Here is a 56,376-nt window from a genome sequence, read left to right as displayed (position 1 = left end):
CGTCGGCCGGTGCGTCGATGGTCTGACGCAATAGCGTCTGGATCTTCGCCCGCGCGGGCAGGTCGCCGTCGAGCACTTCGAAGATCGAGGCGTTCTTGCTATTCATGTACCGCCGCAGTGCCCGGTCGAACAGCTCGTGCTTACTGGTGAAGGTGTTGTAGATACTGCTGCGGCCCAAACCTGTTGCATCGCAGAGGTCTTGGGTTGAGGTGCCCTCGTAGCCCGCGGACCAGAACGCCCGCATGGCCGCGTCCACCGCCCGGTCCTCGTCGAATGCCTTAGGTCGTGCCATGGGTTGACGCTAGCACGTTTTGAACTAACTGGTCCAATATGGCTGGGCTACGGCGAGATCGCGACTCCGAGCGAAAGGGCCGCGAGAAACTTGGGTCCGTCCGCGTAGAACTCGTCGAGCTCGCGGATCTCGAATCCCGCGCTCTCGACGGTGCCGCGGATATTGCGATCGAGATTGCATCCGCCCGCGATCGCCTTCTCGATCGGATTCAACCGGTGCTGCCACGCCTGGACGCCCGGATCCGGCGCAAGCCCGTGTTCGACGAAATGCAGGGTCCCGCCCGGGACGAGCACCCTGCGCACCTCGGCCAGCGCGGCCGCGATATCCGGAATGGTGCACATCGTCCAGGTCGAGAGTGTGGAGTCGAAGCTGTTATCTGCGAAGGGCAGCGACTGACCGTCGAGCCCGGCGCGTTCGATCGGCACGGTGGCCCCGGTCAGCCGCTTATCCGCCAGGCGCCAGCCGAGGTCGGCGGGCTCCACGGCGCTGACCGACTCGACGGCGGCCGGATAGAAGGGGATATTCAGCCCCGATCCGAAGCCGATTTCCAGCACGCGCCCGTGCAGCCCGGCGCAGGCGCGCTCCCGCTGCGGATTGTTCATCTTGGCCCCGCAGACCAGATTCACCAGTCGCGGCACGACCTGATCGTTATAGATGCCCATCCACTCACTCTGTCAGGGTCCGCGCGCCGCAGGCAATGGTCAGCTGGTCGAAAGGGCGCGTTCCGATGTCGACGGGCCGCATGACCGGCGACATGCGATGCTGGCTCGGTGACCTTGTTCGAGGTGTGGGCCCCGCGACCGGAACGGGTGCGTATCGAGGTCGATGGCGCCGTGCATCCGATGACGCGGTCCGGCGACGGTTGGTGGCGGGCCGAAGTGCTCGCCGTGCCAGGCACGCGGTACGGCTACCTGCTCGACGACGACCCGACCGTCCTGCCCGATCCGCGCTCGGCTCGGCAGCCCGACGGCGTGCACGGCCGCTCGGCGGTGCACGCCCTCGATCCCGCCGGGTGGACCGATGCGGACTGGAACGGTCGCCCGTTGGCGGGTGCGATCATCTACGAACTGCATCTGGGCACCTTCACACCCGAGGGCAGCTTCGACGCCGCCGTCGAGCGCCTCGACCACCTGGTCGAACTCGGCGTCACCATGGTCGAGTTGATGCCGGTCAATGCCTTCGACGGCAGCCACAATTGGGGTTACGACGGCGTGCTCTGGTATGCGGTGCACGAGCCCTACGGCGGGCCCGATGGTTTGCAGCGCTTCGTGAATGCCTGCCATGCAAAGGGTTTGGCGGTCGCCCTTGATGTCGTCTACAACCATCTCGGCCCTTCCGGCAACTATCTGCCCCGCTTCGCGCCCTATCTCACCGAAGGCCGCAATACCTGGGGTCAGAGCCTCAATCTCGATGGCCCCGCCTCGGACCCGGTGCGTCGTTTCATAATCGAGAACGCTTTGCGCTGGTTGCGCGATTTCCATATCGACGCACTGCGCCTGGATGCCGTGCACGCACTCGTCGATCGCACCGCCACCCATCTGCTCGCCGAACTCGCCACCGACACCGAATCCCTTGCCGCACATCTGCGTAGACCGCTGACGTTGATCGCGGAGAGCGACCTCAACGATCCGCGGCTCATCACCCCGCGTGCGGCGGGTGGTTACGGCCTTACCGGCCAATGGAACGACGACCTGCATCACGCGGTGCACACCGCGGTATCCGGTGAACAGCAGGGCTACTACGCCGATTTCGGTTCGCTGCGCTGTCTTGCCCAGACACTGACGCGCGGATTCTTCCACGCCGGAACGTATTCCAGCTTCCGCGGCCGCATCCACGGCCGTCCGATCGACACGCGACTCGTCCCGGCGAGCGCGTTGCTCGCCTACACCTGCACCCATGATCAGATCGGCAATCGGGCGATCGGTGACCGTCCCAGCGCCTACCTGAGCGACGGACAGTTGGCGATCAAGGCCGCGTTGGTGCTGTTTTCGGCATACACGCCCATGCTGTTCATGGGGGAGGAGTGGGGTGCGCGCACCCCGTTCCAGTTCTTCACCTCGCATACCGATCCGGTGATCGCGGCCGCCACCGCCACCGGCCGTAAGAACGAATTCGCCGAACACGGCTGGGACAGTGATGAGGTTCCGGACCCGCAGGACCCTGAAACCTTCCTCCGGTCCAAGCTGGATTGGTCCGAACTCGAACATGCTCGCCACATACGGCTACTGTCCTGTTATAGAAAGCTGATCGGTTTGCGACGTGAGCGGGCCGAAATAACGGACCCGTGGCTCACGCGTGTATCTGTTGACTATGACGAGCATGCCCGCTGGATCGCGGTGCGCCGGGGCCCGCTGACTTTGCTGTGCAATCTCTCCGAAGAGCAGGTCAGCGTGCCTATCGTTGGTCTTTCGCTGCTGTCGTGGGAACCCGCGACCGAAGGCGTTTCCACGACGGAGATACCGGGCCATTCGTTCGTGATACTCGCGGGCGCGTAGCCGAACCCCAGCTCGGATCGCGATTGCCGAAAACCCGCTGAATGTAACTGTCCGAGACACAACATTGCCGAGTGTGACCAGCGCCATTACCTTTGGAATATGAGCAACGTGGCTTCACCCGGGGACCTAGCGAATCTCCCCGATGGGATGGGTGGCAGCGCCGCCGCCGAATTCGCACCATTGGTACGCGCATTCGCGAAGGTCTTCGGGTACCGCCGGGGGGCGGGCGGCGCGTTGGCCGTACATCTGCACGGTGAGCCGCTGGTCGATATCTGGACCGGGAGCGCGGGTGACAAGCCTTGGAGCCAGGACACCGGCGCGATCATCTTCTCCGCCACCAAGGGCATCACCGCGACGGTCATCCACCGGCTGGCCGATCGTGGTCTGCTCGACTATGAAGCGCCGATGGCGGAGTACTGGCCGGAGTTCGGCCAGAACGGCAAGGGCGATATCACCATTCGTCAGGTGATGACGCATAGCGCCGGACTCGGTGGCCTCAATCCGATCGCGGCCGGACTCGAGGATGTGCTCGACCACCAGCTGATGGAGCAGCGTCTCGCCGCCGCGAAACCCGATCGTCTGCTCGGCACCCCTGCCTATCACGCACTGACCTTCGGTTGGCTGCTGGCCGGATTGGCCCGCGCCATTACCGGACAGGGGATGGCGGAGCTGTTTCGCACCGAGGTCGCCGAACCGCTCGGCATCGACGGCCTGCATCTGGGCAAGCCGTCCGCGCAATCGTCGACCGTCTATGCGCCGCTGGCGGGCTCTCAGCTCAGCCTGATCGGAAAGCCGGTCAGCACAAGGGTTTTGGGTCGCAGTTATGGTTTGCCGGGTGCGCTCGGGGCTGCGGCGCGGTGCCTGTTCCTGCCCGGATTGGAGACCATCCTGGAGGGCGAACTCCCGCGAATTCTCGATACCGAACTCGGTGCGGGCAACGGTGTCTGCACCGCACCCGCCCTGGCCACCATGTACGGCGCGCTGGCCAATGGCGGTATGGCGGGCGGCGTGCCGTACCTGACACCGCGAACCATCAAGGCGCTCAGTCGAATTCGGACCTACCGGCTCGACCGCGCGCTGTTCTACGCCCCCATGCTCTGGCGCCTCGGTTACCACTCCCTGCCGATGCCCGGTGCACACGGCGGCTTCGGTCATATCGGCCTCGGCGGTTCCTTCGGCTGGGCCGAACCCCGCCTCGGCCTATCCGTCGGATTCGTGCACAACCGCCTCTCGGCCGCGCAGCTGAGCTTCGACCAGGCCGCGGCCGGTTGGCTATTGCCGATGGTCATGACGGGCCTACGCGCGACCCGCCGGACGGCTCCCATGATCGAGACGCCTGAAGCCGCGTAATCCACGATCCGCCAGCAAGTGCCAGCGCCGGGGATCTCGGCGGCTGGCACTGACGATTCTCTCGGCACTGTGATTCTGCCTGTGTGGCGATTCCGGCGGTCGTTCGAGGGTTCCGGATATTGGCCGGTAGCTGGAATTCTGCACGGACCGGCCGCGCGGACAGTGTCTGCGCGGCCGGTTCGGATCGGAGTGGCGCTCAGGTGAGGTAGCGGTAGGCCGGGGAATCGGGTTCCAACCGCTCGCACTGGATCGGCGACTCTTCCATCCGCTGTAGCAGCGAGCTGAGCCCCTCCGGCGCACCGAGTTCGATACCGACCAGCGCGGCACCGGTTTCCCGGTTATTGCGCTTGACGTATTCGAACAGGGTGATGTCGTCATCGGGACCGAGCACCTCGTTGAGGAAGCGTCGCAATGCGCCCGGCTCCTGCGGGAAGTCCACCAGGAAGTAGTGCTTCAGACCGCGGTGCACCAATGAGCGCTCGATGATCTCGCCATAGCGGGACACATCGTTATTGCCGCCGGACACCAGGCACACCACCGTCGAACCGGGTTCGATCGCGATTTCGGCCAGCGCCGTCGCCGACAACGCGCCCGCGGGTTCGGCGATGATGCCCTCGTTCTGGTACAGCTCGAGCATGGTGGTGCAGATCGCGCCCTCGTCGACCTGCATCATGCGGAAAGCGCCCGCGCCCCTTGGTGATTCGGTCGCCATCAGCAGCGGCAGCGAACCGTGCGAGACCACCCGGCCGCCGAATCCGGCGACCGCGGTATACGGCAGCTGACCGATCCGGCGCACCGCGGCGCCGTCGACGAACGGATCGATCTCCGGCAGCGTCACCGGGCCGCCCGCTACCAGCGCGGCGGTCATGGAGGCCGCGCCCGCCGGTTCCACACCGAGGATGCCGGTGCTCGGCGAGCGCTCGCGCAGGTAGGTGCCGATGCCCGCCAGACAACCCCCGCCGCCGACCGGGATCACCACCAGATCGGGAGTCCGACCGCCGAGCTGTTCCAGGAATTCGGGCGCGATGGTGCCCTGTCCCGCCGCGGTCCGCGGATCGTCGAACGGCGGCACCATGGTCGCGCCGGTGCGCTCGACATCCTCGGCGGCGGCGGCCGCGGCGGCGTCATAGGTTTCCCCGACCGCGATCAGCTCGACGAACTCGCCGCCGTGCACCCGGATGCGGTCGCGCTTCTGCTTCGGCGTGGTGGTCGGTACGAAGATGCGGCCCTTGATGCCCATCGCATTGCAGGCGAAGGCTACGCCCTGGGCGTGATTACCGGCGCTGGCCGCGACCACGCCCGCGGCCCGCTCGGAATCGGTGAGCTGCACGATCAGGTTGTAGGCGCCGCGCAGCTTGTAGGAACGCACGGCGGTGAGGTCTTCGCGCTTGAGGTAGACCTGCGCCCCGGTCAGCGCGGAAAGCCGGGGACTGTGCTGCAGCGGGGTGGGCTCGATAATGTCGGCAATTCGCTTGGCGGCGGCATCGATCTCGTCCGCGGTCAGCGCGGGACGAGATGTGGACTGGTCGTCGAGAAGCTCAAGCGGATTGGACACTTGGAATATGGTGCCACCCGCCGCGTCGGGTGGACGCGTCGGGTGGGCGTCGGACGAGCGGTTTCCCGGCCGGAGCTACTGCGAGGTCAGGACGAAAACCGGAATCTCGCGGGAGGTCTTGGTCTGGTAATTCGCGTAATCGGGCCAGACCGCGACTGCCCGCTCCCACCACAGCGCCTTCTCCTCGCCGAAGACCTCGCGCGCGGTGTAGTCCTTGTTCACGGCGCCGTCACGCAGCTCGACATGCGGCTCGGCCTTGATGTTCCAGTACCAGACGGGATGCTTCGGCGCGCCGCCCAGCGAGGCGACGACCGCGTATTCGCCGTCGTGCTCGACCCGCATGAGCGCGGTCTTGCGCAGTAGCCCGGTCTTCGCGCCCTTGGTGGTCAGGACGATGACGGGCTTGCCCTGCAGGGTCAGGCCCTCGGTGCCGCCGGAATTCTCGATCAGCTCGGCCTGCTCACGGGCCCAATCGGATGTGCTCGGTGCGTACTCACCTGTCAATGGCATGACAACCGCAACACCGCGGAGCCCACCTCTGTTCCCGCTCAAATGTTAGGTAGCCCGAACTTCTCTATCCGTGTAACCTGACCGCATGGCAGTGGTCCCCCTTCAGGCCCGCCGCACGGTGATAGATATCGCTGGCAGCGCGTGGCCGATGTACAAACTCGAGGCGATCGCCCTCGCCGTGGTCATCTGCCTTGTCCTCGCGCTGATCACCGGGTCGCTCCAGGTAGCGGTCCTGGTTGCCGCAGGAGTTGGAACCGGCCGCTGGGTCGTCGGCCAAGTCGCCGCGCGCCGCCGAGCGTAGCTCCGCCGACGCCCGCTTCAAGATCAGGTGGAATCCGGGGCGGCATCGCCCGAGTAGCCACTGCCCCCAGTGCCACCTGATCTTGATCGAGACTCAGGCGACGTCGAGGGGGAGGGCGGGGAGTTCGGTGCGGGAGAGGACGCCGAGTTTGGGGTAGGCCTTGTAGAGGTGGTGGCTTACGGTGCGGGGGCTGAGGAAGAGTTGGGCGGCGATGTCGCGGTTGGACATGCCCTGGGCGGCGAGGCGGACGATCTGGAGTTCTTGCGGGGTGAGCCGGGCGAGGACGCCGGTGGTGGGGCGGCTTGTGGTGCCGATGCCGAGGGCGGCGAGTTCGGTGCGGGTGCGGTCGGCCCAGGGGGTGGCGTCGAGGCGGTCGAAGGTTTCCACGGCGGGCTGAAGTTGGGTGCGCGCCTCGGACTTTCGACGGTTGCGGCGTAGCCATTCACCGAAAAGCAATTGGGTTCTGGCCTGTTCGAAGGGACGTCCGCCGAGTACGAGGGCGGCTTGAAAGTGTCCCTCCGCCTCGGCTTCCGGGCCGGTCAATGCCAGACAGCGCTCGACGAGCGCGCCGACCCACTCCTGTTGCGAGGCCGTGGCCCAGTCGCGAAGCCGGTCCAGTGCATCACCCGCTCGCTCCGGGCTGCCCATGCGCACCGCTGCCTCGATCAGGTCAGGTAAGGCGCGCAGACCGATCACGTGGTGGCGGGCGGGTTCCACGGTCAGCAGTTCCAGTCGGGACAGGGCACTATCGACCTTGCCGAGCCCGAGATCGAGCACGCCGAGCGCCGCCACCGTCCATGGTGCGCCGGGCGCGGCCGCACCACCGAGTTCTTCGGCGAGGGCACGGTCGACCAACTCTCGGCAATCCGGTTTTCGCCCCTCCAATGCCGCCAGATAGGCGAGGTAGCTCGACATCTGGCTGATCCAATGCTGCTGCCCGATATCCTCGGCGATCCGCAGCCCTTCGAGCGCGGCGATGCGACCCTCGCGTGGTCGGCCGAGGAATAGTTCGGTCTCGGCGCGGAAGAACAGCAGGGTCGGCAGGAGTGCGATGCGACCCTGGTCGCGGCATTCGGCAATGAGGGTCTGCGCCAGTTCCGCGGCCTGCTCGTCCTGCCCGACGACCAGGCCGACGCCGCACATCTGCACCAGATCGCGCGGGCTGTCGGCACCGTTGCGGCGGGCGGCGGCGGCCGCGTCGCGCAAGTCGATGGTGAATCGGCCGTCGATGCCCGCGACCGTGTAGCCGGCGACAGCTGTCATCGGTTCGGCCTCGGGCAGGTCCAATGCGTTGATATGCGCGGCAATCTCCGCGAGTTCCGGTGCGCCCAGGTACCAGGCCGTGTGCACTGCCTGCATGAGGACGCGCGCTGCGCGCGCCGGATCGTCGGTGCGCACCGAATCGGCTCCCGCGAGTAACAGTTGGTGCGCCGAGAGTGGTTTGCCCGCACCGAATTCCGCGGTGGCGCGAACCAGATCCAGTCGGGCCCCGAGCATTCGGTCGGTACTCAAACCGGCCGCGCGGTCGGCCAGTCGGCGCGCACGTTCCAATTGTCCCGCCTCACTCGCGGTTTCGGCGGCCGCCACCAGCCGCCGGACGCGGGCGAACGCGTCGGTACTCAAACCCGCGGCGCGCTCGTAGGCGGCCACGGCACCGGAATAGCCGCTGCGCCGCCGCGCGCGATCGGCCGTGTCCTCGAGCGCTGCGGCGGCGGTCTCATCCGGTCCGGTCGCCGCCGAGGCCAGATGCCAGGCGCGCAGGTCGGTATTCTCGGGTTCGGTCAGTGCGGCGGCGAGGGTGGCGTGCGCCGCGAGCCGCTGCGTCAGTGGCGCACCCTGGTAGACGGCCGAGCGCAGCAGGGGGTGCCGGAAATTTACGCTCACGCCATCACTACCGACCAATCCGGCATCCGCGGCAGGTTGCAAGTCCGGCAGTCGCACCCCGAGTTCGTCGGCGGCGCGCAGCACCGTGGTGAGGTCGTTGGTGCCCGCTGCGGCGGCAATCAGGAGCAATGTCCGGGTGGCCGCGGGCAGCCTGGACACTTGGCCGTGAAATGCCACCTGGAGCCGCTGCGTCAGCGGCAGTGGATTCGGCCCGCTGGAGTCGGTTCCCTCGGCCGCCAGTACCGCGGGTAGCTCCAACAGCGCGAGCGGATTGCCACCCGCTTCGGCAAGCAACCGGTACCGGATGGCGGGCGAAATATCCGGACCGCGACTGTCCACCAGCGCGGCCGCCGACTCCTGCGCCAAGCCGGTCAGCGCGAGTTCGGGCAGGCCGGGCGCGGGAAAATCCTGCTCGCCGGTGCGCGTCGCGAAGATGATCACCACGCCCTCGGCATCGAGCCGCCGCGCCGCGAACAGCAGCGTCTCCGCCGTCGCCCGATCCAACCAGTGCGCGTCATCGATCAAACACAGCAGCGGTCCCTCGGCCGCCTCCTCGGCCAGCAGTGACAGCACCGCCAAACCGATCAACATCCGATCCGCCGGATCATGCTGCGCCAGACCGAACGCCCCGCGCAGCGCATCGCGCTGCGGTGTGGGCAACCCGTCCACCAGCGCCATCCCGGGCTTGATAAGCAGGTGCAGTCCCGCGAATGGCAACTCCGCCTCGGACTCGATTCCAGCACTGCGGACCGCCGGAATCCCCTGCGCCGCCGCATAATCCAACAGCGCCGTCTTCCCGATCCCCGGCTCCCCGCGCACCACGAGCGCGCCGCTGCGGCCCGCACGAGCCGCCTCGAGAAGCCGATCGATCCGAGCTTGTTCGACTTCTCTTCCGTAGAGCATTTGCTCACCGTAGCCGCCGAGCGAACCCGAGTGACCGACACCCGTTTCGTCGATGCTTCGATGGAAACGGATCGGACACCGGGTGGTGCCACGAAAATCCCGTTCGGCGCGGGCCTTTGCGTTGAAAGACAACATTTTCATTAACATCCCCCGCGGACGCCCCGATGATTCGGGTAGTCGAGTACGCAGGTTTCGACGGTAATCGGCGGGGAGGATTCACTCATGAAACGACTGGTGGTCTGCTGCGACGGCACCTGGAAGGCCGAATCCAGCAGCACGGTATCGAATATCATCAAGATCGCGCAGACGATCCGGTACGAGGCGCCGGGAAGGTCGGGGGAGCCGGTCCAGCAGTGGGTCAGCTATGTATCCGGGCCGGGCGCCCGCGGCTTCCTGGCTGACCGCCTGATGGGTGGTGCGTTCGGACTCGGCCTCGAGGCGAATCTGTCCTCGGCGTACTGGCATCTGGCACTGAACTGGCAACCGGGGGATGAGATCTACATCTTCGGTTTCAGTCGCGGTGCGTTCACCGCGCGTAGCCTGGCCGGTCTGATCGGGCGCATCGGGATCATGACGCCCGATGCCATGATCGAGGGAAAGTATCCGGATGCCTTGCGGATTCACCATCAGCCCGCGCCGCAGCGGACCCCGGAGGATCCGGATCCCAAGGAGCCGCAGGAGTGGATCGACTTCCGCAAGCAGAACTGCTGGGACGCTCCGGCCAAGATCGACTTCATCGGGGTCTTCGATACTGTGGGCGCACTCGGCGTGCCCGGACTGACGTCGCTGCGGCACCGGTTCCACGATGTGAAGCTCGGACGCAATGTCTACTGCGCGCGGCATGCACTTGCGCTTGATGAGCGGCGGCGCAATTTCGAACCGTGCCTCTGGGAGGTGCCGATCGAGCCGGATGTGAAGTACTCCCACGACTACGACCGGGTGAAGCAGGTCTGGTTCGAGGGCGTGCACAGCGATATCGGCGGCGGCTACAAGGAATGCGGACTCTCCGATATCACGCTGCGCTGGATGGTCGAACAGGCCGAGGCGGTCGGGCTCGTCTTCGACCGCGACCGGCTGGATGGGCTGTCCCAGCGATGTGCTGCCTCGGGTCCGAAGCATATGGAACTGCATCGCTCGCTCAGCATCGGATACCGAATCCTCAATGTGCTGCGCACCATTCGCCGGCCGCGCAACCCGCGGTTCTACTGGGACTCCTGGCGGCGGCTGTACACCGACGGGGACCGCGGCGTGCGCCTGGCCTCCACCGTGCACGACGCCACCGACTACCGACCCGTGAATCTCCGGCGCTGGCTGAAGGACAACGACGGCATGGTGCCCGAGACGCTGATCGAGAAGACCGGCACGGTAACGGCCATTACACCGGAGGAGCCCTCAGCGCACCAGTAGCGCCACCGGCAGCCGGGCGAACAGCTTTTCCAATCGGGCCCGGCCCTGGAAGGTGTGGCCGGTCAGCCGGTCGGTCCAGTTGCCCTGCGGCAGTTCCAAAGTGGTATCGGCCCACCCGGTTTCGGCCAGGCCGAGGCTGTGCCGGGTGGCGGCCACGATCACCTCGGGCGTCTCACCGGCCCGGCCGCGCGCATAGGCGACCAGTCTGCTCTCCTGCTCGCCCGTGGCGAACAGGGGCAGGTAGGTGCCGCCGACGAAACAGTCCGGACGTTCGCGGCGCAACCACAGCGCATAGGCGACAATCCACATCTTCGCCGCGCCGGTGGTATCCAGCGCCGGTGTGCCGGTTAGTGATTGCAGCAGTCCCGCGCGGACCGCGAAGTCCACCGGGCGGCGGTTGTCCGGATCGACGAGCGTGTCCTCCCACAGCTCGCAGCCCTGATAGATATCGGGAATGCCGGGTCCACACAGCTGCAGCAGCTTCTGTGACAGCGAATCCGACCAGGCGTGCGGTGCGAGTTCGTGCACCAGATCACCGATTTCAGAACCGACCGGCCCGTCGATCACCGCATCCAACCATCCGTGCACCTTCGTCTCGAATTCGGCATCCGGTTCCTCCCAGGAGGTATGGACACCGGCCTCGCGAATCGCCTTCTCGGCGAACAGATGCAGTCGCTCGCGCAGTCCCGCCACCGAGGAGGCCGGGCGGCCGTCGGCGGGCCAGACGCCGAACATGTTCTGCAACAGGAACAATGTTGTCGCACCGTCGGGACCGGGGTTGATCTCCTGCCAGGACTCGACGGCACGCGCCCAGGTCTCCGCGGCTTGGGACAGCACCCCGATCCGGGCCCGCACATCCTCGCCGCGCTTGGTGTCGTGTGTCGACAGTGTGGTCATGGTGGCGGGCCAGCGTTGCGCGCGTTCGCTATTGGAGAGATGGAATTCGTTGAGCGAGTGGCCGAATCGGGCCGGATTGCCGCCCACCTCCTGCAGTGATACCAGCCGCGCCGCCTGATAGAACATGGTGTCCTCGACGGCTTTGGCGGTGATCGCACCGCAGACCTGACTGAATCGAACGGCCGCCTCGCCGTCGGATGCCAACGCTGCCACCAGCACGCTCAGCGGCACCGTCAGTTCGCTATTGCGCTTTTCCACCTCGGCGACCACCGCGCCGGTCATACCGGCCAACGGTGCGTAATCCACCCGGTACACCGGCATGAATGCCAGCACCTCGATGGTGGCATTGGTCAATGCCATGGTGTCGAAGCTTTCGGCATGCGCGTCGCGTTTGATCGCGGCGACCAGGCGCCGGATCTCGGGGGCCAGAATGTTCTCCGCCACCGCGCGTTTGATGCGGTGTTCGGTCTCACCGATCCAGGCGCGGTCGCTGCCGTGCCCGGCGAGCTTGCGCGACAGTTCGGTCAGCGCCTGTTCGCCGTCCGGGTCGATCAGTACGCCGCCGTAGTCGGACAGTGCGTCGTAACCGGTGGTGCCGTCGACCGGCAGTGTCGCATCCAATGGTTCGCGATTGGCGAGGATCTTTTCCACAAGTAGTAGCCGGTGCGGGCCGATGAGCCGACGCAGCTTCGTCAAATACGCGGTGGGATAGGACAATCCGTCCGGATGGTCGACCCGGACGCCGTCGATCAGATCGTGTTCGCACCATGCGGCCAGCTCGCGGTGGGTGATCTCGAAGACCTCGGGATCCTCCTGGCGCACGGCGGCCAGGCTGCCGACCGCGAAGAATCGCCGGTAGGTGCACAACCCCGCCTTCCAGCTGACCAGCCGGTAGTGCTGTTTATCGTGGATGCGAAGCGCATTGTCGCCGTCGGTGCCCGCCGCGATGGGGAAGCGCAGATCGTGTAGTGCCAGCATCGGTTCCGAACCGGACCGGTCCACCGTCAGTGCGGCCGGATCATTTTCGCTCTGCAGCACCGGCAGCGCCAGCCGACCGCCCGCGCCATTGCCCGCACTCCAGTCGATATCGAAGAAATGCGCGAACTGCGATTCGCGACCGTTGCGCAGCACATCCCACCACCACGGGTTCTGCCGAGGATCGGCCACGCCGACGTGGTTGGGGACCAAATCGACGATCAAACCCATACCGCGGCTGCGCACTTCGTCCGCGAGCGCCTTGAGTCCGGCCGGACCGCCGAGTCCCGCCGAAACCGTGGTGGGATCGGTGACGTCGTATCCGTGCGTCGAACCGACCGTCGCGGTGAGGATCGGCGACAGGTACAGATGCGAAATCCCCAGCTGCTGTAGGTATTCCGCGATCGCTCGGGCATCGGTGAAGGTCAACACGTCGGGGCGCAGCTGGAGTCGGTAGGTGCTGCGGATCGTTGTCTGTCGGGCGGGAGTGCGGCCGCGGGAGATGGGATCGGTGTGGTGGGTCTGCATATCGGACTTGTGCGTCTCGATCTTTGGCGTCTCGATCATTGGCGGTTTCGGTTATACGGGGCAGTGGAGGACGAGCAGACAGCGGGCGGGGATGGCGATGGTGCTCGCCGCCGGGTAGGTGGCATCGGCGCGACCGTCGGGTACCGAACAATCCAGTGCGACAGCCCATTGCGCGCCGTAGTCGGAGTTCGGCAGCGCGAAGTCCAGGCCGCTGTCGTGGGCGTTGAAGCACAGCAGGAACGAATCGTCGGTAATGCGTTCGCCGCGTGGACCGGGTTCGTTGATGCCGAGGCCGTTGAGATATACCGTCAGCGACTTGCCGAAACCGCTGTCCCAGTCCGCGGGGGTCATTTCCTCACCTGCCGGGGTGAGCCACGCGATATCGCGGGCATGATCTTTCGACCGGATCGGCCGGCCCGCAAGGAAGCGGCGGCGTCGGAATATCGGGTGCTCGGTGCGCAGTGCGATCACCCGCTTGGTGAATTCGAACAGGTCCGAATTCGTCTGCATCAGCGACCAATCCATCCAGGCAAGCGGTGAATCCTGGCAGTAGACATTGTTATTGCCCTGTTGGGTGCGGCCCATTTCGTCGCCGTGCGCGAGCATCGGTGTGCCCTGACTCAGCACCAGCGTGGCCAGCAGATTTCGACTCTGTTTGGCGCGCAACGCGAGTATCTCCGGATCGTCGGTGGGGCCCTCCACCCCGCAGTTCCAGGAGCGGTTGTAGCTCTCGCCGTCGCGATTGCCCTCGCCATTGGCTTGGTTGTGTTTCTCGTTGTAGGACACCAGATCCCGCAGTGTGAAGCCGTCGTGGGCGGTGATGAAGTTGATACTCGCGCTCGGCCTGCGCCCGGTGGCCTCGTACAGATCCGAGGATCCGGTGAGCCGGGAGGCGAATTCGCCGAGGGTGGCGGGTTCACCGCGCCAGTAGTCGCGAACTGTGTCGCGGTACTTGCCATTCCATTCGGTCCACTGGCCCGGGAAGTTGCCGACCTGGTAGCCGCCCTCGCCGACATCCCACGGCTCTGCGATGAGCTTCACCTGGCTGACCACCGGATCCTGTTGCACCAGATCGAAGAAGGTGGAGAGCCGGTCGACATCGTGCAGTTCCCGGGCCAGCGTGGCGGCAAGGTCGAAGCGGAAGCCGTCGACGTGCATATCCAGGATCCAGTACCGCAGCGAGTCCATGATCAGCTGCAGCGTATGCGGATGGCGAACGTTCAGGCTGTTACCGGTGCCGGTGTAGTCCATGTAGTGCGATGGGTCCTCGTCGACCAGGCGATAGTAGGCGGCATTGTCGATACCGCGGAAGGCCAGGGTCGGCCCGAGGTGATTGCCCTCGCCGGTGTGGTTGTAGACGACATCGAGGATCACCTCGATGCCCTCGGCATGCAATGCCCGCACCATGGCCTTGAATTCGGTGACCGCGGCGCCGCCGCGCGGGCTGGCCGCGTATTCGTTGTGCGGGGCGAGATAGCCGAAGCTGTTGTAGCCCCAGTAGTTTCGCAGGCCCTGATCCAAAAGGACACGGTCGTGCAGGAATTGGTGCACCGGCATCAGCTCGATCGCGGTGATGCCGAGTTCTTTCAGGTGTTCCACGATTGCCGGATGCGCGATCCCGGCGTAGGTGCCGCGCAATTCCTCCGGAATATCCGGGTGGGTCATCGTCATGCCCTTGACGTGCGCCTCGTAGATGACCGTTTCGTGGTAGGGCCGATTCGGTGGACGGTCGGCGCCCCAATCGAAGAACGGGTTGATCACCACGCCGGTCATGGTGTGCCCCAGCGAATCCTGGCCGTAGGTGTAGAGCGAGGAGTCGTTGTCGAATTCGCCGTCGAAGGCCTTGCCGTAGGGATCGAGCAGCAATTTGCTTGGATCGCAGCGCAATCCGTGCTCGGGATCGTAGGGTCCGTGCACCCGGAACCCATAGCGCTGGCCCGGTCCGATGGTCGGGAGATAGGCGTGCCAGACGTAGGTGTCGACCTCTTCCAGTGGCACTCTGGTTTCGGTGCCGTCCCTGGCGATAAGGCACAACTCGACCGCGTCGGCAACTTCGGAGAACACCGAGAAATTAGTGCCTGCGCCGTCGTAGGTCGCGCCCAGTGGGTAGGCGGTTCCGGGCCAGACACCGAGGGGTGTCACCTCACCGGGCGCTGCGTCGGGCTGAGCCATGTCAACGACACTAGCGCCAGCCGGATGGCGCTGCGTGCGGGTGGTTGCGGCCGGACGAGTCAGTCCTGGTCGGGGCCGGTTTCGGGCCAGAGTCGCCGGTAGCCTATCCGGGTGGCCAGCCGGGCGAGTGCGCCGAATACCGCATGCCGCAGCCAGACCAGGACGCCCGCGATATAGCCGTCCTGGTAATCCCACAGCAATATCGACTGAGTTTCACTGCTCCAGTGTCAGCCGCCAGGTCTGGGCGACCAGATCGTGGCCGAAGCTGTGATGCGAATTCGATTCCACGAGTTCGAAACCCGCGCGTTGATAGATACGCCGCGCCGAGGTGAGGATGTCGTTGGTCCACAGCACCATCTCGCGGTAGCCCACCTCGGTCGCGAATCGCACGCAGCGCTCGACCAGTGCGGCGCCGACGCCGAGGCCGCGCGCGGTCGGCTCGACGAGCAGTAGCCGCAGGCGGGCGGTCAGCTCGTCCTCCGCGACACAGAAGACGCAGCCCACCGGTTCGCCGTCGTATTCGGCGATCCAGGCGTGTTCGCGACGCTCGTCGTGGTCGTCCAGATAGTCCGCGACAATGCGGGCCACGAGTGCCTCGTAGCTGATGTCCCACCCGTATTCGGCGGCGTAGAGCGCGGCATTGCGCTGGATGACCCAGCCGTAGTCGCCGGATTTCGGGGCGCGGAGCACCAGTGTGCCGGGGGCTGGTCCGTCGAGAATTCGCTGGATGGTGCGCATGGAGGTGATCAGTGCCGCGCGCTCGGCTGGTTTGTGCGCATTGAGCAGGTAGCCGACTTCGGCGCTCGAGCGCTGGTTGAGTACGGCGAAGATCTCCTTGCCGCGTTCGGTCAGCCGGACCTCTTGGCGGCGACCGTCGCTTTCGGAGCGATTGCGCTGGACCAGTCCGTCCTTTTCGAAGCGGGCCAGGATGCGGCTCAGATAGCCAGGGTCCAGGTCGAGCGTGCGTCGCAGCGTGACGACCTCGGTCGCGCCGGAATTGGCCAATTCGAACATGATTCGCGCTTCGGTTAGTGAATATTCGCTGTCCAGCAGGCCCTCGCGCAGTACCCCGATGACCCGGGTGTAGCGGCGGTTGAATTCGCGCACGGCGTCGATATCGGCGGCGGCAATGGTGGTCACGGCGGCTCCCAATCTTTGACTGAGTCAAAGAATACGTCGGAGCGCTCGCGTGGGTGCGGAATTCGACTCGATATCGTGCGCGCGCAGCTCGAGTGGTAACTTGAACACCGTTCAAGCCCTCTTGGGCTGTCATGCGACCGCGAGGAATCCTGTGGCATTGACCCCTGACGAGATCACCGCCATCGACGCCGAACATGTCTGGCATCCCTACGGTGGCTTTCCCGCGACGACCGAACCGCTGGTGGTTTCCGGTGCTTCCGGAACCCGGCTCACCCTCGCCGACGGTCGGGAATTGGTCGACGGGATGAGTTCGTGGTGGGCCGCTATCCACGGTTACCGGCATCCGGTCCTGGATGCCGCGCTGGTGGCGCAGTCGCAGCGGATGAGTCATGTGATGTTCGGCGGGCTCACCCATGAACCGGCGGCCCGACTGGCCGCGTTACTCGTCGAGCTGACGCCCGCCGGTCTGGACAAGGTATTCCTGTGCGATTCCGGTTCGGTATCGGTCGAGGTCGCGGTCAAGATGTGCCTGCAGTACTGGCGTGCGGCGGGTCAGCCGGACAAGCGACGGCTGCTCACCTGGCGCGGTGGGTATCACGGCGATACCTTCACGCCGATGAGCGTGTGCGATCCGCAGGGCGGCATGCACGCACTGTGGACCGATGTGCTCGCCGAGCAGATCTTCGCCCCGACGCCACCGCTCGAGTATTCGGTCGAGTACGTGGCCGAATTCGAGCAGCTGTTGGCCGCGCATGCCGACGAACTCGCGGCCGTCATCGTTGAGCCGGTCGTGCAGGGCGCGGGCGGGATGCGCTGGCACGATCCGCGGTATCTGACCGATCTGCGACGCCTGAGCGATGAGTACGGGGTGCTGTTGGTCTTCGATGAGATCGCCACCGGATTCGGGCGCACCGGAGCGCTTTTCGCGGCCGATCACGTCGGAGTGAGTCCGGATGTGATGTGCGTCGGCAAGTCGCTCACCGGCGGATATCTGACCTTGGCTGCCGCGTTGTGCACCTCCCGCATCGCCGAGACCATCAGCGCCGAGCACGGCGGGCTCATGCACGGTCCGACCTTCATGGGTAACCCGCTGGCCTGTGCGGTCGCGGTTGCCTCGATCGAGCTACTGCTGCAACGGGATTGGCGTGCCGAAGTGGCCCGGATCCAATCGGAATTGGAAACCGGTCTGGCCCCGGCGCGTTCGCTGCCCGGGGTGGCGGATGTGCGGGTGCTCGGGGCGATCGGGGTTGTGCAACTCGATCATCCGGTGGATATGCGCAAGGCCACCCATGCCGCCGTCGAAGCGGGCGTCTGGCTGCGCCCGTTCCGTGATCTCATCTACACCATGCCGCCGTTCATCAGCACGACCGAGGACATCGAACGCATCACCGCCGGTATGGTCGCCGCCGCCCAAGCCTGACGCGTCAGGCGCGTTTGCGGGTCCCGTGTTCGACTCCCGCGCTCTCGGGACGGTCGGTGTCGGAGACGATCTCCCATACTCGGAAGACGCAGTGGTAGTCATCGGCCCAACCGCGGGCGATCAGCAGATAGTTATCGCCGTCGCGCAGCAGGATCCGGCGGCCGGGAAGTCGCGGATGCTGCGGAGTGAATGTGGGCACGAGCGAGTGCAATTTGGTCAGGGCATGTTCGCGAGTGCCGACCACCTCCGCGAGTACCCGCGGCGACCAACGCTTGTGATCGCCGGAACCTGTTGTCTCTTCGACGACTATCGCCCACCGTGGCATTCGGCCCTACTCCCTTTGGCGGAAGTGCCGCGCCACCGATGGTCGGTGGCGACCTTCAACAAGTGGCTCCCACGGTACCAGTACCCGACCCTGGGCAGGCGCCCTGAACGGTGTTCAAGTATGCTTCGGAGCTGTGACTACCGATCCGTTGGGCTGGCTTGATGAACGCGCCGCCGAGCGCGTGCGCGTCGGGTTGCGCCGTGAGCTGCGACCGCGTGCGGCACAGTCGCCGTCGATCGACCTAGCCTCCAATGACTATCTCGGCCTGGTGCGTCACCCGGAGGTGATCGAGGGCGCGATCGATGCCGTGCGCCGCTGGGGCACCGGGTCGACCGGATCCCGGCTCGTCACCGGCACCACTGCCGAACACGAGCAGCTCGAGACCGAACTCGCCGAATTCGTCGGCGCCGAGACCGGTTTGGTCTTCGCCTCCGGCTACGCCGCCAATCTCGGGGTGGTGACCGCGCTAGCCGGGCGGGGCGCGCTGGTCGTCTCCGATGCGGGCAGTCACGCTTCGCTGGTGGATGCCTGCCGACTCTCGCGCTCGCGGGTGGAGATCGCCGCGCATTGCGATGTCGAGGCGGTCGAGCGGTTGCTGGCCGAGCGGAGCGAGGAAAGGGCACTGGTACTTACCGATTCGGTATTCAGCGCCGATGGTGATCTGGCTCCGCTGGCCGAGTTGCATCGGGTTACCCGGGCGAATGGCGCGGTGTTGATCGTGGATGAGGCACATGGGCTCGGTGTGCGCGGCACGGGTGGGCGCGGGCTGGTGCACGAGGTCGGCCTGGCCGGGGAACCGGATCTCGTGGTCACCGCGACCCTGTCGAAAGCCTTTGCCGCACAGGGTGGTGTGGCGTTGGCCGGCGAGCGGGTGCGTGCGCACCTGATCGATGCCGCGCGCACATTCATTTTCGATACCGGGCTCGCACCGGCCGCGGTCGGCGCGGCGCGGGCGGCGCTGCGGCTATTGCGTCGGGAACCCGAGCTGGCGGGTCGGGTGTTGCAGCGGGCCGCCGATATCGCACGTATTGCCGGTGTGGCGCAACCGGATTCGGCAGTTGTCTCGGTGGTGCTCGGTGAGGCACAGGTCGCATATGACGCTGCGCAGGCATGCCGTGCACGTGGACTCGACGTCGGATGCTTCCGTCCGCCGACGGTGCCCGAGGGGACATCGCGGTTGCGACTCACCGCCCGGGCGAATCTGACCTCCGACGAACTCGACACCATCGCAACGGTTCTCGGCGAGGTGCTGACGCAGGCGCGTGGATTGGTGACCGCATGAGTGTGCTGTTCGTGACCGGTACGTCGACCGAGGTCGGCAAGACCGTGGTGACCGCCGCGGTGGCCGCGGCCGCACTGGCGGCGGGGCGATCGGTGGCAGTGTGCAAACCGGCCCAAACCGGTGTAGCACCGGGCGAATCCGGCGATCTCGCCGAAGTCGAACGCCTCACCGGTGTGCGGAGAACGGTCGAGATCGCCCGCTATCCTGATCCGCTGGCGCCGGATACCGCCGCACGTCGGTGCGGGCAGCCGCTGTTGACGCTTAGTGAAACCGCCGCCGCCATCGACTCACTCGCTGATGCGGATCTGACCTTGGTGGAAGGGGCAGGCGGATTGCTGGTCCGCCTGGGCGAGTTCACGCTGCTCGAGTTGGCGCAGAAGCTCGATGCCCCGGTGCTCGTTGTTGCCGCAGCGGGACTGGGGACCCTCAACCACAGCGAATTGACCACGCGCGCACTGTCATCTGCCGGTGTCCGCTGTGCGGGTTTGGTGATCGGTTCCTGGCCCGGTTCGCCGGGGCTTGCCGAGGAGTGCAATCGCAGTGATCTTCCTCGGGTTACCGGGGTCGAGTTGGTCGGTGCGGTGCCCGCAGGTGCCGGTGGATGGGATCGCGAACGATTCTCTGCCGCGGCGCCTGGTTGGTTCACTCCCGGTTGGTTCACTCCCGGTTGGTCTGCGCTCGGCCGGTAGGTCTGCGCGGCGATTGCGAGGACCGGACCCGAATCGGACTCGGCAAGCTCGCCACCCTCGCCGAAACCGGCGAACTGCCCTGACCGCAACCGGCGTCACCGGCACAGCTCAATACTGGACGCAGCCACCAGATTCCAGTGCTCGAGCTGTTTGCGGATCTGCGACGCCGCGTGAGCTCGACCTGCTGATCTGAGGTTTGTCGGCGAAGATGATCGCCTCCGCCTCGGTGATGGCCGGGGGTACTCGCCTGGCAGCACTCGCGAACCGTACCTACAGTGGGTTAGATGTCGCCGTTGGACGATCGGCACCCGTCCACCGTCTCGGACTGGGATAACGCGCGACGGAGGGCCCGGCTTCGGGAGACTCGTCTCGGGCACGGGTGGCAGACGTTGCGCCGTACCAGGTCGGCGGTGCTGCGGGTCGCCTTGATATTGCTCGCTGGGCTCATCGTGTTCGCCCAGTACTGGGTGCACGACGTCACCCCGGAACGCGATCGGCTCGCGCGCACCGAACCCGCTGTGCTGCCGATTGCCACCCCCGCGCATGATCGCGACTGGGACACCGTCGTCGTCGATATGGTGGGTCTCGGCGGTCTCAATGCCAGCAATACCGCGGCCGCACTGCCCGCTCTCAGTGATATGGGCGTGGTCTGGGCCATCAAATACGACAATCAAGGTATCGACACCAAGGTGATCGCGGATCTGATCATCCGCGCCGCCCAGATGTCGGGGCTGAAGAACATCGTGCTGGTGGGACACAGTATGGGCGGGGTCATCGCGCTCGAGGTCGCACGGCATATCCACCTCGACAGCGATCTGCGCCTGGTAGGGGTGATTCTGGACTGCACACCGGTGGATTTGAATGCGGTGCGTCCGGAGAGTCGTGGTGCGGGCGAGGATATGGTGCGCTGGATGGGCTGGCTGCCAGGGGCGCGGGAGAGCCGCACACTGCGGCTGGCGGTCGAAACCTATGCGCGTCGTGACCGATTCGTCGATCGCGGGACCAATGGGTTGCCCGGGATTCGGCTGGAGCCAATGCGTGATGTTGTCCGAGAAGTGTTGCGCGAGAAGGTCTTTTCCAAAGACGCGGCCAGCAACGGGCTGATCGAAACACAGTTCCTGGCCATCGTGGCGGGCGGTGCGATCAACGATCTGCGCGCGCTATCGCGGCCCGCCGAGGACAAACCGCGCCCGGCCATCGTCTTCATCCGTCCGCGTAATCCGAATAACGACCGGGTGGTTGATGTCGATTACTCCCATCAGGTGCTCATCGAGCGGGCCGGTGGCGTCGACGGCTCGCTGCTGGTCGTCATGCCGCGAAATACCGGGCACGCCAATCCGATGCAGCGCCCCGAGGAGTACAACAAGATCATCGACCAACAGATCCTGCCGTACATTCAGCGGTATCAGGAGCAGGTGCGCGCGACGGTCTCCGCGGCGGCGCCGCGCTGAGGGGGTGACCGCCGGCGGGGTGGGTGAAAGCAGTTGGAATCACGCCAAGGCAAACCGTATGCGTGCCGGTTTGGTCTTGATTCAATCACCCTATGTTCCGACCACGTACGTTCCTGACCGGCCTGCGCGGCCGCACAATCGCCGCGTTGCTCGCTGCGGCGACCGTTGCGAGCTTGGGTGTGACCGGCTGCGCGAGCGACGATAAGCCGGTCGGTAAGACCGATGCCCCGCTGCCCACCGAAATCCCCGCAGGCACCAAACTCGTGCTCGCCGACCAGTCCGAGCGGTTCAAGTCGGTCCTCCAGTTCTCCGGCGAACTGGACAAACTGCCGTTCAAGGTCGAATTCGCCAATTTCATCGGCGGACCGGCCATTCTGGAGGCATTCCGGGCCGGCGCCGCCGATGTCGCGACCGTCGGCGATGTTCCGCCGATCCATGCGCAGGTCGCCGGGCAGGACGTGCCGATAATCGCGGCCTACCAGTCCAATCCCAGCGCATTGAAACTCGCGGTGGCGCCGGGTAAAACGGCCACCACGCTGGCCGATCTCAAGGGTAAGAAGATCGCCTACGCGGAGGGGACCGCCCAACAGGCCGCGGTGCTGCGCGCGATCGCCAAGGCGGGGCTGAAATCCACTGATGTGCAACTGGTTCGGCTGCAACTCGCGGAATTCCTGGACGCGGTGCGCACCGGTCAGGTCGATATCGCGCCGCTGGTCGAACCGAATGTCACTCGGCTGCTGCGCACACCGGGTGCGTCACTGATCCCGGATTCGGAGACCGCTGGCATCTACGGTGGTGTCGGCTATCTTTACGCGCGCCGCGCCGCGGTGACCGATCCGGCCAAGGCGGCCGCGACTCGGGCGGTGGTCGCCGCCTATGTTCGCGCCTACCAGTGGGTCAATACCCACCAGGAGGAGTGGGCGCGTAAGTACTACGTCGAGAACCAGAAGGTCAGCGCGGATGACGCCAAGCGCATCGTCGACTCGCTCGGTACCTACACCTTCCCGCATCTGGATCAGCAGCTCATCGATCGTCAGCAGGGCACCATCGATGCGATCGACAAGGCGGGCGAACTGCCCAAGAAGGTGCGCGCTGCCGACGATTTCGATCTGCGCTTCGACGCTGTCGTCACCCAGGCAGTCACCGAGAGCGGTGCCTTATTCGAACCGAAGGCGAAATAGCAATGGCTACCTTGGATGCCGGAGTACTCGGCCGGATCGGACGAAGTTCACGCACCGCAGCGGAGCCGGTATTGGCCCGCCGCAAACTGACACGGCCTCGGCTCGGGCCGGGCCGCCCGATTCCGTTCGGCATTGCCATCGGGCCCGTACTGCTGATCGCGGCATGGGTGATCGGATCCGCCACGGGCGCACTGGATGAGCAGACACTGCCGGCGCCGTGGACGGTCGCCGAGACGGCTCGCGATCTGCTGGCCGACGGCAGACTGCAGTCGAATCTGCTGACCTCGCTGAAGCGCGCGGCCTGGGGTCTCGGGTTCGGCGTGGTGATCGGTGTGCTGCTCGCCTTGATCGCCGGGTTGAGCCGGGTCGGTGAAGCCCTGTTGGACGGGCCGGTTCAGATCAAACGCTCGATTCCCACGCTGGCGCTGATTCCGCTGTTCATCGTGTGGTTCGGCATCGGCGAGGAGATGAAGCTGATCGTCATCACGACCAGTGTCGCGATTCCGATCTACATCAATACTCACGCGCAACTGCGCGGCGTCGACAGCCGGTATGTGGAATTGGCCGCGACGGTGGGTCTTTCGCGGTGGAGTTTCATTCGCCGGATCGCGCTGCCCGGTTCGCTGCCCGGATTCTTCACGGGCTTGCGGCTGGCGGTCACCATCTCCTGGCTGGCGCTCGTCGTGGTCGAACAGGTGAATGCCACCAGCGGCATCGGCTATCTGATGACGCAGGCGCGCACCTACGGCCAGATCGACGTCATCGTCGTCGGCCTGGTGATATACGGACTGCTCGGACTGTTCGGCGATCTCGCCGTGCGCGCGACGGAACGGAGGGTGCTGTCATGGCGACAGACGATCGCGGACTGAATGTGGTCCGAACCCGCGCGCTGCGCAGGGGTTTCGGCGATCGTGTGGTGTTGCACGGCATCGATCTCGATATCGCACGCGGCGAATTCGTCGCCCTGCTCGGGCGCAGTGGTTCGGGTAAGAGCACCTTGTTGCGCGCGTTGGCCGAGCTGGATCGTGATGTGCTGGGCTCGGGTGAGTTGCGGGTGCCGACGGAACGTGCGGTGGTCTTCCAGGATTCGCGCCTGCTGCCGTGGAATCGGGTGCTGGACAATGTGACTCTCGGTTTGAAGGGTGCCGATGCCGCCGAGCGCGGCCGCACTGCTTTGGCCGAAGTTGGACTTGCCGGGCGGGAAAAGGCCTGGCCCAAGGAGCTTTCCGGCGGTGAGCAGCAGCGCGTCGCCCTGGCGCGGTCGCTGGTCCGGGAGCCGGAGTTGCTGCTGGCCGATGAGCCCTTCGGTGCGCTGGACGCGCTCACCCGCATCAAAATGCATGTGCTGCTGCAGGATCTGTGCGCCCGGCACAAGCCTGCCGTTTTGCTGGTGACCCATGATGTCGATGAGGCGGTGCTGCTCGCCGACCGCGTGCTCGTCCTCGACGAGGGACGCATCGCCGTCGATCAGCGCATCGATCTGGAACGTCCACGCCGCCATATCGATCCGGACTTCAACCGCCTGCGCGAGCTGCTGCTTTCCAGCCTCGGCGTCGATGTCGCAGCCCTGCACGATGAGAAGAAGGCCTCATGACACGGCAACTCAGCCTCAACGCGTTCATCTACCCCTCCGGACATCATGAGGCGGCCTGGCGGCATCCGCAGAGCCGACCCGACCGGATCTACGATGTCGCCTACTACCAGGAGATCGGCCGCACGGCCGAAGCCGCGAAACTCGACGCGGTGTTCTTCGCCGACGGACCCGCACTGCGCACCAATGTCGAACACAATGCGGCCGCCGGTCTGGAACCGATCACGTTGCTCACCGCGATCGCGACGGCCACAACCCATCTCGGTCTGATCGCCACCGCATCGACGACCTACTACGAGCCATACAACCTGGCCAGGCTGTTCTCCACGCTGGACCACATCTCCGGCGGCCGGGCGGGTTGGAATATCGTCACCACCGGAACCGACCTCGCCGCAGCGAATTTCGGGCTCGAGAAACATCCCGATCATGCGACGCGGTATGCGCGGGCACGGGAATTCGTCGATGCGGTCGTCGCGCTGTGGGACAGCTGGGAGGACGACGCCATCCTGCTGGACCAGGAAGCGGGCATCTACGCTGATCCGGCCAAGATCCATCCGATCGACTTCGTCGGTGAATATCTCAGTGTGCGTGGGCCGTTCAACGCTCCGCGCACGCCGCAGGGGCATCCGGTGCTCGTGCAGGCCGGTGCATCGAATGACGGACGGGCGTTCGCGGGCCGGTACGCCGAGGCGATCTTCACCGCGCACCAGCGGCTCGAGGATGCGCAGGCGTTCTACTCTGATATCAAGGCCAAGGCCGCCGAATTCGGACGTGACGCCGAGCAGATCAAAATCCTGCCCGGTATCAGCCCGTTCATCGGCGATACCGAGGCGGCGGCCAAACAGTTGGAGCGGGAGTTCAACGAGCTCACAGTGCCCGAATACGGGCTGAAGCAGTTGGAGGGCATCGCGGGTGAGAGCCTGCGCCACCTGCCGCTGGATGAACCGGTGCCGCTCGAATTGTTCAGCGACGCGGGCGATGTCACCGATAATGAGCGCAGCCGTCGGCAAGTGGTCGCCGGGATCGTGCAGCGGGAGCGGCCCACCGTGCGCGGACTGCTGCATCGTCTCGCCGGTGCCCGCGGACATCGGGTCTTCGCCGGTACACCGGAGCAGGTCGCCGACACCATCGAGGAATGGTTCCGCAACGGCGCCGCCGACGGTTTCAATGTGATGCCGCCCTATTACCCGGGTGGCCTGGAGGTCTTCGCCGAGCAGGTCGTCCCGATCCTGCAGCGGCGCGGGCTGTTCCGCACCGAATACACCGGAACCACATTGCGCGACCACTTCGGTCTGCCGCGACCGGAGAGCCGGTACGCCCGGCGACCGGCGCTCGCGCAGTGAGCGGCTGTACCAGGCCGTATCCGGTCGGACAGCGTCCTGTTCTTGTTCATGCCGAAGTTCAGCCACCGCTGCGGTGTCGACTCCGCATGGCGCGGGCGCTGTGAGCGAACGGGTCAGCGCCACAACGGAATCCGCTCGCCTGCGCACGCTGGTGTGGACGGTGTTCGTGCCGGTGGTGCTCTACGGCATCGGATCCGGTGCGGCCGCACCGATGTACGCGCTGCGCGCGTTGGACCTCGGTGCTTCGGCCGGTGTTGCCGGAATCGTTGTCGCGCTGAGTGGGTTGGGGATGGTGCTGGCGGATCTGCCCGCGGGGCGGATCGTCGCACGCATCGGCGAGCGCTGGGCGATCGCAGTCGGTTCGGGCCTCGGCCTGGTCGGGGTGCTGTGCGCGATCTTCGCACCGCATACCGGGGTGCTGGCGGTTGGTGTGCTGCTCAATGGAACCGCCAGTGCGGTATGGGGTCTGGCGCGACAGTCCTACATCGTGTCGGTAGTGACACCGCAGGAGCGGGGTCGGGCGTTCTCGGCGTTGGCTGGTGCCTCGCGCCTCGGGTCGTTCTGCGGGCCGTTCATCGGTGCCGGGATGGTCTATGGGATGGGGCCGAACGGTGCGCTGTGGTTGCAGTTCGGCACAACCGTGGTAGCGGGCGCGGCGATGCTCGCCATCCGCTCGGCTGACGGTGACGATATGGACGGCGCCGATCACACCTTGCGGTCGGTGGTCGTCGAAAACCGCAGGGTACTGGGCACACTCGGGCTGGCGGCGCTGCTGATGGGTGGTGCTCGGGCGACCCGCATCGCGCTGCTTCCGCTGTGGGCCGCGCATATCGGCGCGAGTGCCGTCGCCACGAGCCTGATATTCGGCATTGCCGGGGCAATGGATGTGCTGCTGTCCTATCCGGGCGGCGCCCTGCTCGATCGGTACGGCAGTCGCGCCACCGGTGTGCCGTCGATGTTGCTGTTCGCGGTGGGCTTCGCGGCGCTTCCGTTCACCTCGACGGCGCTCGAACTCACCGGTGCCGCAGTACTGCTCGGGCTCGCGAATGGCGTCAGCAACGGCATCATCATGACGGTCGGCGCGAGCGTCGCACCGCCGGGGCGACGTGCGGAATTCCTCGGTGCCTGGCGTCTGACCCATGACGTCGGCATGTTCGCCGGCCCCGTTGCCGTCGGCTTGATCAGTGCGGCAACAGTTCTCGGTGCCTCGGCGCTCGCTATCGCTGCGGCGGTATTCGCAGGCGCGCTCGCCATGCACCGCTGGTTCCCCGGTGCCTATCCCACCCTGTTCGCAGACGCACGCCGTCCCGAAACCCGGGCAACCGACTGAGCGCTCGGACCACTCATGGCGCACACTTGGTGCGCACCGCGCGCAGGTTGCTCCTTGTGGAGGTGTGCGCGGTCATATCTGAATGCTCGTTGGTGGGCAGGTCGAGGGCGCTGGTCGCGTTTGGTGGGCTCGGCCATCTCTGGCGCACACCTGGTGCGTGCCGCGCATAGGATGCACCTTCTGCGAGGTGTTCGCGGTGTATGCGAGGACCCTGCACCGATGCGCTCGGGTACTTCAGGATGCTGGTCGGGTTCGGCCGAGGTAGGCGAGGAGCTGGTCGCCCGGGGCGGTGGTCCGCGGTTCGATCGGCGCAGCGAATAGCGGCGATCGGTCGGCTAGCGGTACGAGTTCCGGTGCCACCGAAAGTAATTCGCGGGCGAGGCGGTCGGGGATAGGCGGCGGGTTCGATCGCGCGGCGGCGAGATCCCAGGCGTGGACCGCCAATTCGAGGGCACCGACGGTGCCCAAGACATGGGCGGGCACCGGCCTTCCGAAAACGACCACCGAGCGGGGGCGCTCATTCGCCCAGGCGCCGAGCAGGGCCATGGCTCGACTCCGGATGTGCAGCGTTCCCGCACAATTCGGCAGCGGTGCGCCCGGCATGGCAACCTGCCCGCCCGTCAAACCTTCTCGCAGCGCGGCAATCGACTCGTCCACATGCGCGAGCAGCATGCGCGTATTCCAGCCCCGACAGGCTGTCGGCGTCGACAGATCGGAACCTAGGTCGGGCAGCACAGAAAGCAGATAGGCGACCGCCCGCTCGAGTAGATCTTCGCTCATGGCAATACCGGCTGGGGGCGCGTGGTCGCCACCAATGATGTGGGCAGTCCGAATGCGGCGAACATCGAGCTGTCGTGATACGAGACGACATGCGCGACCCCGGTCGGCGTCACCGTGAGGATCTGCAGCGATTGCGCCTGCCCCCGCAGGTAGAACGCGAATCCGGGCTGAGCGTTCGCGGCGATCGGCACCATCCGGACCTCGCCCGCCCTATACGGACACTTCGACCGAACCAGTTCCACGATCGTGGTATTGCCGCGGAACCATTCCTCGATCGGCGGCATCTCCCACACCGCATCCGATCGCAACAGCCTGACGAGCGTATCCATATCGGCGGCTTCGAACGCGGCGGCATAGCGATCCAGCAGGGCGCGGATTTCAGGGTCGTCCGGTTCGGCGACCGGCGTGTCCGGTTCCAGCTCCGCGAGCGCGGCATGTGCGCGCTGCAGCATGCTGTTGACCGCGGCCGCGCTGGTCCCGAGTAGCTCGGCAACCTCGGCGGCCCTCCAATGCAACACATCTCGCAATATCAACACCGCACGCTGACGCGGCGGCAGATGCTGCCAAGCCGCGATCAATGCCAGCCGCATACCCTCGCGCGCCGCGACGATGGCGGCGGGATCCGAAGTCTCCGGTGTGACCAGCACGTCCGGCATCGGTTGCAGCCATGGCGTTTCAGACGCGAAGTGCACCGCCTGGGTGGGATCCGCGGTGGGCTCGGACAATCCGGTGGGCAGCACGCGGCGTCGATGCTCGAGCGCATTGAGGCAGGCATTGGTGGCGATCCGGTACAGCCAGGTCCGCATCGAAGCCCGACCCTCGAAATCGCCGTACCCGCGCCAGGCCCGCAGCAACGTCTCCTGCACCAGATCCTCGGCATCGTCGACCGAACCGAGCATGCGATAGCAGTGGGCGAGCAACTCGCGCCGGTACGGCGCGGTACGGGCGGCGAATTCATCTCTGTCTGACATGTGCTGTCCTTCCGGGCACACCGAATGGTGGCCCCTCTGAATATCGACCGCCGTACCGCCCAGAACTCATCGGTGCGATGAGTTTCGGGCCGCCGCCGGTCGGTATCTGTGCGTGTCCGAACCATCGGGCGCGCGCCGAAACCACAGGAAGGACCACCGTGAGCACACCGATCATTTCGGCGGTGACACAGCGCTGGGTACTAGTACTCGGCGCGGTCGCGTCGCTGATGGCGGCACTGGACACCCTGGTCGTCGCCACCGCGCTCAGCACCATTCGGCACGACCTAGGGGCGTCTCTGCAGACGCTCGAATGGACCGTCAACGGCTACAATCTCAGCTTCGCCGTCCTGCTGATGACCGCTGCGGTACTCGGCGACCGCTTCGGGCGCAAGCGGATGTTCATGGTCGGGCTCGCCATCTTCGTCGCCGCGTCCGCGGCCTGCGCGATATCGACCTCCGTCGCGACTCTGATCGCCGCGCGCGTGGTGCAGGGCATCGGCGCGGCATTGATCATGAGTCTGGCTTTGGCGCTGGTCAGCGCGGCATTCGCGCCGGAGAAGCGCGGTATGGCCATGGGACTGCTGCAGGGCATCACCGGACTCGCGGTCGCGTGTGGTCCGCTGGTCGGCGGGGCCGTCGCGGAGGGGTTGTCCTGGCAATGGATCTTCTGGCTGAACGTGCCGATCGGGCTGCTCGCGCTGCCACTGGTAGCGGCTCGGGTTCCGGAAGGCTTCGGCTCCGATACCGCGGTGGACGGCACCGGGTTGGTATTGGTCACCGGCGGCGCATTCGGTGTGGTGTGGGGTTTGGTGCGCGGCAATATCGCGGGCTGGTCGAGTTCGGAGGTGCTGATCGCGTTGGTCGGGGCAATCGCATTGCTGATCGCCTTCGCGGCCTGGGAGGCGCGCACGCGCGAGCCGATGTTTCCGATGCGGCTTTTCGTGAACCGTGGTTTCGCGGCGGGCAATACCGCCATCTTCCTGACCTTCGCCGCTCTGTTCGGCGAGGTGTTCTTCTACGCGCAGTTCCTGCAGGCGGTGCTGCACTACGGGCCACTCGGCGCCGGATTGCGGCTGCTGCCGTGGACTCTCACGCTGTTTTTCTGCGCGCCGGTCGCAGGTGCGTTGGCCGACCGGATAGGGGAGCGGCCGTTGATGGTGAGCGGGCTGGTCCTGATGGCGGGCGGCATGTTCTGGATCGCCGTCATCGCCGACCCGGCAATGACCTACGGCTCCTTCGTCATGCCGTTCATCGTCTCCGGCGTCGGTACCTCGATGGTGTTGCCGTCGGCGCAGAGTTCGGTGGTCGGCGCGGTCGAACACTCGATGCTCGGCAAGGCGGCAGGCGCGAACAGCATGATGCGTGAGTTGGGCGGCGTCTTCGGAATCGCGATCGCGGCAGCGGTTTTCGCCGCGACCGGTGGATACGGTTCGGTGCGGGAATTCACCGACGGATTCGGTCCGGCGATCAAAGTCGGTGCGGCACTTGCCCTACTGGGCGCGGTGGTCGCACTCGCACTGCCCGGTCGTAGGGCGGGTGTGGCAGTTGATCTCGAGGCCGCGACGGTACCCGTCTGAGTCCGGTCGTTCGAACGAGGTGCCACCGGTGCGCATTCCATGTGTCGGCCGCGCATCCGGCATAGGCAGTGTGTACTGCACACAAGGGGTGCGCACCGCATTGATCGTCCCGCGGGATTCGGACCGGTCAATCCGGGTGAGTCGAAATGCTTTCCAGCCATGGGTGATCGGGGTGCACCCGCGACAGCCACTCGAACAGCCGGGACCTTTGGGATCGGTCCATCGCGGGTAGCGCGCGCCGGAAGTCGGCTTCGTCCTTGTCGCGGCGTGCCTTTGCCTTGAACAGGAGTGCGACCTCGGGAGTCGCGTACGGAATGCCCTCGCTGGTGTGGCGAATCAGTTCTTCGTAGGGCAGGGTGATCGTTGGGTCGCGGCGGCACACCCATCGATCACCGACGTGCGGTTCACGGAACACGTCGAGCCGATAGCGCCCGGTCGCGGGTTCGCGTAGCCAGGTCTGATGGAAGTCTGCCGCCTTCGCCGGAAAAGGCCAGATTCGGTCGTCACCGATAACGTCCCACTCGAACCCAGGAAAAGCGGCGACAACCTCGCTGAATCTGTCTTGTGGGACAGCGATTTCGAGGTCGCTGTGCTTGCGAGCCTCGCCTCCGGTGAACAGCTCGAGCGCCCACCCCGCGGACACGCACCACGCAACCGTGACACCCGACATCCGCTCTGCGACTTCCGCGGGCGTCCACGCCGCCCACAGCCTGTCGCATTCCTCCGCCGAAACCAGACGCCCGGCCACCTGGGGCGACCCTGCTGCATCGGGATCAGAGATGGGCATCGGGGCGTTCCTTCCGGGCATGTGCGCCGACGAAGAACTCAGCGTACGCGGGTGCCGAGCAGGTGACGCACGCCGCCGACGAAAAGCTGCAGACCGAAATCGAAACGTGCTGTCGCGTCCGGAGTTTCGTTCAGCGGTGACGCGTCCTCGGCGAGCGCACCCGCCGAATCCATTTGCATTCTGGACTGCTCGTCCACGGTTTGTCCCAGCACGTAGTACAGCAGTGTGTACGCCGCGAGTTCGGCTTCCGGCCGCGGCATCCCGCCGCGGATCGCCGCACCCACGAGTCGTTCCCGCCCCTTGCTGGTGGTGAGTCGGGAGGCATAGGTCGCCGAGACCAATTCCGCGCCGTCGCGATAGGCGAGCAGACAACTGCGCAACCTGTGCGCCAATTCGGTGATCTGGCCCGACCAGTCCTCGGCCTCGATCGGATCCTCCATCGGGGCCAGAATCCGGTCGGCCACCGCGCCGAGCAGCGCCTGTTTATTGGGAAAGTGCCAGTACAGGGCCCCTGGCTGAACCTGGAGTGAACCGGCGAGCCTGCGCATGGTCAGGTCGGCGAGACCGTACTGGTCGAGTATGGCGGTGGCGCCGTCGACCACGTCCGCGCGGTGCAGCTGCACGGTGTTTCCTTCCGCTGTATTCGATTGCGGCATTCCCGGGGCCCTCCGTGCTTACGCTCGCTGCCGCCTCCAGGCCCCGTCGCTCATGCCGCGCGTGTTTTGACTCACTGTTACCGCTACCCTAGCCTGAACACCGTTCAAGTTGCACGGCCACCTCGGCCGGACGAAGGGATTCGTGCAGTGACCCAGGCACCCGTCCAAACCGATATTCTGGCGACCGCTCGCGAGCAAGTGCTCGAGCGCGGCGAAGGCCTGACCCAGGAGCAGACCCTCGAGGTGCTCCGGCTCGGCGACGACCGGCTGGAGGAACTGCTCGCCCTCGCGCACGATGTGCGTATGAAGTGGTGCGGTCCCGAGGTCGAGGTCGAGGGCATCATCAGCCTCAAGACCGGCGGCTGCCCAGAGGACTGCCACTTCTGCTCGCAGTCGGGTCTGTTCCAGTCGCCCGTGCGCGCCGCGTGGCTCGATATCCCCAGCCTGGTCGAGGCCGCCAAGCAGACCGCCAAGACCGGCGCCACCGAATTCTGTATCGTCGCGGCCGTGCGCGGTCCGGACGAGCGGCTGATGGCGCAGGTCGCAGCCGGTGTCGAGGCCATCCGCAACGAGGTCGACATCCAGGTCGCGTGTTCGCTCGGCATGCTCACCCAAGAGCAGGTCGACCAGCTCGCCGCCATGGGCGTGCATCGCTACAACCACAACCTCGAGACCTCCCGTTCGCACTTCCCGAATGTCGTCACCACGCACACCTGGGAAGAGCGCTGGGACACCCTGCGCATGGTGCGCGAGGCCGGTATGGAGGTCTGCTGCGGCGGCATCCTCGGCATGGGCGAAACCCTGGAGCAGCGTGCGGAATTCGCGGCGAATCTGGCCGAACTCGAGCCCGACGAGGTGCCGCTGAACTTCCTCAACCCGCGTCCGGGCACCCCGTTCGGTGACCTCGAGGTGCTGCCCGCCGCCGACGCGCTGCGCGCCGTCGCCGCCTTCCGGCTCGCGCTGCCGCGCACCATCCTGCGCTTCGCGGGCGGTCGCGAGATCACCCTCGGCGACCTCGGCGCCAAGCAGGGCATCCTCGGCGGTATCAACGCCGTCATCGTCGGCAACTACCTGACCACCCTCGGTCGACCCGCCGAAGCGGACCTGGATCTGCTCGGCGAGCTGAAGATGCCGATCAAGGCGCTCAACGAAACACTCTGAATCGGTCACGAAAGAGGCTGGCGCCGTGAGTACTGTCATGGATATGGACGAGCGCTACAACCCGTTCACCGGTAAACGTATCGTGCCGGGGCTCGACGATCCGGTCCCGGCCGCCGCGGCACTGGGGCTGGAACCGCCGCGCTTCTGCGAGCAGTGCGGTCGGCGCATGATCGTGCAGGTCAGCCCCGACGGCTGGTGGGCGAAGTGCTCGCGGCACGGTGTGCTGGATTCGAAGAATCTGGAACACCGCTAGTGGTGGCCCAATACGGCGAGGGCATCACCGCGGGGCCCGGATCGGCCCCGAAGGTGGGCGTGCGGCGGGAGCTGCGGGCGGCCGCGCTGATCGCGGTCGGGGTGGTACTGCTCAGCGTGCTCGGCGGTGTGGTGTGGGCCTTCGTGGCACCCACCGAACAGTATCTGGTGGTCAAGGTGCGCGCCGGTGCGGTACCGGCCAAGGGCGCGGCGCTGACCGGGGAGAGTGTGCATCAGTTCGACGCGCTGGCGATCTTCGTCTGCATCGGCGCGGTGCTGGGTGTGGTGACGGCGATCGGCGTGTGGCGTTGGCGTCGCGTGCGCGGCCCGCTGCTGCAACTGGGGCTGCTGATCGGTTCCGGCGCAGGCGCTTACGTGATGTCGAAGGTCGGCGAGCAGATCATGCAGTGGCAGCATCCGATGCCCTACGACCCGTCGGTCGGGCAGATCGTGCGGCTGCCGGTGGAGGTTGGCAGTTGGCTGGCGCTGATCGTGCAACCGCTGCTCGCCGCGCTGATCGTGCTGTTCCTCGCGGCGCTCAGTCCGACAGAGGATCTCGGCACCGGCTTCAGCGGACCGTTCGGCGATTCGCGGCCATACTTCACTGCGGCAAGCGGATTCGCGGCCGTCGACAATGCCGATTCGTATCGTGGCGCTGCGAACGGCGCGCCGCTGCCCTACGGTGTGCCTTATGGCGGCTTCGGACCGTCCGGTTCGGATCGCGCGCGCTGACGTTATCCGAACCGTTGCCCACGCGGCGGCACAGACGTACCAGAACGGCCTAGAATTGTGGGAAACGCTGTGCGTTCAGAGAGGAACGGATCATGGCGTTCGTCGGTAGCGGACCGGTGGTCGAAGAACTCGACGCGAAATTCTGGCGGGTCGTCGAGCCGCTCGTCTATCACGGTGCCACACAAGAATTCGTCATCCCATCCGGCTTCCGCACCGACTTCGCCTCGGTGCCACGAGCATTGGTCTGGCTGATACCCCGCTACGGCGCCTATACCCGCGCCGCCATCCTGCACGACTATTTACGAAGCTCGCACGAGGTGAGCACCGCCGACGCGGACGGCCTTTTCCGCCGCTGCCTGCATGAGTTCAGGGTGTCGATACCGCGCCGGTGGATGATGTGGGCCGCAGTGCGTTTGGGCAGCGGACTGCGCGGGGCCACACTCGGCGATATCGCGCGCTTTTTACTCGTCGCGATCCCCTCGATCCTGTTCCTGGCGATCCCGGTTGTCGTGGTGCAGGTATTCCTGTGGCTGTTCTGGGTGATGGAGTTGATGTTCTGGGCCGTGGCACGCATCGGACAGCGCACTGCGGCACCACCACCACAACCTCAGATGAAGACCGCGTGACCATCCGGTCTGGAACCCTCTTTCTCCCGTCCCACCTGCGTATTCGTATGTCCTGATCGAGGTTCGCGTTCGCGACCCGGCTTAATCTCGTTGCACGCAGGGGGTCTCGCTCCCGCTATCGGAACGTGCAGGAGGACAGATGGAATCGCGTGTGCGACCGTCGCCGAGAACCGTTTTCGCACAACAATTCGCCGCGCTGTTCGAGGCCGCGGGCAATCCGACATTGCGTCGGGTGGCGACCGCAGCGCCGGCGCGGATGCGGGCGGCGCGCGCGGCCGGCCAGAAGAACGGAGCTTCGGTCCAGCGCATCAGCGGCTGGAAGTCTGGCCGCAATGTCCCCGCGTGATTCGAATCCCTGCTGTCCGTGCTGCTCACACGGAATCCATCACAGCGGCGTTGGCCGAATGGGGTGTGAACCGACATCGCCTGCTGGTCGTGGAGCAGTTCGAGGAACTATTCACCCTGTGCCGCAACGACGATGAGCGCGAGGCGTTTCTGGCCGCCCTGGAACACCTCGCCATCCGCGGCGAACACGAACCAGCCGCCGTCGTCATCGAGGTCCGCGCCGACTTCTACGGCGAGTACCTGGCCGCGGCGGGTGGGGGAGGACTCCGGCTGTGGGATCTGGATCCACGGCAGGCGATCGACCGCATCTGCGTCGCCGTTCAGCCGATGCTGAGTCGGGAAGTGTGGCAGGAACACCTGGCGGGATTGCCATATCGGAAGACGTGCGGCTAGCTGGCGAAAATCAGTAGTCGCGCCGCCGATCGCGCGGATATCGTTGGCGCGCGAGATCGAGCCGAGCGATGGGAAGGAGGTGGCGATGAGCGAGGATGTGTTGACAAGGCATGGGCAGGGCGTGCTGGTTCCGGAGGCTGGGGAGTCCGAGCGGGCTGATCTGGTGGCGTGGCGGCGGCGGGATGCGTTGCGGCGGTCCAGTGCTGCGCAGCCGATTCCCAGTGGGCGGCGGTATCGGCGGAAGGTGAAACATAAGGGGCGGGAGCGGGATTGAGGTTGTGACCCGTGGTTCGCGGTTGACCCCGTTTTCGCGTGCGAGCGCATGTGGAGGCGGGGTTTTCTGCTGTCCGCGTGGGGACGGGATGTTGCCCCTCGAGTCCGATTCCGGCAGTGGGCTCAGGAACGTTGCATCCGGTGGGCAACCGATTGTGGCGGGTGCCTTCGGGCAGCTCCGAAAGTAGTTCTGCCACAGGGCTTTCACTGCTCCTCGCCGCTGTGTATTCATCCGGTCCGCAACGTGGAACAGACGACCGCTTCCGGACCGGATAACTCGTATCCGACTGTGACCAGCCATATTCGGCGACTCTGCCCAACACCCGGTATCGCCCGATGCGATCGAGCCCTACCGTCTGAGTTGTTCGATTCGATCGAACCGCGGAGCCGGATTTCGGTCTCGACTCCGTGAAACACCGTGCGGATTCAGCGACTCTGAGGGGGAGAGCTATGTCCTGGAAATCTGCGGTTACCGGAGCCGCGCTGGTGATCGGAATGACTTCCGGCGCAGCGCAAGCGGCTGCCGAACCGCCGGGCGAGGTGACGGTCATACGGGTCGAGGCTGCGGCCGAGTCCGCGTTCCCGTGCCTGTGGCCGGTGTGCATTTTGAGCTCCGGGCACCTGGCTGTGCCCGGCGGGCTGTCCGAGTAGAAGGGGAGTGCCCTGGTCGATGGTGACGAGGGCACGCTCGGATGCCGTGGCCCCTACGGCAGTGGCCACGGCACAGTCCATTTCGAGCTCGGCGACCGCTTCGGGGGAGCGGTCGCCGAACTGAGGGGGCGATCGTGGGGGAGGCGATCGTGGGGAGGTCAGGTGGGTGGGCGCAGCGCAGCGAATTCGTCGGTGACTCGGATTTCGGAGTCGGTGAACCGATAGACCGCCGCGGGGCGTCCACCCGCCCGGCCGGGGGATGCGGTCGCGCCGGTCGGCGTGATCACCTTGCGGCGGGTGAGAACTCGCTGCAGATTCGTCGTGTCGACCTCGTAACCAAGCGCGGCGCAGTAGATTTCGCGCAGCGTGGACATGGTGAACCGCTCAGGTGCCAGGGCGAAGGCGATATTGGTGTAGGAGAGCTTCGCGGCGAGCCGGGTGCGCGCGTGTTCGACGACCGTGCCGTGATCGAACGACATGCGCGGCAGCTGGGAAACCGGATGCCACGTGGTGTCCGAGGGTAGTTGCGGGTCCGCGGTCAGCGGCACCAGCCCCAGATAGGCCGAGGCGATCCGCCGCGGTGCGGGGACTCGGTCCGGATTGCTGAATACCGACAGCTGCTCGAGATGTGCCAGCTCGCGCACATCGACCTTCTCGGCGAGCTGGCGACGGGCCGAGACATTGAGGTCTTCATCGTCGCGCAGCCGTCCGCCGGGTAGCGACCAGGTGCCCTTCTGTGGGTCGAGGGCGCGCTCCCACAGCAGCACCGCGAGTTCGGTCCGCTGACCGGGTGGACATGGCCGAATCAGCTCATCTGTCATGCGCGCAGGGCTGCTACCTGCGGTGATGTCGTCGGGGAAGCGCCGAACCTGGAACACCGCGGTGAGCGTTTCGTGGATGGTGCTACTATGGGCCACGTTTTCGATTATAAGTCGAAAACCTGGTTTGGTGCGAATCGGCTGGCATGTGAATAGGCACAAGGGCCGAGCGCACGAGGAGAGGAGCCATCCATGGCGACCATGGGTGTGAAGTTGGCGCCCCCGCTGATGGGGCAGGTAGTCGATGGTCCGACCGGATTCACCGGTGTCGAGGCCACACCGGAGTGGGCGGTCGAGGTCAAGCGCCTCGCCAGGGAGCGCAACGCGACGATTCTCGCGCACAACTACCAGTTGCCCGAGATCCAGGACGTGGCCGACCATGTCGGCGACTCGCTGGCGCTGTCCCGCATCGCGGCCGAGGCCCCCGAGGACACCATCGTGTTCTGCGGTGTGCACTTCATGGCCGAGACGGCAAAGATCCTCAGCCCCGAGAAGACTGTGCTCATTCCGGACCAGCGGGCGGGCTGTTCCCTGGCAGATTCCATCACCGCCGACGAATTGCGGGCCTGGAAGGCCGAATTCCCGAATGCGGTGGTCGTCTCGTATGTGAACACCACCGCCGCGGTGAAGGCGCTCACCGATATCTGCTGCACTTCCTCGAATGCTGTCGATGTGGTCGCCTCGATTGATCCCGACCGTGAGGTGCTGTTCCTGCCGGATCAGTTCCTCGGCGCGCACGTCAAGCGGGTCACCGGCCGCGAGAATATCCACATCTGGGCGGGCGAATGCCACGTGCACGCCGGGATCAACGGCGACGAACTGACCGAACAGGCCCGCACCCACCCGGATGCCGAACTGTTCGTGCACCCCGAATGCGGTTGCGCCACTTCGGCTTTGTACCTCGCGGGCGAGGGCTCGTTCCCAGCCGATCGGGTGCACATTCTGTCGACCGGCGGAATGATCGACGCCGCCAAGGCCGCGAAGTCGAATCAGGTCCTGGTCGCCACCGAGGTAGGCATGCTGCACCAGCTGCGCAAGGCCGCCCCCGGCATCGACTTCCAGGCCGTGAACGATCGTGCGTCCTGCAAGTACATGAAGATGATCACCCCGGCGGCGCTGCTGCGCTCGCTCGTGGAGAACACCGATGAGGTGCACGTCGACCTGGAAACCGCCGCGCTGGCCCGCAATTCGGTGCAGCGCATGATCGAAATCGGCAATCCAGGCGGTGGCGAATGAGCGGCAGCGATCGGAGCGTGATGTGCGCGCTCGTCCGGAGTGGCGGTGCGGAATGATCGCCGGGGCGGTCGGTAGCGGTTGCGTTGCCGACCAGGTCGCGAAAGGCAGGGGCGCATGAGCATCGCGCCGCGGATCGACTGGGAAGCCGCCGCCGATCTGGTCGTGATCGGCGGTGGCGTCGCCGGATTGACCGCGGCACGCACGGCATCGCTGCGCGGTCTGCGAGTGCTCATCCTCAGCAAGGGCGGCCCGACCGATACCGCGACCCAGTACGCTCAGGGCGGCATCGCTGTTGTTGCGCCGCAAGAGGATTCGGTGGAATCGCATGTGCGTGACACGGTCGAGGCCGGTGCTGGACTGTGTGACGAGGCGGCGGTGCGGTCGATCGTCGAGGGCGGTCAGGCCGCCGTCGCCGCGCTGACCGATCTGGGCGCAGTCTTCGATCTGGCGCGCGACGGTCAGATCTCGCGTACCCGCGAGGGCGGGCACAGCACGCGGCGGATCATCCATGCCGGAGGGGACGCTACGGGTGCCGAGGTGCAGCGTGCGCTGAACGCGGCCGGACTGCCGGTCCTGTTCGGTGCCGCGGCACTGGAAGTTGTCACCGGGCGGACCGGAGTTCAGGGCGTGATCGCGGTGTCCGAGAACGGATTCGGGGTCGTGCACGCGCCAGCGGTGCTGCTGGCCACGGGCGGGCTCGGTCAGCTGTACGCGCTGAGCACGAATCCGCCGGGCGCGACCGCCGACGGTATCGCGCTTGCGCTGTGGGCCGGTGCGACGGTCGCCGATCTCGAATTCGTGCAATTCCATCCGACGGTGCTCTACACCCCTGGTGGACTCGGCAGACGGCCCTTGATCAGCGAGGCCGTCCGCGGCGAAGGCGCGATACTGGTCGATTCCGAAGGGAATTCGGTCACCGCGGGTGTGCACCCGCGTGGTGATCTGGCACCGCGCGATGTGGTGTCACGTGCGATCGCCGCCCGGATGCGCGCCCTCGGCACCGATCACGTCTATCTCGATGCCCGCGCGATCGACAGCTTCCCACAACGTTTTCCGACGATCACCGCATCCTGCCTGGCCGCCGGGATCGATCCGCATACCGAGCTCATTCCGGTCGCACCCGCCGCGCACTACCAATGCGGCGGGGTCGTGACCGACACCCATGGCCGGACCGCGGTTCCCGGTCTGTATGCCGCGGGTGAGGTGGCGCGGACCGGGCTGCACGGTGCCAACCGGCTGGCCTCGAACAGTCTGCTCGAGGGTCTGGTAGTCGGTGAGCGCGCAGGGGTGGCCGCCGCGGAACGCCTCGACGAGGAAGCGCACGTCACGGACGTTTCCTTCCACACCATTCCGCGCGCGGCCCGCGCCCTGGTGCAGCAGTCGATGACATTGCATGCCTCCGTGGTTCGCGATGCCGCTGGGCTTGCGGAGGCAGCCGCACGGTTGCGCGATGCGGTGTCGCACAGTGCGGCAAGTCGCTTGCGTGCCGAGCTGACCAGCGCCAACCAGCGATTCGCGGGATCGACGAGCGCGGCGATCGAGCTCACGGAGCTGAGCGGCGCACTGAACGGCAGCGGCGCGGTGAATACGGGTGAGGCATCGCACGCGACCGCAGATCTCAACGATGCGGCCGCGGCCGCGGCGCAACGCATCACCGCATTCGAGGACGCGGCCCTCACCCTCACCGCCCAGGTCCTTTTGCTCTCCGCGGCAGCCCGCACGGAAAGCCGCGGCTCGCACACCCGCTCCGACCACCCGACCCCCGACGACCACCAACGCCGTAGTCGCGCAGTGCGTCTGGGACCAGAAGGTCACCCCGTCCCCGCCCCCGACGGTCTCGACCTCACCAGCTGGACCCAGGACGCCATCCCCAGCGCCTCATGACCGCGGCAATGCACGAGAATAGTAGGACGAGGAGTGCACTGATGGGACTGGATACCGGCCTGGATCGTGACGAAATGCTGGCCCTGATTCGCACCGCACTGGATGAGGATCTGCGATACGGCCCCGATATCACCACGGCGGCAACGGTTCCCGCCGACGCGGTGGTGAAGGCGTCGGTGGTTTCGCGCCAGCCGGGCACGGTGGCCGGGCTCGATATCGGTCTGCTCGTGCTCGACGAGGTGATCGGTGCGGGCAATTACGAAATCACCGATCGGGTCGCCGACGGCACTCGGGTCGAGCCGGGTCAGTCCGTGCTCGGGCTGGTCGCGCCGACCCGCGGCCTGCTCACCGCCGAACGCACCATGCTCAACCTGGTCTGCCACCTCTCCGGCATCGCCACTGCCACCGCCGCGTGGGTGGATGAGGTCGCGGGCACCAACTGCCGCATCCGCGACAGCCGCAAAACCCTGCCCGGCCTGCGTGCCCTGCAGAAGTACGCGGTCCGCGTCGGCGGTGGCGTCAACCACCGCATGGGCCTCGGTGACGCCGCCCTGATCAAGGACAACCACGTGGTAGCCGCCGGTTCGGTGGTCGCGGCCCTGCGCGCGGTGCGCGACCTGGCCCCCGATATCGCCTGCGAGGTCGAAGTGGACAGCCTCGAACAACTCGATGCCGTCCTGGCCGAAAATGTCGAACTGGTTCTGCTCGACAACTTCCCTCTCTGGCAAACCCAAGCTGCCGTCCAACGTCGCAACGCCCAGGCCCCTGACACCAAGCTCGAATCCTCCGGCGGCTTGACACTCGCCGACGCCGCGGACTACGCCCGCACCGGCGTCGACTACCTGGCCGTCGGCGCGCTCACCCATTCGGTGCGCGTCCTCGACCTCGGGCTGGACATGTAGCAGTCAGGCGGTGAGTTCGCGTTCCAATGGGGTTCGGAAGCGAGGGATGGCGCGAACTTCGCCGTACCAGGTGCTGATGCGGGCGGCTTCGGCTTCGATGAGCGATTCTGCTTCGGAGCCGATGTCTTCCAGTAGGCGGTAGACGATTTCGCCGTCTTTGCGTTGGGCCCAGCCGCCGACAATGCGGCCCTCCCACCAGATGGTGGGCCCGACGTTTCCACTGCGGTCGAAGAGCATCGGGGTGTGTGGGCCGAGGTACCAGGCGCGGGACTGCCAGCCCATCGGGGTGGGGTCGAGTGCGGGGAGTAGGGCAGCCCATGGTTCGGACTCAGGGGTCGGTTCCTGGTCGTCGGCCAGTAGTAGCCCGGCACTGCCGTCGAGATCGACTTCCACCACGTCGAGTTGGGCCAGGGCCTTGCGGACTTCGGTAAGCGTCCAGCCGGTCCACCACTTGATATCGGTGACTGGCGCGGGGCCGAAGGCGTAGAGCCACTGCCGGACGAGTTCGGCGCGGGCCGCATCGGCCGGCATGGTCGCAACGCCTTGCGGCAGCCAGGTTTCGATCGGCGACCAGGTGTATTGGCTGCTCGTCCAACTGCCGTTCGGTCGACCGCGCACGATGCGCCCCTCCACGCCGAGGATCACAAGCACCCAGGTGGTGATGCTGTTGGGACGCGAATATGCCTTGTCCGGAGCGGTATTGACCTGCGTGCGCAACCGGGGCACGTCCTTGCTCAACTGTGCGCCGGTCGCCGCACCGCGTGCCAAAAGTGCCTTGTGCGTTTCATCTTCGACGTCGGCGAGCCAGGCGCGCACGTCCCCGTCGACAACTCCGGCCTGCTCGATGAACCTGCCGTAGGTGCGACGCTGCTTCTCCGCCAACGCATCCGCGCACGACGCCTGCAATATCGGCAGCAGTTCGACCGGCGCGATGAACATCGTGCGCCGCATCGCGAGCAGGCGCAGCAGCGTCCGATCGTCGTACAGTGCTTTTTCGACATGCGCGGGCTCGGCGGTGAGGCTGCGTGCGCCCACCGACAGATACGCCGTCGCCGGATCGGTCGCATGCAGTACGACTAGGGAACGGACGATCTCGGCGACGTCATCGGTGCGACACGCTGGTGTGAGCCGATGCCGTCGCGCTAGCCGGGCCCGCCGCTCCGCCACATCAATCGAACGCATATGCGAATACTAGCGGGCAGGGCCGAACTACTGCGGATCCACCCGCAGGGCCTGGCACGCCTCGCGCACCGCCGCGGTCTCGTCCTGATCGAAATTCCCGTCCGCATTGCCGATCATGATGCCGATCTGGACCGCATCGGCCCCGGTGGCTTCCCCGCCGCCTTGCCTATCTACCGCAGCACATGCGCGCGTCCGAGCGCTGGATCGCCTATCGCGCGCACGGTAGCAGGCCCCACCGGGACACGCGTGCCCTCGAAACGGCACCGAATTACGCCGGTTGCCAAGCACGCACCAGATCGAGCAGTCCCGGAAAACGCGCGTCGAGGTCCTCGATCCGCACCCGGCTGCGGCGCTCCAGTCCGTACTGCCGCTGGCGGGTGACACCCGCCTCGCGCAGCACCCGGAAATGATGTGTCAGTGTCGATTTCGGCCGATCGATCTCGAACCAGCCGCAGGAGCGATCGGTCTCGGGGGATTCGAGCAGCAGTTTCTGCACCATGCTCAGCCGCAGCGGATCGCTGAGCACGCCGAGCACATTCTCCAGTCGCAGCTCGGCACGCTTCGGCTCGGGCAGCGTGGTCGCGACGGTGTCGGTCGATGGCATCGGGTCTCCTGCGGATCGGCAAATCCTTAGTTCGACTTCTATCGTACTAGATGTTAAGTTCGACTCCTGCCGTACCAGTACGAGAATTTTCGAACAAGGAGTTGACATGACGACGCTCGCGGCGAAACCGGAAACCGAGGTGCGCCGCGACGGCGCGGTTTGGCTGGCGGCATGGCCCGTGCTCGCGGTGTTCGTGCTCTCGAATGCGCCTACCCCGCTCTATGTCGTGTGGCAGCACCGGCTGGGCTTCTCCTCGGGCACGCTGACCGCCGTATTCGCCTGCTACATCGCCGGATTGCTCGGCGCGCTGCTGGTGGCGGGCGTGGTGTCGGACCGCATCGGCCGCAAACCTGTGCTACTGCCGGCGGTGCTCCTCGCCATGCTCGCCTGCGTCTTGTTCGCCACCGCGAATTCGGTCGCGATGCTGGCGATAGCGCGCCTGCTCACCGGAATAGCGGTCGGCGCGGCCGTTTCGGCGGGGATGGCGGCGGTAACCGATATCGGCGGTCCGGAGCGCAAACGCCTTGCCGCACTGGCGGCCTCATCGGCCATGGTGCTCGGCGCGGGCTTCGGACCATTGCTGGCAGGTTTGCTGTCACAGTTCGTACCCGGTCCGACCGTCACCATATTCATCGTTGAAATCGTCTTGCTCGCTACGGCTTTCGCGGTCTTGGCGCGGCTGGAGCTGCCCAAGGGTGCGCGCGGACGCGGCCCATGGATTCGCATTCCCGCGGTCGCATCGGGTGGGCGCACCCCAGTTCTGCTCGGCATCGCGGTATTCGCACCGGGGATTACCGCGACATCATTCGTGCTCTCGCTCGGCCCCTCGCTCCTGTCGACCCTTTTGGGTGCCACCAACCGCGTGCTCGCCGGCGGCCTGGCCTTCGTCATGTTCCTCGGCGCCACCGGCGTCCAATTCGCGGTGCGGCGGCTGCGCCTGCGCACGATCCTGCTCGGCGGCACGGCAGCCACCCTGCTCAGCACGATCACCTTGGTCGCGGCGCTGCGGTTGTCTTCGATCGCGGTCTTCGCCGCCGCCGCGATCCTCGCGGGGATCGGCCAGGGCTTGGGCCAGTTCGGCGGTCTCACGGCCATCAGCGCGAGCGTGCCCGCCGATCGGCTTGCCGAGGCCAATGCCGCCCAGAACGTCGGTGGCTACCTGCCCGCAGCATTGCTTCCGCTGTCGGCCGGATTCCTCAGTGACGCAATCGGTTTGCCTGCGGGCACGACGACCTTCGCGGGCATTGTGGGAGCGGCAGCGGTGCTCGGCGCGGTATTCGTCGCGACTCGCCCGTTTATCGGACAGCGATAGCCGCATGTCATCATTCCAGAATGAGGCACCTACTGCTGATGCTCGGCTGTGCGCTGTTCGCCGCGGTGTCGACGACAAGTCTTGTCGCACCGTCGGTTTCGGCCGAACCGGAATGCGAGGTCCGAGTCGACGTGCGGCCGGTGACCCTGACGGTGGACGGCGAGGACGCCACCGGCCGGGTATACGAACCGTATAGCTGTGCGGCAGGTGATCTGACGCCGCGCGATCTGGTCATCGCGGTCCACGGCCACGACGGCACCTCCGCCGACTACGCCGAATATCTGACCTCGATCGCCCGCCGCGCCGCGACCCCGATTCTGTCCATGGACGCCCGCAGCACGACCGGCGTCTGGCGCACCGGCGACTGGAATCTGTGGGCGGGCTGGCGCGATATCGTCACCGCCACCCAGTGGTACAAGAACGAACATCCGACGATCGGCCGCACCGTGCTGTGGGGCTGGAGTCAGGGCGGCACAATGAGCGGACTCGCGGTGGCGCACGGCCCGCAGGGACTCTTCGACTATTGGGTCGACAACTATGGGCCCGCGGACGATTTCACCATGTGGCTCGCCTCGGCGGGCGTCGATCCCGCACTGCCCGCTCAGATCGAACGCGATGCGGGCGGCTGCGCCCCGACGGTCTGCCCGCAGGCCTATACCGAACGTTCGCCCGTTCTCCTCGCCGCCCGGATGAGCATGAAGCGTGCCTTCCTCATCCACGGCACCGGCGACGATGTGGTGCCGTACCCGGCGACCCTGGAAATGCGAGCCGGACTGCTCGCCGCGGGCAAACCCACCTCGATGTACACCATCGTCACCGGCCGCGATTTGAACGGCGCCGTGGTCCCTGGCGACCACAGCGTCGGTCCCGCGTACTTCGAGGGCGGCTGCGTCGTCGAGCGCCTGCTGCTCGGCACCGAACCCGTCGACGGACCCGATCGCGACTATCTGGTCGACGTCGCCCGCGACACTGTGGTCGCTCCCGCGGCGCCGCCGGACGCCAAATGCGCCGCCTAGGGAACACTTGTCGCTGTGGTGTGGTTCATCCGGGCAGAACCGTACACAAGGAGAGGTGCAATGAAGCCGAATGACCCCGCTTACCACTGGAACGGCGCGGAATTGGACCTCGACGCGTACTTGGCCCGCATCGGCTACACCGGCGACCGCACCCCGACACTGGCCGCCCTGCGCGCCCTCGTCCACGCGCACACCACCACGATCCCGTTCGAGAACCTGGAGTCCATTCTCGGCCGCCCCGTCCCGCTGGATCTGGAATCGTTGCAGGACAAGATGATCCGGCATCGACGCGGCGGGTACTGCTACGAGAACGTCGGCCTGTTCGCCGCCGCGCTGGAACGGCTCGGCTTCGGGGTGACCGGTCTCAGCGGCCGGGTCACCATGGGCGTAGCCGACGGCCTGCGCCCGGCCACCCACGCCCTGCTGCGCGTCACCACCGGCGATGACGATCGCGTGTGGATCTGCGATGTCGGCTTCGGCTCGGGCCCGCTCGCGCCCTACGAACTGGTCGAGGGCGGCGAATTCGCACTCGGCGACTGGCGCTTCCGGCTCGAACACACCACCGGCGAACTCGATAGCGACCTGTGGGTGCTGCACCAATTCGGCCGCGACGGCTGGATCGACCGCTATACCTTCACGTTGAACCCGCAGTACCGCATCGATTTCGCGGTCGGTAACCACTTCGTCTCCACCGCCCCGCGCTCACCGTTCACCGCCCGGCCGTTCGTGCAGCGCTTCCTCCCGGACGTCCACCACGTACTGGACAACCTCACCCTCATCACCGAATATCCGAACGGCTCCAGCGAAACCCGCGAACTCGAACTCACCGAACTTCCGAAAGTCCTCACCGAGGTCTTCGATATCGACCTGTCCGAACCCGACGCCACAGCGCTCGCCCAGGGGCCTTGGCTCGCCTGAAGTCCGTACATTCGCACCTGTTGCGGTCCACCCGGATCGCGACAGAAGTGCGGCTTCCTCCGTGCGGGCTACCCGAGTTGGTCACGATCGGCCACTAGAGTCGGCGGGGTGCGTGCCAACCGGAATCTTCTCGTTCTGTTCGCAGCCACCGTCCTGGCCCTTGGTTGCAGCTCTGGGCCGGACCAGCCCGACACCGTCGCCGGGCAGTTCGCCGATGCGCTCAGTCGCGATGACGTCGCCGCGGCCGCCGCACTCACCGATGATCCGGCCAAAGCGTCGGATGCGCTGGGCAAGCTTTACGACGGGCTCGGCAAGGATGTGAAATTCGAGGTCCGCAGCGCGGATAAGAACTCCTTCGCCCTCGCCGCCACCTGGAAGTTCGGCAAGGCCGGCAAGAACACGTGGAGCTACACCACCAACGGGTCCGCCCGTGAGTCCGGCGGCGTCTGGAAGATCAAATGGGATCCCGATACCGTCGCACCCGGTCTCGCGCGCGGCCCGCTGAACTACGCCACCACCAATCCGAAGCCCGCGCGTGTGCTCGAGGCATCCGGCGGTGAGTTGATGACCGAGCAGATGGTCACCCTGGTGAACGTCGCCCCGAGTGCCGACACCGCCGCGCTCGCGGCCCTGCTCGCCCCCATCGCCCCCGATATCACGACACAGTCATTGCAATCGGATCTGGCTGCGGCACAGGGCAAGCCGATCACCGCGGTCACCTTGCGCGACGCCGATATCGCCCCGATCCAGACGGCGCTGGCCGCCGTTCCGGGCGTCACCCTGGCACCGCAGACCCGCCTGCTCACGACCGACAAATCCCTCGCATCACCGGTGCTGTCCGGCCTCGCCGAACTCTGGCAGAGTTCCGCCGACGCGGCAGCAGGCTGGGCGGTGCGGGCACAGACCGCGGACGGCACCGAACGCGTCGCCGGTCAGGATCCCGCACCCACCCCGGATATCGTGACCACACTCGACACCGATCTGCTGCGCTACGCGGAGAGCGCGTTGACGCCGATCACCCAGCCCGCCGCGATCGTGGCACTGCAACCCTCCACCGGAAAGGTGCTCGCCGTCGCGCAGAACGCCGCCGCCGACGCACAAGGACCGATCGCGCTCACCGGCCTGTATCCGCCGGGTTCGACCTTCAAGACCGTCACGGTCTCGGCCGCACTGCAATCTGGCGCGGTGACACCCGACACCGTGCTGCCGTGCCCGGCGACCGCGAATATCGAGGGCCGCAGCATCCCCAACGACAACAACTTCGACCTCGGCAACGTGCCGCTGCACACCGCCTTCGCCCAGTCCTGCAATACCACCATGGGTCAACTCGCGGTGAATCTCGCACCGAACGGCCTGACCGATGCCGCGGCACAACTGGGCCTCGGCATCGACTTCGTCACACCCGGTCTGACCACAGTCACCGGCAAGGTGCCGACCGCGGACACCCCGGCGCTGCGCGTGGAATCCGGGATCGGTCAGGGCAAGGTGACGGCCTCACCGTTCGGGATGGCGCTGGTCGCCGCATCCATCGCGCGTGGATCGGTGCCGCTGCCGATGGTCGTCAACGGACAGCCCGGTGTGGCCGATCACACCCCGGCGGCACTGCCGCCGACTACCGAAGAGCAGCTGAAAACCATGATGCGCGAAACCATTACCGGCGGCACCGCCACCGCTCTGCGCGATATTTCGGGCCTGATCGGCAAGACCGGCACCGCCGAGTACCTCGATGACAAGCACGCGCACGGCTGGTTCGTCGGCATCGACGGTGACCTGGCCTTCGCCGTATTCGTCAGCGATGCGAACAGCTCGGGTCCGGCCGTGGAGGCCGCAGGCCGTATGCTGCGTGCACGACATTGAGCAACACTGTCGAATCGGCACTGCATTAGCATTCGGTGTGTTGTGGGCGGCGAATATACCCCCGCTGCCGCGTGCCGAGGATTGCGCCCCGCTACACTCGTGCGGAACGCGTTGATGGTCAATACGCGTGATGTCACGATTTCGAGAAGGTTCGGAGTAGGCGCCATCGATACCGGTCAATTGATCGCGGAGCACTACCGCCTGGTCGAGCGGATTGGTAGCGGCGGCACAGGTGTTGTTTGGCGTGCCATCGACGAACGCCTGCAGCGCTCGGTCGCGGTGAAGCAGATCCACATCAAGCCGAGCCTGCCCGAAGCAGAGCGCGATGTGGTGCGTCAGCGCGCGTTCCGTGAGGCCCGCAATGCGGCGCGCTTCCAGCATCCGAATGCGATCGTGGTCTTCGATATCACCGAGCACAACGGCGATCCGTGCCTGGTGATGGAGTATCTGAAGTCGAAGAGCCTGGCCGGCGTGATCTCCGCGCAGGGCATGCTGCCGCTGACCCAGGTCGCGCGGATCGGCGAACAGGTCGCCTCGGCGCTCATCGCCGCGCATCACGCCGGAATCGTGCACCGCGATGTCAAACCGGGCAATATCCTGCTCGACGACACCGGCACGGTGAAGATCACCGACTTCGGCATCTCCCGCGCCACCGGCGACGTCACCCTCACCGAGACCGGCCTGATCTGCGGTACCGCCGCCTATCTCGCACCGGAGGTGGCGCGCGGCGCCGACCCGACGCCCGCTGCCGACGTATTCGCCTTGGGGGCAACGCTTTTTCACGCACTCGAGGGCGAACCGCCGTACGGTTCCAGCGCCAACCCGCTCGCCGTGCTCTACGCCGCGGCGAACGGCCAGGTGAGCGAACCGCGGCATGCGGGCCCCGCGACCGACTTCCTACTGGATCTGCTGAGCCCGGACCCCACCGAGCGGCCGACCATGCGTGCGGCCCGCGAACATCTTTCCGCGCTCGCCGATTCCGGTTCCGCACCGGTGCACGCCGGATTCGTACCCGCTAGTGAGGCTTTCGGTCGGCACGGTGAATCCGCGACGCGTGCGCTGCGCCCACCCGCGAATCCGACGCCGGAACATCAGCCGACCGCGCGGCAGCCACGTCCGGCACCGCCGCCGCGAAATTCCGCCCGTCCCAACAACTCGGGTGCGTCGCGTCCGCGGACCGCCGCGCATCCGCAGACCGCGACGCAGCCGCGTCCGGCACTGCGCAAGTCCGGTGGCAAGCGCAAGGCCGTACTGGTCGGTGCGACCGTCGGTGCGGTGGTGGCTGTCGTGGCCATCCTGATCGGTGCGCTGAATCAGTCGGGCACCAATACGCCGTCGGTGCAAGCGAGTCCGCCTTCGTCCTCCGCGTCCAAGGGAACCAGTTCCACGGTCGCCGCTGGCGCGCCGGGGCAGACGAAGAGCGTCGGCCAGGCAGACTCGCGGCAATCCATCGATCAAGTGGTGGACTTCTACAACAACCTCATCTATCTGAGGTTCGCGGCTGCGTGGAAACAGTTGACTCCCGCTGCCCAGCGGGTCTACGGCAGTCAGTCGGCCTTCCAGGATTACTGGACGCAGAATCGGGTCACGGGCTTCAACACTGTTGATGCCGCCGATGGTGGTACGGGCACCAACTCAGACGGTTCGGTGGACGTGAACGTGGCCAGCGTGACCTACGCGGGCCAGAACAGGTCGGTGACGCTGCGGTTGATCAACCCTGGCAGCGGGGCCCCACTCATTGACAGCGACACCCGCAGCGGCGACGCTCGCTGAACGAGTTGTCCCGCAACGGGTAGCGCCTAGCGCGATCCGGATCGCACCGACGTCCGCGCCCAAGTCGCCAGCAACTGCAAAGCCGTCGCGCTCGGAGAATCCGGTTCGGTGGTGTGCATGATCAGCGCCTGATCCGGATCATCGGGCAGGCGCAGCGTTTCGAAGCCCAGCTCGAGTCGGCCGACCACCGGGTGCAGGTATGTGTATCGTCCGTGCGTCTTGTCCTTGAGTTCGTGACGCTGCCACATGGCGGCGAAGTCGGCGGATTTCGCGCTCAATTCCTCGATGAGCGAGGCGATTGCCCCATCGCCGGGATTGCGCGCCATATCCAGGCGCAGATACGCCACGACATCGGCGCCCTTGGCCGCCCAGTCCTCATACAGTTCGCGCATCCCCTCATCGAGGAATACCAGCCGGGCCAGATTGCGTTCGTGGGGCGGTAGTGCACCGAAATCGGTAATGAGCGCGGCGGCAAGGGAATTCCAGGCGAGCACATTGGTGCCACGGCCCACGATGTAGGCGGGCACATCGGCGGCGGTGTCGAGCAGTCTGCGCAGTCCGGGGCGGACTTCCTGCTCGGCCGGTGGCTCCTCGCCGGACCACGGCCGCGCCAGCCGATAGAGATGCTCGCGCTCCACCGGATTCAATCGCAGCGCCTGCGCGACGGCATCCAGCACCGACTCCGAAAAATGCAGGGTGCGGCCTTGTTCCAGACGCACATAGTGATCGACGCTGACCCCCGCCACCATGGCCAACTCCTCGCGGCGCAGGCCGGGCACCCGGCGGCGGCTGCCGTAATCGGGCAGGCCGACCTCCTCCGGGCTCAGCCGGGCCCGCCGGGAACGCAGGAATTCGCCGAGTTCGGCACGTCGATCCAGACTCACGTCATCCAGTATCCAGGCGGTTGCCCGGCCGCATCCTGGTCATGCCGTGCCCAGGCTCGCGCGGCGCTGTTTACCGCCACTGGCCGCGACGAAAGTAGTGATCACCGCCGGAACGGTTCCGGCGGTGAACGGAGACGGACACAATGAGCAACACCCGCCCCCTCGGCGACACCGGCATGGACATCACCCCGCTCGGCTTCGGCACCTGGGTCTTCGGCGGATCCGGTTGGGAATACTCGTGGGGCGCCACCGATGACGCTGACTCGATCGCCGCGATTCGACACGCGGTGCACGCCGGAATCAACTGGATCGATACCGCAGCCGCCTATGGCGTGGGCCATGCCGAGGAGGTGGTCGGTCGTGCGCTCGCCGACATCCCGGAGGCCGAGCGGCCCTACCTGTTCACCAAAACCGGTTTGATCTGGGAAGAAGGCGACGACCGTTCCGGCCCGCCGCGCCGGATCATGCGGCCCGACGTGGTGCGCAAGGAAATCGAGGATTCGCTGCGTCGGCTGCGGACCGACCACATCGATCTGTATTTGGTGCACTGGCCGGATACCGACGCGGCCTTCGTCTACGGCGCCGAGGGCGAGGCCAACGACCAGGCGACTCCGCTCGAGGAGTACTGGCAGGTCATGGCCGATCTGAAGAAGGAAGGCAAGGTCCGCGCCATCGGCCTGTCCAACCACGACGCGGCCCAACTGGCGGTTGCCGAATCCATTGCCCATGTCGATGCGATCCAGCCGCCGTTCTCGGCGATCAACCGCTCGGCCGCGGCCGATATCGCCTGGGCACATGAGAACGGAACCGGCGTGATCGTCTACTCACCACTGCAATCGGGCCTGCTCACCGGCACCTTCACCGAGGAGCGCCTGCGTAACCTGCCCGACGAGGACTGGCGCGGTTCGCATCCGGACTTCACCACCGGCCTGTCCGCCAAGCTCGCCCTCGTCGAAGCCATGCGCCCGATCGCGGCCCGCCATGATGTGACCGTCGCCGAGGTGGCCCTGGCCTGGGTAACCGCATGGCCCGGCATCACCGGCGCGATTGTCGGCGCACGTAACGCCACTCAGATCGACGGCTGGCTCGGCGCCCGTGACCTGACGCTCACCACCGACGACCTCGCCGCAATCGAGACCGCCATCACCACAACCGGCGCGGGCACTGGCCCCGCCCGCGCATAACGTCCGAGGAACCACCATGACACTGCATGTCGTCGCCGAATTCCGCGCAAGCACGGGTCGCGAAGACCGCCTGCGCACGGCACTGGAAGCAATGATCGAACCGTCCCTAGCCGAGCCCGGCTGCCTGACCTACCACCCCTACACCGATCCCAACGACCCTTCCCACATGGTCCTCGTGGAGGAGTGGATAACCCCCGAAGCCCTTGACGAACATTTCACGACGCCACACTTCTTCCACGTGCGCGACGTACTCGACCAGATCCTCGCCGAACCGATGATCATCAAGCGGCTCGTCTCGGCCTGACAACCGCCGCGCCCCGGTCCACTATCGGACCGGGGCAGGCGGCCGTACTCCGCGACACATCCGGCGACCGCAGCGGATAGCGGGCGGCGCCGGACCGATAGGCTGGTAACTGGAGCGGGGCGGAAAATACCGACCGCTCGGCGTCGGGCACGGCGTCCAAGGATCAGGACAGACAGGATCGCAGACCTCATGACATCCCGCCTCGAGCTCGCCCGCGTTGATCTGCGCGGCCGTACTCCCTCCGTTGCCGAGCTGCGCACCGCGCTGCCGCGCGGGGGAGTCGACGTGGACTCGGTGCTGCATCAGGTGCGACCGGTGGTGGAGGCGATCCGAGACCGCGGGGTCGCGGCGGCGCTGGAGTTCAGCGAACAGTTCGACGGTGTGATTCCAGCGAGCGTGCGGGTACCGGCGGCCGAACTCGAGGCCGCATTGGAGACGTTGGATCCGGCCGTGCGCACCGCGCTCGAGGTCGCGATCGAGCGAACCCGCAAGGTGCACGCCGATCAGCGACGCACCGATACCACCACCGAGGTCGTCCCGGGTGGCACGGTCACCGAGCGGTGGGTGCCGGTCGAGCGGGTCGGGCTCTACGTGCCCGGCGGCAATGCCGTCTACCCGTCCAGCGTCGTGATGAATGTGGTGCCCGCGCAGGCGGCCGGTGTCGACTCGCTGGTGGTGGCGTCGCCGCCGCAGGCGCAGCACGGTGGGCTGCCGCACCCGACCATCCTGGCGGCCGCGAAGCTGCTCGGGGTCGAGGAAGTGTGGGCCGTCGGCGGTGCACAGGCCATCGCGCTGCTGTCCTATGGCGGTCTCGATACCGATGGCGCGCAGCTCGAGCCGGTCGACCTGATCACCGGTCCCGGCAATATCTTCGTGACCGCCGCCAAGCGTCTGTGCCGCGGCTTGGTCGGCATCGATGCCGAGGCGGGCCCCACCGAGATCGCGATCCTGGCCGATGCCACCGCCGATCCGGTCCACGTGGCCGCCGATCTGATCAGCCAGGCCGAACACGATGTGCTCGCCGCCAGCGTGCTGGTCACCGACAGTGTCGAACTCGCCGATGCGGTGGACGCCGTGCTCACCACCCAGATGACGGTGGTCAAGCACGCGCACCGGGTGCGGGAGGCATTGTCCGGCAAGCAATCCGGCACCGTGCTCGTCGACGATATCGAGCAGGGGCTGCGGGTGGTGAATGCCTACGCCGCCGAACACCTGGAGATCCAGACCGTCGATGCGTCCGGCGTCGCGGCCCGAGTGCGCAGTGCCGGCGCGATCTTCGTCGGTGCTTACGCACCGGTCAGCCTGGGCGACTACTGCGCGGGCTCCAATCACGTACTCCCGACGGCGGGATGTGCGCGGCACTCCTCGGGCCTGAGCGTGCAGACCTTCCTACGCGGTATCCACGTCGTCGAATACACCGAGGCCGCACTCAAAGACGTCGCCGGTCACGTGGTCGCCCTGGCCAATGCCGAGGACCTGCCCGCACACGGCCAGGCCGTACAAGCACGATTCGAGGCACTGGCATGACCCCCGAGATCATGGTGCCCGGCTCCGACATCGGTCTGGACGACCTGCCGCTGCGCGAGAACCTGCGCGGCAAGAAGCCTTACGGCGCACCGCAATTGACGGTGCCGGTGCAACTGAACACCAATGAGAACCCGCACCCGCCGAGCCGGGCTCTCGTCGACGACGTCGCCGAATCCATTCGCGCCGCCGCCGTCGACCTGCACCGCTACCCGGATCGCGACGCCGTCGCGCTGCGCACCGACCTGGCCGAGTACCTAACCCGCCAAACCGGCATCGCGGTGAACACCGCCAACGTGTGGGCGGCCAACGGCTCCAACGAAATCCTGCAGCAGCTGCTGCAGGCCTTCGGCGGACCCGGTCGCAGCGCACTGGGTTTCGTGCCGTCGTATTCGATGCACCCGATCATCTCCGAGGGCATCGATACCGAATGGGTCGAGGCCAAGCGCAATGCCGACTTCTCCCTCGATATCGACTACGCGCTCACCGTCATCGCCGAGCGACGACCCGATGTGGTCTTCGTGACCAGCCCCAATAATCCGACCGGACACAGCATTCCGCAGGCCGACCTGGCCCGGATCCTGTCCACCGCACCGGGCATTGTGGTCGTCGACGAGGCATACGGCGAATTCTCCGCCGAGCCCAGCGCGATCGCCCTTATCGATCGATACCCGACGAAACTCGTGGTCAGCCGCACCATGAGCAAGGCCTTCGCCTTCGCTGGCGGCCGCCTCGGCTATCTGGTCGCCGCCCCCGCGGTGATCGACGCGATGCTGCTGGTGCGGCTGCCGTACCACCTGTCGGTGGTCACCCAGGCTGCTGCCCGCGCGGCCCTGCGCCACGCCGATGAAACCCTCGCCAGCGTCGCCGAACTGGCGGCACAGCGCGACCGGGTCGCGGAAGCGCTGGCCGCCATGGGTTTCGAGGTGATCCCCAGTGACGCCAACTTCCTGCTCTTCGGTCGTTTCACCGACGCCCCCCGCGCCTGGCAGCACTACCTGGACCGTGGGGTGCTGATCCGCGACGTCGGCATTCCGGGATATCTGCGCGCCACCATCGGTCTGGCCGCCGAGAACGACGAATTCCTGCGCGTCAGCGGCACCTTGGCCGATACCGACCTCACTATCCGATGAATCCGCCTGTGGAGGAAGCAAAGATGAATCGCACCGCGCGGGTGGAGCGCGTCACCAAGGAATCGAATATCGTCGTCGAACTGGACCTCGACGGCACCGGCAAGACCGATATCGCCACCGGCGTCCCGTTCTACGACCACATGCTGACCGCGCTCGGCGCGCACGCCAGCTTCGATCTGACGGTCCGCGCCGAGGGCGATATCGAGATCGAGGCGCACCACACCGTCGAGGACACCGCCATCGTCTTCGGCCAGGCACTGGGTAAGGCACTGGGCGACAAGTCCGGCATCCGTCGCTTCGGCGATGCATTCATTCCGATGGACGAGACCATGGCGCACGCCGCGGTGGACGTCTCCGGTCGCCCGTATTGCGTGCACACCGGTGAACCCGATCACCTGCTGCACGCGCTGATTCCCGGGTCCGGACCCGGTGCGCCGTATTCCACCGTGCTCAACCGGCATGTTTTCGAGTCGATCGCGCTGAACGCCCGCATCGCCCTGCACGTGCGCGTGCTGTACGGCCGCGACCAGCACCACATCACCGAGGCCGAGTTCAAGGCGGTGGCTCGGGCACTGCGCGCCGCCGTCGAGCTGGATCCGCGGGTGAGCGGTGTGCCGTCGACGAAGGGGACACTGTGACAACGAAATCCGTCGCTCTGCTCGACTACGGCTCCGGCAATCTGCACTCCGCGCACCGCGCGCTGATCCGGGCCGGGGCGAATGTCGAGGTGACCGCCGACGCCGGTATCGCGCTGGCCGCCGATGGACTCGTCGTCCCCGGCGTCGGCGCGTTCGCCGCGTGCATGGCGGGGCTGCGCGAAGTGAAAGGGGAACGCATCATCGGTCAGCGGCTGGCCGGTGGTCGTCCGGTGCTCGGTATCTGCGTCGGCATGCAGATCCTGTTCGAGCGCGGCGTGGAGTTCGGGGTGGAAACCGAAGGATGTGCGGAATGGCCGGGCGTGGTCGAGCGCCTGTCCGCACCTGTGCTCCCGCACATGGGCTGGAACACGGTGTCGGCTCCTACCGACAGTGTCTTGTTCGCCGGAATGGCGAGCGATACCCGTTTCTATTTCGTGCACTCCTATGCCGCACAAACATGGGACCTGCCACCGAGTGAACACTTCGCCGCGCCGAAGCTCACTTGGGCCGAACACGGAGTCCCATTCCTGGCGGCCGTAGAGAACGGTCCGCTGTCGGCGACGCAGTTTCATCCCGAAAAGTCCGGTGATGCCGGGGCGCAGCTGCTCCGCAATTGGGTGAACTCGCTGTAAACACCCGCTGGCCAGGCGATTTGACATCGTGCACGGCGGTAAGTAACTTTATTCAAGTCAGAGCGACACGGACACCGACCCGGAGCCCAAAGCGCAGCGGAAACGTTGAGCACAGCGGCCTGGGAAACGAGGTAGTACGAGGAGCGCCTGACGATCACACTGGTTCGGAAGGTTCCTGATTTTGTGTCGGGAGTCAGCTGAGCTAAGCTTCACCAAGTTGCCTCACTGAAGCCCCGGATTTACGCCGGAGTGAATGTGTGTGCGTGTGTTCTTTGAGAACTCAATAGTGTGTCGATGAATGTCAGTGCCAAATGTTTTATTTGGTTCCGGCTCCTCATACCCCCGTGTGG

55 protein-coding genes (1 of these 55 only partly in view) are annotated in these 56,376 nt (G+C 66.2%); 36 read left to right on the top strand and 19 right to left on the bottom strand.

The genetic code is table 11. The annotated features are described in order from the left end of the window. Positions 1-292, bottom strand: the 5' portion of a protein-coding gene (locus ACIBI6_RS35120) for a TetR/AcrR family transcriptional regulator (protein WP_364353143.1). Its footprint begins 281 nt before the window's first position; the window shows 292 of its 573 coding nt (coding positions 1-292); the start codon lies at positions 290-292; its stop codon lies off the left edge, out of view. 47 nt (positions 293-339) lie between these two features. Further along, positions 340-954 (bottom strand): class I SAM-dependent methyltransferase, encoded by a 615-nt coding sequence (locus ACIBI6_RS35115; RefSeq protein WP_364353140.1) that lies wholly within the window; start codon positions 952-954, stop codon positions 340-342. Between the two features lie 108 nt (positions 955-1,062). Between ACIBI6_RS35115 and treZ the strand changes: the two genes are divergently transcribed. Both treZ and ACIBI6_RS35105 read left to right on the top strand, forming a co-directional pair. Then, positions 1,063-2,787 carry a malto-oligosyltrehalose trehalohydrolase gene (treZ, locus tag ACIBI6_RS35110; protein ID WP_396959228.1) on the top strand — a complete coding sequence of 575 codons (1,725 nt, stop codon included), beginning with the start codon at positions 1,063-1,065 and terminating at the stop codon, positions 2,785-2,787. Positions 2,788-2,886: 99 nt separating this feature from the next. Next, positions 2,887-4,137, top strand: a complete 1,251-nt coding sequence (locus ACIBI6_RS35105; protein WP_364353134.1) for a serine hydrolase — start codon at positions 2,887-2,889, stop codon at positions 4,135-4,137. Between the two features lie 196 nt (positions 4,138-4,333). Here ACIBI6_RS35105 and ilvA read toward each other — a convergent pair whose 3' ends face one another. Continuing rightward, the gene (ilvA, locus tag ACIBI6_RS35100) at positions 4,334-5,692 is read right to left on the bottom strand and encodes a threonine ammonia-lyase IlvA (protein WP_396959225.1); all 1,359 of its coding nucleotides are present in this window, start codon (positions 5,690-5,692) and stop codon (positions 4,334-4,336) included. Between the two features lie 75 nt (positions 5,693-5,767). Beyond that, entirely contained in the window at positions 5,768-6,202 is a 435-nt protein-coding gene (locus tag ACIBI6_RS35095) for a nitroreductase family deazaflavin-dependent oxidoreductase (protein WP_396959223.1), read from the bottom strand. 85 nt (positions 6,203-6,287) lie between these two features. On the opposite strand from ACIBI6_RS35095, the gene ACIBI6_RS35090 reads away from it, so the two are divergent. Continuing rightward, positions 6,288-6,503 carry a hypothetical protein gene (locus tag ACIBI6_RS35090; protein WP_364353125.1) on the top strand — a complete coding sequence of 72 codons (216 nt, stop codon included), beginning with the start codon at positions 6,288-6,290 and terminating at the stop codon, positions 6,501-6,503. A 93-nt stretch (positions 6,504-6,596) separates the two neighbouring features. Here ACIBI6_RS35090 and ACIBI6_RS35085 read toward each other — a convergent pair whose 3' ends face one another. Further along, on the bottom strand, positions 6,597-9,431 hold the full coding sequence (locus ACIBI6_RS35085; RefSeq protein ID WP_396959221.1) for an AAA family ATPase: 2,835 nt from the start codon (positions 9,429-9,431) through the stop codon (positions 6,597-6,599). A gap of 81 nt (positions 9,432-9,512) precedes the next feature. On the opposite strand from ACIBI6_RS35085, the gene ACIBI6_RS35080 reads away from it, so the two are divergent. Next, a complete protein-coding gene (locus ACIBI6_RS35080) occupies positions 9,513-10,697 on the top strand; it encodes a DUF2235 domain-containing protein (RefSeq protein ID WP_364353119.1) in 1,185 nt (394 codons plus the stop codon). On the opposite strand, the gene treY is transcribed toward ACIBI6_RS35080, so the two are convergent. The 4 genes from treY to ACIBI6_RS35060 are packed head-to-tail and all read right to left on the bottom strand — an operon-like array spanning position 10,683 to position 16,409. Next, positions 10,683-13,097 (bottom strand): malto-oligosyltrehalose synthase, encoded by a 2,415-nt coding sequence (gene treY / locus ACIBI6_RS35075; RefSeq protein WP_396959317.1) that lies wholly within the window; start codon positions 13,095-13,097, stop codon positions 10,683-10,685. The genes ACIBI6_RS35080 and treY overlap by 15 nt on opposite strands. A 51-nt stretch (positions 13,098-13,148) precedes the next feature. Then, positions 13,149-15,269, bottom strand: a complete 2,121-nt coding sequence (gene glgX, locus ACIBI6_RS35070; RefSeq protein WP_396959219.1) for a glycogen debranching protein GlgX — start codon at positions 15,267-15,269, stop codon at positions 13,149-13,151. A 59-nt stretch (positions 15,270-15,328) separates the two neighbouring features. Further along, the gene (locus ACIBI6_RS35065) at positions 15,329-15,469 is read right to left on the bottom strand and encodes a hypothetical protein (protein WP_364353116.1); all 141 of its coding nucleotides are present in this window, start codon (positions 15,467-15,469) and stop codon (positions 15,329-15,331) included. 13 nt (positions 15,470-15,482) lie between these two features. Beyond that, on the bottom strand, positions 15,483-16,409 hold the full coding sequence (locus ACIBI6_RS35060) for a GNAT family N-acetyltransferase (RefSeq protein WP_396959216.1): 927 nt from the start codon (positions 16,407-16,409) through the stop codon (positions 15,483-15,485). Between the two features lie 151 nt (positions 16,410-16,560). Here ACIBI6_RS35060 and ACIBI6_RS35055 point away from each other — a divergent pair, with 151 nt between their 5' ends. After that, entirely contained in the window at positions 16,561-17,829 is a 1,269-nt protein-coding gene (locus ACIBI6_RS35055; RefSeq protein ID WP_396959214.1) for an adenosylmethionine--8-amino-7-oxononanoate transaminase, read from the top strand. 4 nt (positions 17,830-17,833) lie between these two features. On the opposite strand, the gene ACIBI6_RS35050 is transcribed toward ACIBI6_RS35055, so the two are convergent. Next, the gene (locus tag ACIBI6_RS35050; protein WP_364353107.1) at positions 17,834-18,154 is read right to left on the bottom strand and encodes a hypothetical protein; all 321 of its coding nucleotides are present in this window, start codon (positions 18,152-18,154) and stop codon (positions 17,834-17,836) included. Positions 18,155-18,287: 133 nt separating this feature from the next. Here ACIBI6_RS35050 and ACIBI6_RS35045 point away from each other — a divergent pair, with 133 nt between their 5' ends. From ACIBI6_RS35045 to ACIBI6_RS35010, 8 genes are all read left to right on the top strand, one after another. Next, the gene (locus ACIBI6_RS35045; RefSeq protein WP_396959212.1) at positions 18,288-19,436 is read left to right on the top strand and encodes an 8-amino-7-oxononanoate synthase; all 1,149 of its coding nucleotides are present in this window, start codon (positions 18,288-18,290) and stop codon (positions 19,434-19,436) included. Further along, the gene (gene bioD, locus ACIBI6_RS35040; protein WP_364353101.1) at positions 19,433-20,125 is read left to right on the top strand and encodes a dethiobiotin synthase; all 693 of its coding nucleotides are present in this window, start codon (positions 19,433-19,435) and stop codon (positions 20,123-20,125) included. Before ACIBI6_RS35045 ends, bioD begins: the two co-directional genes overlap by 4 nt. A 284-nt stretch (positions 20,126-20,409) precedes the next feature. Then, a complete protein-coding gene (locus tag ACIBI6_RS35035; protein WP_364353098.1) occupies positions 20,410-21,576 on the top strand; it encodes an alpha/beta hydrolase in 1,167 nt (388 codons plus the stop codon). 92 nt (positions 21,577-21,668) lie between these two features. Continuing rightward, the gene (locus tag ACIBI6_RS35030) at positions 21,669-22,757 is read left to right on the top strand and encodes an ABC transporter substrate-binding protein (RefSeq protein ID WP_364353095.1); all 1,089 of its coding nucleotides are present in this window, start codon (positions 21,669-21,671) and stop codon (positions 22,755-22,757) included. Between the two features lie 2 nt (positions 22,758-22,759). After that, positions 22,760-23,626, top strand: coding sequence for an ABC transporter permease (locus ACIBI6_RS35025; RefSeq protein ID WP_364353092.1), 867 nt, complete (start codon positions 22,760-22,762; stop codon positions 23,624-23,626). Beyond that, a complete protein-coding gene (locus ACIBI6_RS35020) occupies positions 23,602-24,351 on the top strand; it encodes an ABC transporter ATP-binding protein (RefSeq protein ID WP_364353089.1) in 750 nt (249 codons plus the stop codon). The genes ACIBI6_RS35025 and ACIBI6_RS35020 overlap by 25 nt, the downstream gene beginning before the upstream one ends. Beyond that, entirely contained in the window at positions 24,348-25,691 is a 1,344-nt protein-coding gene (locus tag ACIBI6_RS35015; RefSeq protein WP_364353086.1) for an LLM class flavin-dependent oxidoreductase, read from the top strand. The genes ACIBI6_RS35020 and ACIBI6_RS35015 overlap by 4 nt, the downstream gene beginning before the upstream one ends. 100 nt (positions 25,692-25,791) lie before the next feature. Then, complete coding sequence (locus ACIBI6_RS35010) at positions 25,792-27,021, top strand: MFS transporter (protein WP_396959208.1); 1,230 nt, start codon at positions 25,792-25,794, stop codon at positions 27,019-27,021. Positions 27,022-27,255: 234 nt separating this feature from the next. Here ACIBI6_RS35010 and ACIBI6_RS35005 read toward each other — a convergent pair whose 3' ends face one another. Both ACIBI6_RS35005 and ACIBI6_RS35000 read right to left on the bottom strand, forming a co-directional pair. Continuing rightward, positions 27,256-27,801 (bottom strand): maleylpyruvate isomerase family mycothiol-dependent enzyme, encoded by a 546-nt coding sequence (locus tag ACIBI6_RS35005; protein ID WP_396959206.1) that lies wholly within the window; start codon positions 27,799-27,801, stop codon positions 27,256-27,258. Then, positions 27,798-28,772 (bottom strand): sigma-70 family RNA polymerase sigma factor, encoded by a 975-nt coding sequence (locus tag ACIBI6_RS35000; RefSeq protein ID WP_396959204.1) that lies wholly within the window; start codon positions 28,770-28,772, stop codon positions 27,798-27,800. The genes ACIBI6_RS35005 and ACIBI6_RS35000 overlap by 4 nt, the downstream gene beginning before the upstream one ends. Positions 28,773-28,930: 158 nt before the next feature. On the opposite strand from ACIBI6_RS35000, the gene ACIBI6_RS34995 reads away from it, so the two are divergent. Then, positions 28,931-30,349 (top strand): MFS transporter, encoded by a 1,419-nt coding sequence (locus tag ACIBI6_RS34995; RefSeq protein ID WP_396959202.1) that lies wholly within the window; start codon positions 28,931-28,933, stop codon positions 30,347-30,349. A gap of 127 nt (positions 30,350-30,476) precedes the next feature. Here ACIBI6_RS34995 and ACIBI6_RS34990 read toward each other — a convergent pair whose 3' ends face one another. Beyond that, positions 30,477-31,136, bottom strand: a complete 660-nt coding sequence (locus tag ACIBI6_RS34990; protein ID WP_396959200.1) for a nucleotidyltransferase domain-containing protein — start codon at positions 31,134-31,136, stop codon at positions 30,477-30,479. 38 nt (positions 31,137-31,174) lie between these two features. Further along, entirely contained in the window at positions 31,175-31,759 is a 585-nt protein-coding gene (locus ACIBI6_RS34985; RefSeq protein WP_364353068.1) for a TetR/AcrR family transcriptional regulator C-terminal domain-containing protein, read from the bottom strand. Positions 31,760-31,939: 180 nt separating this feature from the next. Between ACIBI6_RS34985 and bioB the strand changes: the two genes are divergently transcribed. The 8 genes from bioB (at position 31,940) to ACIBI6_RS34945 (ending at position 36,225) form a co-directional block, all read left to right on the top strand. Beyond that, positions 31,940-32,953, top strand: coding sequence for a biotin synthase BioB (gene bioB, locus ACIBI6_RS34980; RefSeq protein ID WP_040688747.1), 1,014 nt, complete (start codon positions 31,940-31,942; stop codon positions 32,951-32,953). A 37-nt stretch (positions 32,954-32,990) separates the two neighbouring features. Next, complete coding sequence (locus ACIBI6_RS34975) at positions 32,991-33,206, top strand: hypothetical protein (protein ID WP_174415049.1); 216 nt, start codon at positions 32,991-32,993, stop codon at positions 33,204-33,206. A 2-nt stretch (positions 33,207-33,208) separates the two neighbouring features. Further along, on the top strand, positions 33,209-33,937 hold the full coding sequence (locus ACIBI6_RS34970; RefSeq protein ID WP_396959197.1) for a DUF2567 domain-containing protein: 729 nt from the start codon (positions 33,209-33,211) through the stop codon (positions 33,935-33,937). 92 nt (positions 33,938-34,029) lie between these two features. Beyond that, complete coding sequence (locus ACIBI6_RS34965; RefSeq protein WP_364353061.1) at positions 34,030-34,563, top strand: DUF1353 domain-containing protein; 534 nt, start codon at positions 34,030-34,032, stop codon at positions 34,561-34,563. A gap of 139 nt (positions 34,564-34,702) precedes the next feature. Continuing rightward, positions 34,703-34,909: a hypothetical protein gene (locus tag ACIBI6_RS34960; RefSeq protein ID WP_364353058.1), complete on the top strand. Its 207-nt coding sequence runs from the start codon at positions 34,703-34,705 to the stop codon at positions 34,907-34,909. Beyond that, positions 34,906-35,301 carry a hypothetical protein gene (locus ACIBI6_RS34955; RefSeq protein WP_364353055.1) on the top strand — a complete coding sequence of 132 codons (396 nt, stop codon included), beginning with the start codon at positions 34,906-34,908 and terminating at the stop codon, positions 35,299-35,301. Before ACIBI6_RS34960 ends, ACIBI6_RS34955 begins: the two co-directional genes overlap by 4 nt. A gap of 85 nt (positions 35,302-35,386) precedes the next feature. Continuing rightward, the gene (locus ACIBI6_RS34950; RefSeq protein ID WP_364353052.1) at positions 35,387-35,575 is read left to right on the top strand and encodes a hypothetical protein; all 189 of its coding nucleotides are present in this window, start codon (positions 35,387-35,389) and stop codon (positions 35,573-35,575) included. 449 nt (positions 35,576-36,024) lie between these two features. Beyond that, positions 36,025-36,225 (top strand): hypothetical protein, encoded by a 201-nt coding sequence (locus tag ACIBI6_RS34945; RefSeq protein ID WP_364353049.1) that lies wholly within the window; start codon positions 36,025-36,027, stop codon positions 36,223-36,225. A 158-nt stretch (positions 36,226-36,383) separates the two neighbouring features. Here ACIBI6_RS34945 and ACIBI6_RS34940 read toward each other — a convergent pair whose 3' ends face one another. After that, positions 36,384-37,142 carry an NrtR DNA-binding winged helix domain-containing protein gene (locus tag ACIBI6_RS34940; RefSeq protein WP_364353046.1) on the bottom strand — a complete coding sequence of 253 codons (759 nt, stop codon included), beginning with the start codon at positions 37,140-37,142 and terminating at the stop codon, positions 36,384-36,386. A gap of 93 nt (positions 37,143-37,235) precedes the next feature. Here ACIBI6_RS34940 and nadA point away from each other — a divergent pair, with 93 nt between their 5' ends. The 3 genes from nadA to nadC all read left to right on the top strand — a co-directional run bounded on the left by nadA (position 37,236) and on the right by nadC (position 41,065). After that, positions 37,236-38,279: a quinolinate synthase NadA gene (nadA, locus tag ACIBI6_RS34935; RefSeq protein ID WP_396959192.1), complete on the top strand. Its 1,044-nt coding sequence runs from the start codon at positions 37,236-37,238 to the stop codon at positions 38,277-38,279. A gap of 114 nt (positions 38,280-38,393) precedes the next feature. Continuing rightward, entirely contained in the window at positions 38,394-40,163 is a 1,770-nt protein-coding gene (locus tag ACIBI6_RS34930) for an L-aspartate oxidase (RefSeq protein WP_364353040.1), read from the top strand. Between the two features lie 41 nt (positions 40,164-40,204). Continuing rightward, positions 40,205-41,065 (top strand): carboxylating nicotinate-nucleotide diphosphorylase, encoded by an 861-nt coding sequence (gene nadC, locus ACIBI6_RS34925; RefSeq protein WP_364353037.1) that lies wholly within the window; start codon positions 40,205-40,207, stop codon positions 41,063-41,065. A gap of 3 nt (positions 41,066-41,068) precedes the next feature. On the opposite strand, the gene ACIBI6_RS34920 is transcribed toward nadC, so the two are convergent. Genes ACIBI6_RS34920 through ACIBI6_RS34910 form a run of 3 tightly spaced genes read right to left on the bottom strand, consistent with a single transcriptional unit; the run spans position 41,069 to position 42,851 of the window. After that, positions 41,069-42,247, bottom strand: coding sequence for a winged helix DNA-binding domain-containing protein (locus ACIBI6_RS34920; RefSeq protein ID WP_396959190.1), 1,179 nt, complete (start codon positions 42,245-42,247; stop codon positions 41,069-41,071). Positions 42,248-42,274: 27 nt separating this feature from the next. Continuing rightward, positions 42,275-42,511, bottom strand: coding sequence for a TerB family tellurite resistance protein (locus tag ACIBI6_RS34915; RefSeq protein ID WP_396959188.1), 237 nt, complete (start codon positions 42,509-42,511; stop codon positions 42,275-42,277). 4 nt (positions 42,512-42,515) lie between these two features. After that, complete coding sequence (locus ACIBI6_RS34910; RefSeq protein ID WP_364353028.1) at positions 42,516-42,851, bottom strand: ArsR family transcriptional regulator; 336 nt, start codon at positions 42,849-42,851, stop codon at positions 42,516-42,518. Positions 42,852-42,957: 106 nt separating this feature from the next. On the opposite strand from ACIBI6_RS34910, the gene ACIBI6_RS34905 reads away from it, so the two are divergent. The 5 genes from ACIBI6_RS34905 (at position 42,958) to ACIBI6_RS34885 (ending at position 49,727) form a co-directional block, all read left to right on the top strand. Further along, positions 42,958-44,163 carry an MFS transporter gene (locus tag ACIBI6_RS34905; RefSeq protein WP_396959186.1) on the top strand — a complete coding sequence of 402 codons (1,206 nt, stop codon included), beginning with the start codon at positions 42,958-42,960 and terminating at the stop codon, positions 44,161-44,163. A 20-nt stretch (positions 44,164-44,183) separates the two neighbouring features. Further along, positions 44,184-45,179, top strand: coding sequence for a prolyl oligopeptidase family serine peptidase (locus ACIBI6_RS34900; protein WP_364353022.1), 996 nt, complete (start codon positions 44,184-44,186; stop codon positions 45,177-45,179). Between the two features lie 60 nt (positions 45,180-45,239). After that, positions 45,240-46,097, top strand: coding sequence for an arylamine N-acetyltransferase (locus ACIBI6_RS34895; RefSeq protein ID WP_364353019.1), 858 nt, complete (start codon positions 45,240-45,242; stop codon positions 46,095-46,097). Positions 46,098-46,205: 108 nt separating this feature from the next. Beyond that, positions 46,206-47,954, top strand: coding sequence for a penicillin-binding transpeptidase domain-containing protein (locus ACIBI6_RS34890; RefSeq protein ID WP_364353016.1), 1,749 nt, complete (start codon positions 46,206-46,208; stop codon positions 47,952-47,954). 114 nt (positions 47,955-48,068) lie between these two features. Next, positions 48,069-49,727 carry a protein kinase gene (locus ACIBI6_RS34885; RefSeq protein WP_364353014.1) on the top strand — a complete coding sequence of 553 codons (1,659 nt, stop codon included), beginning with the start codon at positions 48,069-48,071 and terminating at the stop codon, positions 49,725-49,727. A gap of 26 nt (positions 49,728-49,753) precedes the next feature. Here the strand turns inward: ACIBI6_RS34885 and ACIBI6_RS34880 are convergent, their stop codons facing one another. Beyond that, entirely contained in the window at positions 49,754-50,611 is an 858-nt protein-coding gene (locus tag ACIBI6_RS34880) for a helix-turn-helix transcriptional regulator (protein WP_396959182.1), read from the bottom strand. Positions 50,612-50,754: 143 nt separating this feature from the next. Between ACIBI6_RS34880 and ACIBI6_RS34875 the strand changes: the two genes are divergently transcribed. From ACIBI6_RS34875 to hisH, 6 genes are all read left to right on the top strand, one after another. Beyond that, a complete protein-coding gene (locus tag ACIBI6_RS34875) occupies positions 50,755-51,795 on the top strand; it encodes an aldo/keto reductase (protein ID WP_396959180.1) in 1,041 nt (346 codons plus the stop codon). 16 nt (positions 51,796-51,811) lie between these two features. Beyond that, entirely contained in the window at positions 51,812-52,099 is a 288-nt protein-coding gene (locus ACIBI6_RS34870) for a putative quinol monooxygenase (protein ID WP_364353005.1), read from the top strand. Positions 52,100-52,288: 189 nt separating this feature from the next. Further along, positions 52,289-53,626, top strand: a complete 1,338-nt coding sequence (gene hisD, locus ACIBI6_RS34865) for a histidinol dehydrogenase (RefSeq protein ID WP_364353002.1) — start codon at positions 52,289-52,291, stop codon at positions 53,624-53,626. Continuing rightward, positions 53,623-54,756: a histidinol-phosphate transaminase gene (locus ACIBI6_RS34860; RefSeq protein ID WP_364352999.1), complete on the top strand. Its 1,134-nt coding sequence runs from the start codon at positions 53,623-53,625 to the stop codon at positions 54,754-54,756. The genes hisD and ACIBI6_RS34860 overlap by 4 nt, the downstream gene beginning before the upstream one ends. Positions 54,757-54,779: 23 nt before the next feature. Beyond that, positions 54,780-55,394, top strand: a complete 615-nt coding sequence (gene hisB / locus ACIBI6_RS34855) for an imidazoleglycerol-phosphate dehydratase HisB (RefSeq protein WP_364352996.1) — start codon at positions 54,780-54,782, stop codon at positions 55,392-55,394. Then, a complete protein-coding gene (gene hisH, locus ACIBI6_RS34850; RefSeq protein ID WP_364352993.1) occupies positions 55,391-56,026 on the top strand; it encodes an imidazole glycerol phosphate synthase subunit HisH in 636 nt (211 codons plus the stop codon). Before hisB ends, hisH begins: the two co-directional genes overlap by 4 nt. Positions 56,027-56,376: the final 350 nt, after the last annotated feature.

Source organism: Nocardia sp. NPDC050412 (assembly GCF_044458825.1).
In the GTDB taxonomy this organism is placed as follows: domain Bacteria; phylum Actinomycetota; class Actinomycetes; order Mycobacteriales; family Mycobacteriaceae; genus Nocardia.
This window is presented reverse-complemented; position numbering and strand designations above follow the sequence as displayed.

Bases quoted from the DNA above. Each gene is read 5' to 3' on its own strand.
- nadC (WP_364353037.1), top strand. From the start codon at position 40,205: ATGGGACTGGATACCGGCCTGGATCGTGACGAAATGCTGGCCCTGATT.
- ACIBI6_RS34920 (WP_396959190.1), bottom strand. From the start codon at position 42,247: ATGCGTTCGATTGATGTGGCGGAGCGGCGGGCCCGGCTAGCGCGACGG.
- treY (WP_396959317.1), bottom strand. From the start codon at position 13,097: ATGCAGACCCACCACACCGATCCCATCTCCCGCGGCCGCACTCCCGCC.
- hisB (WP_364352996.1), top strand. From the start codon at position 54,780: ATGAATCGCACCGCGCGGGTGGAGCGCGTCACCAAGGAATCGAATATC.
- ACIBI6_RS34950 (WP_364353052.1), top strand. From the start codon at position 35,387: ATGAGCGAGGATGTGTTGACAAGGCATGGGCAGGGCGTGCTGGTTCCG.
- nadA (WP_396959192.1), top strand. From the start codon at position 37,236: ATGGCGACCATGGGTGTGAAGTTGGCGCCCCCGCTGATGGGGCAGGTA.
- ACIBI6_RS35000 (WP_396959204.1), bottom strand. From the start codon at position 28,772: ATGTCAGACAGAGATGAATTCGCCGCCCGTACCGCGCCGTACCGGCGC.
- ACIBI6_RS35115 (WP_364353140.1), bottom strand. From the start codon at position 954: ATGGGCATCTATAACGATCAGGTCGTGCCGCGACTGGTGAATCTGGTC.
- ACIBI6_RS34860 (WP_364352999.1), top strand. From the start codon at position 53,623: ATGACCCCCGAGATCATGGTGCCCGGCTCCGACATCGGTCTGGACGAC.
- ACIBI6_RS35005 (WP_396959206.1), bottom strand. From the start codon at position 27,801: ATGAGCGAAGATCTACTCGAGCGGGCGGTCGCCTATCTGCTTTCTGTG.
- hisD (WP_364353002.1), top strand. From the start codon at position 52,289: ATGACATCCCGCCTCGAGCTCGCCCGCGTTGATCTGCGCGGCCGTACT.
- ACIBI6_RS35050 (WP_364353107.1), bottom strand. From the start codon at position 18,154: ATGCCACGGTGGGCGATAGTCGTCGAAGAGACAACAGGTTCCGGCGAT.
- ACIBI6_RS35090 (WP_364353125.1), top strand. From the start codon at position 6,288: ATGGCAGTGGTCCCCCTTCAGGCCCGCCGCACGGTGATAGATATCGCT.
- ACIBI6_RS34900 (WP_364353022.1), top strand. From the start codon at position 44,184: ATGAGGCACCTACTGCTGATGCTCGGCTGTGCGCTGTTCGCCGCGGTG.
- ACIBI6_RS35020 (WP_364353089.1), top strand. From the start codon at position 23,602: ATGGCGACAGACGATCGCGGACTGAATGTGGTCCGAACCCGCGCGCTG.
- ACIBI6_RS34895 (WP_364353019.1), top strand. From the start codon at position 45,240: ATGAAGCCGAATGACCCCGCTTACCACTGGAACGGCGCGGAATTGGAC.
- ACIBI6_RS34930 (WP_364353040.1), top strand. From the start codon at position 38,394: ATGAGCATCGCGCCGCGGATCGACTGGGAAGCCGCCGCCGATCTGGTC.
- ACIBI6_RS34905 (WP_396959186.1), top strand. From the start codon at position 42,958: ATGACGACGCTCGCGGCGAAACCGGAAACCGAGGTGCGCCGCGACGGC.
- ACIBI6_RS34975 (WP_174415049.1), top strand. From the start codon at position 32,991: ATGGATATGGACGAGCGCTACAACCCGTTCACCGGTAAACGTATCGTG.
- ACIBI6_RS35080 (WP_364353119.1), top strand. From the start codon at position 9,513: ATGAAACGACTGGTGGTCTGCTGCGACGGCACCTGGAAGGCCGAATCC.
- ACIBI6_RS34960 (WP_364353058.1), top strand. From the start codon at position 34,703: ATGGAATCGCGTGTGCGACCGTCGCCGAGAACCGTTTTCGCACAACAA.
- ACIBI6_RS34870 (WP_364353005.1), top strand. From the start codon at position 51,812: ATGACACTGCATGTCGTCGCCGAATTCCGCGCAAGCACGGGTCGCGAA.
- ACIBI6_RS34875 (WP_396959180.1), top strand. From the start codon at position 50,755: ATGAGCAACACCCGCCCCCTCGGCGACACCGGCATGGACATCACCCCG.
- ACIBI6_RS34945 (WP_364353049.1), top strand. From the start codon at position 36,025: ATGTCCTGGAAATCTGCGGTTACCGGAGCCGCGCTGGTGATCGGAATG.
- bioD (WP_364353101.1), top strand. From the start codon at position 19,433: ATGAGTGTGCTGTTCGTGACCGGTACGTCGACCGAGGTCGGCAAGACC.
- ACIBI6_RS35035 (WP_364353098.1), top strand. From the start codon at position 20,410: ATGTCGCCGTTGGACGATCGGCACCCGTCCACCGTCTCGGACTGGGAT.
- ACIBI6_RS34965 (WP_364353061.1), top strand. From the start codon at position 34,030: ATGGCGTTCGTCGGTAGCGGACCGGTGGTCGAAGAACTCGACGCGAAA.
- ACIBI6_RS34990 (WP_396959200.1), bottom strand. From the start codon at position 31,136: ATGCCCATCTCTGATCCCGATGCAGCAGGGTCGCCCCAGGTGGCCGGG.
- ACIBI6_RS35015 (WP_364353086.1), top strand. From the start codon at position 24,348: ATGACACGGCAACTCAGCCTCAACGCGTTCATCTACCCCTCCGGACAT.
- ACIBI6_RS35105 (WP_364353134.1), top strand. From the start codon at position 2,887: ATGAGCAACGTGGCTTCACCCGGGGACCTAGCGAATCTCCCCGATGGG.
- ACIBI6_RS35095 (WP_396959223.1), bottom strand. From the start codon at position 6,202: ATGCCATTGACAGGTGAGTACGCACCGAGCACATCCGATTGGGCCCGT.
- ACIBI6_RS35030 (WP_364353095.1), top strand. From the start codon at position 21,669: ATGTTCCGACCACGTACGTTCCTGACCGGCCTGCGCGGCCGCACAATC.
- ACIBI6_RS34910 (WP_364353028.1), bottom strand. From the start codon at position 42,851: ATGCCATCGACCGACACCGTCGCGACCACGCTGCCCGAGCCGAAGCGT.
- ACIBI6_RS34885 (WP_364353014.1), top strand. From the start codon at position 48,069: ATGGTCAATACGCGTGATGTCACGATTTCGAGAAGGTTCGGAGTAGGC.
- glgX (WP_396959219.1), bottom strand. From the start codon at position 15,269: ATGGCTCAGCCCGACGCAGCGCCCGGTGAGGTGACACCCCTCGGTGTC.
- ACIBI6_RS35085 (WP_396959221.1), bottom strand. From the start codon at position 9,431: ATGAAAATGTTGTCTTTCAACGCAAAGGCCCGCGCCGAACGGGATTTT.
- ACIBI6_RS35025 (WP_364353092.1), top strand. From the start codon at position 22,760: ATGGCTACCTTGGATGCCGGAGTACTCGGCCGGATCGGACGAAGTTCA.